A 57671-nucleotide genomic window follows, 5' to 3' on the forward strand; every position below is an offset into this window, starting at 1 on the left:
AAGATTGTAACTGGTGCCGTGGTAGCGCTGATGGCGCTGATTTTGCTCCTCGACCTTCGCGGCGAAGAATTTTTCTGACGGCCAAAAGCCGTCGCTGAAGATGTGCTTTTGCAGCTCCAGGAACAGCGCCACGTCACCGATCAGCAGACGGGTTTCAATCAGGTTGGTGGCGACGGTCAGGTCAGATAAGCCCTCCAGCAGGCACTCTTCCAGGGTTCTCACGCTGTGTCCCACTTCCAGCTTCACGTCCCAGAGCAGGGTCAGCAGCTCGCCAATCTTCTGCGCCTGTTCGTCCGGTAGCTTTTTACGGCTTAAGATCAGGAGATCGATATCGGAAAGTGGATGAAGTTCACCGCGGCCATAGCCCCCGACGGCAACCAGCGCGATGTCGCTCACCTGCCCGAAACCGTAGTCGATCCACAGACGCTGCAGGAGCTGGTCGATAAATTCGGTGCGCGCTTCAATAAGTTGCTCGGCTGAGACCCCTGCGTCGAACGCGCTGCCCAGCCAGCGATGGAAAACATCCATATGGGCTTTGATATGCGGGCAGGTCAGCTCGTGCGACGGCCAGACGCCCGGGTTATCGGGCTGGTCGGGAAGGGTGGGAAGTGCTGTGTTAGCATACTGTTCGGGTAAGAGATTACTCATCGTGCGCCACCCATAAGAAAAAGCTATCGCCATTAAAAAAGCCGGCATTTGCCGGCTTCTTATCACTCAATGTTCGTCAGTATCGCCGGGATGGTGTCATCCTTGCGCAACGTCATAATTTCGCAGCCGTTGTCTGTTACCACAATAGTATGCTCGTACTGAGCAGACAAGCTTCTGTCTTTGGTTTTCACCGTCCAGCCATCTTTCATGGTGCGGATGCGGTAGTCACCGGCGTTGACCATCGGCTCGATGGTGAAGGTCATGCCCTTTTGCAGCACCACGCCGCCGTCATCGGCATCATAGTGCAGAACCTGGGGTTCTTCATGGAAAACGCGGCCAATACCGTGACCGCAGTATTCGCGCACGACGGAGAACCCTTCCGCTTCTACAAACTTCTGGATGGCAGCACCAATGGTACGCAGGCGAATACCCGGCTTAACCATTTTCAGCGCCAGGTACAGGCTCTCTTGTGTCACTTTGCACAGACGCTCGCCCAGAATCGTTGGCTTGCCGACAATGAACATCTTAGAGGTGTCACCGTGGTACTCGTCTTTAATGACGGTCACGTCGATGTTGACGATGTCGCCATCTTTCAGCAGTTTTTCGTCGTCCGGGATACCGTGACAAACCACTTCATTAATAGAAATGCAGACGGATTTCGGGAAACCGTGGTAGCCGAGGCAGGCGGAAACCGCGTGCTGCTCGTTCACGATATAGTCGTTACAGATGCGGTCCAGTTCACCGGTGCTGACGCCCGGCTTCACGAACGGTTCGATCATTTCCAGCACTTCCGCGGCCAGACGACCGGCGACGCGCATCTTTTCAATTTCTTCAGGTGTCTTAATAGAGATAGCCATGTAATCTGTCCATCGGTGTCGATTTTTTCGACAATACTAGTCTAAGTGTCGTCAATGGTATCAGTCAGGCACGCTCCGTGCCAAATTGAGAATCATTAACAGCACACTCCGCCAACAACTGTTGGTTTCTGGTCGTGTTTTGTGGTATAAAGCGCGCCGGACTTCCGATCCATCTCAGATACACAGGCTGGACGGGAGCGACAAATCTCACTTTGTGTAACAACACACACGTATCGGCACATATTCCGGGGTGCCCTTCGGGGTCGGTAATATGGGATACGTGGAGGCATAACCCCAACTTTCAATATAGAGGTTTTAAACATGGCAACTGTTTCCATGCGCGACATGCTCAAGGCTGGTGTTCACTTTGGTCACCAGACCCGTTACTGGAACCCGAAAATGAAGCCTTTCATCTTCGGCGCGCGTAACAAAGTTCACATCATCAACCTTGAGAAAACTGTACCAATGTTCAACGAAGCCCTGGCTGAGCTGAACAAGATCTCTTCCCGTAAAGGTAAGATTCTGTTCGTTGGTACTAAGCGCGCTGCAAGCGAAGCTGTGAAAGATGCTGCTAACAGCTGCGACCAGTTCTTCGTGAACCATCGCTGGTTGGGCGGCATGCTGACCAACTGGAAAACTGTTCGTCAGTCCATCAAGCGCCTGAAAGATCTGGAAACCCAGTCTCAGGACGGTACTTTCGACAAGCTGACTAAGAAAGAAGCGCTGATGCGCACTCGTGAACTGGACAAGCTGGAAAACAGCCTGGGCGGTATCAAAGATATGGGCGGCCTGCCAGACGCGCTGTTCGTAATCGATGCAGACCACGAGCACATCGCTATCAAAGAAGCTAACAACCTGGGTATCCCGGTATTCGCTATCGTTGATACCAACTCCGATCCGGACGGTGTTGACTTCGTTATCCCGGGTAACGACGACGCAATCCGTGCTGTTAGCCTGTACCTGAGCGCTGTAGCTGCTACCGTTCGTGAAGGCCGTTCCCAGGATCTGGCTTCTCAGGCGGAAGAAAGCTTCGTAGAAGCTGAATAATAAGGTTTTACCCCTTATTAGTACCGTGTATGAATAGGGGCCCATTACCGGCCCCTTTTTTCAATTTACACTGTTTGGCCCCCGGCCGGGCAGTTCACATCTCCCGAGGATTTAAGAATGGCTGAAATTACCGCATCCCTGGTAAAAGAGCTGCGCGAGCGTACTGGCGCAGGCATGATGGATTGCAAAAAAGCGCTGACTGAAGCGAACGGCGACATCGAGCTGGCAATCGAAAACATGCGTAAATCCGGTGCGATCAAAGCAGCTAAAAAAGCAGGCAACGTTGCTGCTGACGGCGTGATCATCACCAAAATCGACGGCAACTACGGCATCATTCTGGAAGTTAACTGCCAGACTGACTTCGTTGCTAAAGATGGCGGTTTCCAGGCATTTGCGAACAAAGTTCTGGACGCAGCGGTTGCTGGCAAAATCACTGACGTTGAAGTTCTGAAAGCACAGTTCGAAGAAGAACGTGTTGCGCTGGTTGCTAAAATCGGTGAGAACATCAACATCCGTCGCGTTTCTTCTCTGGAAGGCGACGTTCTGGGCTCTTACCAGCACGGTGCACGTATCGGTGTTCTGGTTGCGGCTAAAGGCGCTGACGAAGAGCTGGTTAAACAGCTGGCTATGCACATCGCTGCAAGCAAACCAGAATTCGTTAAGCCAGAAGACGTGTCTGCTGAAGTGGTAGAAAAAGAGTACCAGGTTCAGCTGGACATCGCGATGCAGTCTGGTAAGCCAAAAGAAATCGCAGAGAAAATGGTTGAAGGCCGTATGAAGAAATTCACCGGCGAAGTTTCTCTGACTGGCCAGCCTTTCGTTATGGATCCAAGCAAGTCTGTTGCTCAGCTGCTGAAAGAGCACAACGCTGACGTAACTGGCTTCATCCGCTTCGAAGTGGGCGAAGGCATCGAGAAAGTTGAGACTGACTTCGCAGCAGAAGTTGCTGCAATGTCCAAGCAGTCTTAATGATTGAAAAGGAGCCGCCTGAGGGCGGCTTCTTTTTGTCACCCGTCATATGAAATCAGACAGGCTCCAGTATCGCTGTGCTGATTTGCGGCATATCATGTCGCCAGAATTAACTCCCATCTTAATCGTTGACAGTCTCAGGAAAGAAACATGGCTACCAATGCAAAACCCGTGTACAAACGCATTCTGCTTAAGCTGAGTGGCGAAGCGCTGCAGGGATCGGAAGGCTTCGGTATTGACGCAAGCATCCTTGATCGCATGGCACAGGAAATCAAAGAACTGGTCGAACTGGGTATCCAGGTTGGCGTGGTCATTGGCGGTGGCAACCTTTTCCGTGGTGCTGGTCTGGCGAAAGCGGGGATGAACCGCGTTGTGGGCGACCACATGGGTATGCTGGCAACCGTCATGAATGGCCTGGCGATGCGTGATGCGCTCCACCGCGCCTATGTGAATGCCCGCCTGATGTCCGCGATTCCACTGAATGGCGTATGCGATAATTACAGCTGGGCAGAGGCGATCAGCCTGCTGCGCAACAACCGCGTGGTGATTCTCTCCGCCGGTACGGGTAACCCGTTCTTTACGACCGATTCCGCTGCCTGCCTGCGCGGTATTGAGATCGAAGCCGATGTGGTACTGAAAGCGACCAAAGTAGACGGCGTGTTTACTGCCGACCCGGCAAAAGATCCTTCCGCCACCATGTACGATCAGCTGAGCTACGGCGAAGTGCTGGAAAAAGAGCTGAAAGTGATGGATCTTGCCGCCTTCACGCTGGCTCGCGACCACAAACTGCCGATCCGTGTCTTCAACATGAATAAGCCAGGCGCACTGCGTCGCGTGGTCATGGGCGAAAAAGAAGGCACTTTGATCACGGAATAATTTCCGTCGGCGATAAATACAGGTAAGATTCCGCTTTATTTTGTAGTGGTATCTTACCCGGGCGCGCCATTGGCGTTGTCATGAATTAAACGCGACTATACTTAGCACACCTGTAGCGCTGTGCTGGCGGATAGTCTGCCTGAGACAAGTTTTCAAGGATTCGTAACGTGATTAACGACATCAGAAAAGATGCTGAAGTACGCATGGAAAAATGCGTAGAAGCGTTCAAAACCCAAATCAGCAAAATCCGTACTGGCCGTGCTTCCCCAAGCCTGCTGGATGGCATCATCGTGGAATACTACGGTACGCCAACCCCTCTGCGTCAGCTGGCGAGCGTGACGGTAGAAGATACCCGTACGCTGAAAATCAACGTGTTCGATCGCTCTATGAGCCCGGCGGTTGAGAAAGCGATCATGGCCTCTGACCTCGGTCTGAACCCAAGCTCTGCCGGTTCTGATATCCGCGTTCCACTGCCTCCACTGACGGAAGAGCGTCGTAAAGATCTGATCAAAGTGGTGCGTGGCGAAGCTGAGCAGGGTCGCGTATCCGTGCGTAACGTTCGCCGCGACGCGAACGATAAAGTGAAAGCGCTGCTGAAAGAAAAAGAGATCAGTGAAGATGACGATCGTCGTTCTCAGGACGACATTCAGAAAATGACCGACGCAGCGATCAAGAAAATTGATGCGGCGCTGGCAGATAAAGAAGCGGAACTGATGCAGTTCTGATTTCTGTCGTACACTGATAAACGCCGTTCAGAGGGACTTCGGGTCTTGCTGGCGGCGTTTTGCTTTTATCTGGTCTAACTTTTTTCGGGCATCCCATGAAGCATTTAACTCTCCTTGGCTCAACCGGCTCTATCGGTTGCAGTACTCTCGACGTCGTCCGCCACAATCCTGAACATTATACCGTGACCGCGCTGGTCGCCGGTAAGAACGTGCAGCGCATGGTCGAGCAGTGCCTGGAGTTTATGCCACGTTATGCGGTTATGGATGACGATGAGAGCGCGCGTCAGCTGAAAACTCTGCTGCTTGAGAAGGGCAGTCGAACCGAGGTGCTGAGTGGGTCGCAGGCGGCCTGCGACATGGCGGCGCTGGATGAGGTTGACCAGGTCATGGCGGCCATTGTCGGTGCGGCCGGGTTGCTGCCGACGCTTGCGGCAATAGATGCAGGTAAAGATGTTCTGCTGGCCAACAAAGAGTCGCTGGTGACCTGCGGATGCCTGTTTATGGACGCGGTGAAGCAGCGCGGGGCGCGTCTTTTGCCGGTCGACAGCGAGCACAACGCCATTTTTCAGAGTTTACCGCAACCTTTTCAACAGAACCTGGGGTACGCTGACCTGGAGCAGAATGGCGTCGTGTCGATTCTGCTTACCGGGTCTGGTGGCCCGTTCCGTGAAACGCCACTGTCTGAACTGAGCGCAATGACGCCGGATCAGGCGTGTCGTCATCCGAACTGGTCAATGGGACGTAAAATCTCCGTTGACTCCGCCACCATGATGAATAAAGGTCTGGAATACATTGAAGCTCGCTGGCTGTTTAATGCGTCAGCGAAACAGATGGAAGTTCTGATTCACCCGCAATCGGTCATTCACTCGATGGTGCGCTATCAGGATGGCAGCGTGCTGGCACAGCTGGGCGAGCCGGATATGCGTACGCCCATCGCCCATACAATGGCGTGGCCAAACCGGGTGAAATCGGGCGTGAAGCCGCTTGATTTTTGTAAGCTAAGTTCCCTGACGTTCAGTGAGCCCGATTACGATCGCTATCCTTGTCTGAAGCTTGCGATGAACGCCTTCGACCAGGGACAGGCGGCGACGACGGCACTGAATGCAGCCAACGAAATTACCGTTGACGCATTTCTGCATCAGCAAATCCGCTTTACCGATATCGCAACGTTGAATTTATCGGTACTGGAAATAATGGATTTGCGTGAGCCTCAAAGTGTGGAAGAGGTGCTGGCGGTCGATGCTGCTGCACGTGATATTGCGCGTAAACAGGTGAGCCGCCTCGCAAGCTGGTGATAAAGCAAGCACTAGTCGTCGTGCTATTTGTTAGCTTTGGGCTTCAGTGATATAGTCTGCGCCACCTGATCGCAGGAATTTGACTTTATGTGGTCAGGTAAGCCGTGGTTTGACACGGCTTTTTTATGTACAGGCTTAAGTATTCCTGAGTACCGTTAAATCCTTTTCAGGGACAAAAAACGCGTTATGTTGTCTGCGAATCAACCAATAAGCGAAAACTTGCCAGCTCATGGCTGCCGTCATGTAGCAATCATTATGGATGGCAATGGCCGCTGGGCGAAAAGACAAGGGAAGATACGAGCCTTTGGGCATAAAGCAGGGGCGAAATCCGTTCGCCGCGCCGTTTCTTTTGCCGCGAATAACGGCATTGATGCGTTAACGCTCTATGCTTTTAGCAGTGAAAACTGGAATCGACCGCCGCAGGAAGTGACTGCGTTGATGGAACTGTTTGTGTGGGCGCTCGACAGCGAAGTAAAAAGCCTGCACCGCCACAACGTCCGCCTGCGTATCATTGGCGATACCAGTCGTTTTAACTCACGTTTGCAGGAACGGATTCGTAAAGCAGAAGCGCTGACTGAAAATAATACCGGTCTGACGCTCAATATCGCGGCGAATTACGGCGGACGCTGGGATATTATCCAGGGCGTTCGGCATCTGGCCGAACAGGTTCAGGAAGGGCTGTTGAGACCCGACCAGATTGATGAAGAGGCGCTGAGCAAGCAAATCTGCATGAATGAGCTGGCACCTGTGGATTTGGTAATTAGGACAGGGGGGGAACATCGCATAAGTAACTTTTTGATATGGCAAATTGCCTATGCCGAACTTTACTTTACAGATGTTCTTTGGCCCGATTTTGATGAACAAGACTTTGAAGGTGCGCTGCATGCCTTTGCCAATCGAGAGCGTCGTTTCGGCGGCACCGAGCCAGGTGGCGACAATGCCTGATGGGGGTAGCTTTTGCTGAAGTATCGCCTGATTTCCGCTTTTGTATTAATACCCATTGTCATTGCGGCGCTGTTTTTACTGCCCCCGGTGGGATTCGCTATTGTCACGCTGGTGGTCTGCATGCTCGCGGCGTGGGAATGGGGACAGTTTAGCGGCTTTACCTCGCGCAATCAGCGAGTATGGCTTGCGGTACTCTGTGGCTTTATTCTGGCCATAATGCTGTTTACGTTGTCTGAATATCACCACGATATTCATCAGCCGCTGGTTGCCGGTTCCTTGTGGATATCGCTGGCCTGGTGGGTGGCTGCATTGCTGCTGGTTCTTTTTTATCCAGGCTCTGCGGCGTTATGGCGTAATTCAAAAGTGTTGCGACTCATTTTTGGTCTGCTCACCATTGTGCCTTTTTTCTGGGGGATGGTCGCGCTACGCGCCTGGCACTATGACGAAAACCACTATAGCGGTGCGATCTGGCTGCTTTATGTGATGATTCTCGTCTGGGGGGCTGACTCCGGGGCCTATATGTTTGGTAAACTGTTCGGCAAACATAAACTGGCGCCGAAGGTGTCTCCAGGGAAAACCTGGCAAGGATTCATCGGCGGCTTGTTTACGGCTGCAGTTATCTCCTGGGGCTATGGCGTCTGGGCGGATCTGGCAGTGGCTCCGTCAATACTGCTGGTATGCTCTATTTTTGCAGCGCTTGCCTCAGTGCTCGGTGATTTAACCGAAAGTATGTTTAAGCGTGAAGCAGGGATTAAGGACAGCGGACATCTGATTCCAGGGCATGGCGGTATACTGGATCGCATTGACAGCCTGACAGCGGCTGTTCCAGTGTTTGCTTGCCTGCTTTTACTGGTATTCGGGACGATTTAACGGAAGGTTTTATGCTGAGCATTCTCTGGAATCTGGCGGCGTTCATTGTTGCACTGGGTGTGCTGATTACCGTGCATGAATTTGGCCATTTCTGGGTTGCTCGCCGTTGTGGTGTGCGGGTAGAGCGATTCTCCATTGGTTTTGGCAAATCACTCTGGACGCGCACCGACCGTCACGGCACGGAATTTGTCATTGCACTTATCCCGCTTGGCGGCTACGTCAAAATGCTCGACGAACGCGTCGAGCCTGTCGCACCCGAGCTGCGACACAGTGCGTTTAACAACAAAACCGTTGGACAACGCGCTGCCATCATCGCTGCCGGACCGGTAGCCAACTTCATCTTTGCAATTTTCGCTTACTGGCTGGTGTTTATTATCGGCGTCCCTGGCGTGCGTCCGGTGGTGGGGGAAATTGCGCCCAACTCTATCGCGGCGAATGCGCAAATTACGTCCGGGATGGAACTTAAAGCGATTGATGGCATCGAAACCCCTGATTGGGATGCCGTGCGACTGCAACTGGTAGCCAAAATTGGCGATGCGCAGACAACCCTCAGCGTATCGCCGTTTGGGTCAGACGCGCGTCAGGACAAAGTACTGGATTTACGCCACTGGCGCTTCGAGCCCGATAAAGAAGATCCCGTCGCAGCGCTGGGTATCCGTCCCCGCGGTGCGCAGATTGAGCCGGTATTAGCTGAAGTCCAGCCAAATTCGGCGGCGAGCAAAGCGGGTTTGCAAGCGGGCGACAGGATCGTTAAAGTCGATGGTCAACCATTAACAGAGTGGATGACCTTTGTTACTCTGGTGCGCGATAATCCGGGGACGTCCCTCGCGCTGGAAGTTGAAAGGCAAGGCAGTCCGCTTTCGCTGACGCTGATCCCGGATACGAAGTCGGTCGGCAAAAAGGCAGAAGGGTTCGCAGGCGTTGTGCCAAAAGTGATCCCGCTGCCAGATGAGTACAAGACAATACGCCAGTATGGGCCGTTCAGCGCCATCCTTGAAGCCACGGATAAAACATGGCAACTGATGAAGCTGACGGTCAACATGTTGGGGAAATTGATAACCGGTGATGTGAAACTGAACAACCTCAGTGGGCCAATCTCGATTGCTCAGGGGGCTGGGATGTCAGCGGAATTCGGGGTGATTTACTATCTCATGTTCCTCGCGCTCATTAGCGTGAACCTTGGGATAATCAACCTGTTCCCGCTTCCCGTGTTAGACGGGGGTCATCTGCTGTTTTTAGCGATTGAAAAGCTAAAAGGCGGACCGGTATCCGAGCGAGTTCAAGACTTTAGTTACCGCATCGGCTCGATTTTGCTGGTGCTGTTAATGGGGCTTGCACTTTTCAATGATTTCTCTCGGTTGTAAGAGAGTTAGTTAGGAAGAACGCATAATAACGATGGCGATGAAAAAGTTGCTCATAGCGTCGCTGCTGTTTAGCAGCGCCACCGTATACGGTGCTGACGGGTTCGTAGTGAAAGACATTCATTTCGAAGGCCTTCAGCGTGTCGCCGTTGGTGCGGCCCTCCTCAGTATGCCTGTGCGCCCCGGCGATACGGTTAATGATGAAGATATCAGTAACACCATCCGTGCTCTGTTTGCCACCGGCAACTTCGAGGATGTCCGCGTCCTGCGCGATGGTGATACGCTGCTGGTACAGGTAAAAGAACGTCCAACGATCGCCAGTATCACTTTCTCCGGTAACAAGTCGGTGAAAGATGACATGCTCAAGCAAAACCTTGAAGCATCCGGTGTTCGTGTGGGGGAATCTCTGGACCGCACAACCCTTTCAGACATTGAAAAAGGTCTGGAAGACTTCTACTACAGCGTCGGTAAATACAGTGCCAGCGTGAAAGCGGTGGTTACGCCGCTCCCACGTAACCGTGTTGACCTGAAGCTGGTCTTCCAGGAAGGTGTTTCCGCGAAGATCCAGCAGATCAACATCGTGGGTAACCACGCGTTTAGCACCGACGAACTGATCTCCACTTTCCAGCTGCGCGATGAAGTGCCGTGGTGGAACGTGGTTGGCGATCGTAAATACCAGAAACAGAAACTGGCGGGGGATCTCGAAACCCTGCGCAGCTATTATCTGGATCGCGGTTACGCCCGTTTCAACATCGACTCGACTCAGGTCAGTCTGACGCCGGACAAGAAAGGTATCTACATCACGATTAACATCACTGAAGGCGATCAGTACAAGCTTTCCGGTGTTGAAGTCAGTGGTAACCTGGCCGGGCATTCAGCTGAAATTGAAGCGCTGACTAAAATTCAGCCGGGCGATCTGTACAGCGGTTCTAAAGTCACCAAAATGGAAGACGGCATTAAGAAGCTGCTCGGCCGCTATGGTTACGCTTACCCGCGTGTACAAACACAGCCGGAAATCAACGACGCGGATAAAACCGTTAAGCTGCATGTTAACGTTGATGCGGGTAACCGTTTCTACGTACGTAAGATCCGCTTCGTCGGTAACGATACCTCCAAAGACTCCGTTCTGCGTCGCGAAATGCGTCAGATGGAAGGGGCATGGTTGGGTAGCGACCTCGTTGACCAGGGTAAAGAGCGTCTGAACCGTCTGGGCTATTTCGAAACCGTGGACACGGAAACGCAGCGTATACCCGGCAGCCCGGATCAGGTTGATGTCGTGTATAAGGTGAAAGAGCGTAACACCGGTAGCTTCAACTTCGGTGTGGGCTACGGTACTGAAAGTGGCGTGAGCTTCCAGGTTGGCGTCCAGCAGGATAACTGGCTGGGTACAGGTTACTCTGTCGGTATTAACGGCACCAAAAACGACTACCAGACCTACTCTGAGTTCTCTGTTACCAACCCATACTTCACCGTTGACGGTGTAAGCCTGGGCGGTCGTATCTTCTATAACGATTTTAAAGCAGACGACGCAGACCTCTCCTCCTACACCAACAAGAGCTATGGTGTAGACGGAACGCTCGGCTTCCCGGTTAACGAATACAACACCCTGCGTGCGGGCTTAGGTTACGTGCATAACGACCTGTCCAACATGCAACCTCAGGTGGCGATGTGGCGTTATCTGGACTCTATTGGCCAGTCTGCGAGTAAAACCAGTGATAACAATGGCTTCGCCGCGGATGACTTCACCTTCAACTACGGCTGGACCTATAACCGTCTCGACCGTGGTTACTTCCCAACAGAAGGTTCTCGCGTCAACCTGAACGGTAAAGTGACGGTTCCGGGCTCTGATAACGAGTTCTATAAGGTAACCCTGGATACCGCGTCCTACTTCCCAATTGATGATGACCACAAGTGGGTCGTTCTGGGTCGTACCCGTTGGGGCTATGGTGATGGTATCGGCAGTAAAGAGTTGCCGTTCTACGAGAACTTCTACGCGGGTGGTTCCAGCACCGTGCGTGGCTTCCAGTCCAACAACATTGGTCCGAAAGCGGCTTATTACGGCGGCAACGACAAGGATAACTGCGATAAACCGGCGAAGGACAGTCAGGGCAATACGAACGTCTGTAGCTCTGATGATGCGGTGGGCGGTAACGCCATGGCCGTGGCCAGCCTGGAATTCATTACCCCAACGCCATTTATCAGCGATAAATACGCGAACTCTGTCCGTACTTCCTTCTTCTGGGATGCCGGTACGGTATGGGATACAAACTGGCAGAATACGGCTGAAACGCGTGCTGCTGGAATTCCAGACTACAGCGATCCGAGCAATATTCGCATGTCTGCTGGTATCGCATTACAATGGATGTCACCGCTGGGACCGTTGGTCTTCTCTTACGCCCAGCCGTTTAAGAAATACGATGGAGACAAGGCGGAGCAATTCCAGTTTAACATTGGTAAAACCTGGTAATAATCCGCTGCAAAGGAATGCGTTGGCAGTGTAGCGCTGACAACCGGCGATCGGTAAAACGGTCGCCTTGCCACGCAAAGAACGGTACCTTCTGGTGCCAATGGGATGGTAAGGAGTTAATTGTGAAAAAGTGGTTATTAGCTGCAGGTCTCGGTTTAGCGATGGCAACTTCTGCTCAGGCAGCAGACAAAATCGCAATCGTCAACATGGGTAATTTGTTCCAGCAGGTTGCACAGAAAACGGGTGTTTCTGCAACGCTGGAAAACGAATTCAAAGGCCGTGCGAGCGAACTGCAGCGTATGGAAGGCGATCTTCAGTCCAAAATGCAGCGTCTGCAGCGTGATGGTTCTACCATGAAAGCAAGCGATCGCAGCAAACTGGAAAAAGACGTTATGGCTCAGCGCCAGACCTTCTCTCAGAAAGCGCAGGCTTTCGAGCAGGATCGTCAGCGTCGTTCTAACGAAGAGCGTGGCAAGCTGGTCACTCGCATTCAGACTGCTGTTAAAGCAGTGGCTGCCGATCAGAGCATCGATCTGGTTGTTGATGCGAATGCCGTTGCTTTCAACAGCAGCGATGTTAAAGACATCACCGCTGATGTTCTGAAACAGGTTAAATAAGTAATGCCTTCAATTCGACTGGCTGATTTAGCTCAGCAGTTGGATGCAGAATTACACGGTGATGGCGATATCGTCATCACCGCTGTTGCGTCCATGCAATCTGCTAAAGCTGGCACGATTACCTTCATGGTAAGCCCTAAGTACCGTGAACAACTGGCTCAATGCCAGGCGTCAGCTGTTGTTCTGACGCAGGACGATCTTCCCTTTGCCACTGGAAGTGCACTGGTAGTGAAAAACCCCTACCTGACGTATGCACGCATGGCTCAAATTCTTGATACCACGCCGCAACCGGCTCAGAACATTGCTGCCAGTGCAGCAATCGATCCGACGGCTAAGCTTGGTAACAACGTTGCCGTTGGTGCGAATGCGGTTATCGAGTCTGGCGTTGTGCTGGGTGATAACGTCGTGATTGGCCCGGGGTGCTTCGTTGGGAAAAATACGAAAATCGGCGCAGGAACCCGTTTATGGGCCAATGTGTCCATTTATCATGAAGTTGAAATCGGCGAAAATTGCCTCGTCCAGTCCAGCACCGTGATTGGTTCTGATGGCTTTGGTTACGCGAACGATCGCGGTAACTGGGTTAAGATCCCGCAGCTTGGTCGCGTTATTATTGGCGATCGCGTGGAGATTGGGGCCTGTACCACGATCGACCGTGGTGCACTCGACGACACGATCATTGGCAATGGTGTTATCATCGATAACCAGTGCCAGATTGCGCATAACGTTGTGATTGGCGACAATACCGCAGTTGCGGGGGGCGTCATCATGGCGGGCAGCCTGAAAATTGGTCGTTATTGCATGATTGGCGGTGCGAGCGTGATTAATGGCCACATGGAAATATGCGACAAGGTGACGGTGACGGGCATGGGCATGGTAATGCGTCCGATCACCGAACCTGGCGTCTATTCCTCGGGCATTCCGCTGCAACCCAACAAGGTATGGCGTAAAACAGCAGCACTGGTGATGAACATTGATGATATGAGCAAGCGACTCAAGTCTCTTGAGCGTAAGATCGATCAACAAGACTAAACGTCACCCGTTTAACGCTATCTTTCCCGGCCTGTCGGCTTTCTAATAAACCGGCAGGCCGTGTTATTATTGTTATCAGTACATTTTGACAGGAAGAGTATTTTGACTACTGACACTCATACTCTGCATATTGAAGAGATTTTAGAACTTCTGCCGCACCGCTACCCGTTTTTGCTGGTAGACCGTGTGCTGGATTTTGAAGAAGGTCGTTTTCTGCGCGCAGTGAAAAATGTTTCCGTGAACGAACCGTTCTTCCAGGGACACTTCCCGGGTAAGCCTATCTTCCCGGGTGTGTTGATTCTGGAAGCGATGGCTCAGGCTACCGGTATTCTGGCGTTTAAAAGCGTCGGTAAACTGGAGCCAGGTGAACTCTATTACTTCGCAGGTATTGATGAAGCGCGCTTTAAGCGTCCTGTCGTGCCTGGTGATCAGATGATCATGGAAGTCACTTTTGAAAAAACGCGTCGTGGCCTGACTCGCTTCAAAGGCGTAGCGCTGGTTGACGGCAAAGTTGTTTGCGAAGCGACGATGATGTGTGCTCGTAGCCGGGAGTCCTGATACGTGATTGATAAATCCGCCTTTATTCATCCTACTGCTATTGTGGAAACCGGCGCCATCATTGGTGCCAACGTTCACATTGGCCCGTTCTGTATTGTTGGACCCAATGTCGAAATTGGTGAGGGTACAGTACTGAAATCTCACGTTGTCGTGAATGGTCATACGACCATTGGCAGCAATAACGAGATCTATCAGTTCGCTTCCATCGGCGAAGTTAACCAGGATCTGAAATATGCTGGTGAGTCGACCCGTCTGGAAATTGGCGATCGTAACCGTATTCGCGAAAGCGTCACCATTCATCGTGGAACAGTACAGGGTGGTGGGTTGACGAAGGTGGGTAGCGATAACCTGTTTATGGTGAATGCGCATATTGCGCATGACTGTACCGTGGGCGATCGCTGTATTCTTGCCAACAACGCAACGCTGGCAGGACACGTATCTGTTGATGACTTCGCAATTATTGGCGGCATGACCGCAGTCCATCAGTTCTGCATCATTGGTGCACACGTGATGGTCGGTGGCTGCTCCGGTGTGGCGCAGGACGTCCCACCGTATGTGATTGCGCAGGGCAACCATGCCACGCCGTTTGGCGTGAACATCGAAGGCCTCAAGCGTCGTGGTTTTAGTCGCGAAGCGATTACTGCCATCCGTAACGCGTACAAACTGCTGTACCGTAGCGGTAAAACGCTGGAAGAGGCGAAGCCGGACATTGCCGAACTGGCGGATAAGTTCCCGGAAGTGAACGCGTTCATGGAGTTCTTTGACCGTTCAACAAGGGGTCTGATTCGTTAATGGTCGACAGTCGTCCGCTTACGATAGCCCTGGTCGCCGGAGAAACCTCCGGCGATATTCTTGGTGCCGGTCTCATCCGCGCGCTCAAAGCTCGCGTACCTAACGCCCGCTTTGTTGGCGTGGCTGGCCCGCTGATGCAGGCCGAAGGCTGTGAAGCCTGGTATGAAATGGAAGAGCTGGCCGTGATGGGCATTGTTGAGGTGCTGGGGCGTTTGCGACGCTTGCTGCATATTCGTGCCGATCTTACCCGCCGCTTTACCGAGCTCAAACCCGATGTGTTTGTCGGTATCGATGCACCCGACTTCAACATTACCCTCGAAGGTAATCTGAAAAAGCAGGGCATCAAAACCATTCATTACGTCAGTCCGTCCGTTTGGGCGTGGCGACAGAAACGCGTTTTCAAAATTGGACGGTCCACCAACCTGGTGCTGGCTTTTCTGCCTTTCGAAAAAGCGTTTTACGACAAATTTAATGTTCCGTGCCGTTTTATCGGTCATACCATGGCGGATGCGATGCCGCTGGATCCGGATAAAAACGCGGCGCGCGACGTGCTCGGTATCCCTCATGATGTGCACTGTCTGGCATTGCTGCCAGGAAGCCGTGGCGCAGAAGTGGAGATGCTGAGCGCTGATTTCCTGAAAACCGCGCAGATTCTTCGCAAGACGTATCCCGATCTTGAAGTGGTCGTGCCGCTGGTGAATGCCAAACGCCGCGAGCAGTTCGAACGCATTAAAGCGGAAGTCGCCCCGGATCTTCACGTCCGCCTGCTGGACGGGAAAGGTCGGGAAGCGATGTTTGCGAGCGATGCCGCACTGCTGGCCTCTGGCACGGCTGCGCTGGAATGTATGCTGGCGAAATGCCCGATGGTGGTCGGTTATCGTATGAAGCCGTTTACCTTCTGGCTGGCAAAACGTCTGGTGAAAACGGATTATGTTTCCCTGCCAAACCTGCTTGCCGGGCGCGAGCTGGTAAAAGAGCTCTTACAGGATGAGTGCCAGCCTCAGGCGCTGGCGGAGGCCCTGCTGCCGCTGCTCGCCAACGGCAAGACCAGCCACCAGATGCATGATACCTTCCGTGAACTGCATCAACTGATCCGCTGCAATGCAGATGAGCAAGCGGCCGATGCAGTTCTGGAGTTAGCAAAATGATGGAATTTGTATACCCTCACACGCATCTTGTGGCAGGGGTGGACGAAGTCGGTCGTGGCCCGTTAGTGGGGGCTGTTGTGACCGCCGCGGTGATCCTCGATCCCGCCCGCCCGATCGTCGGGCTAAACGACTCAAAAAAATTATCCGAAAAACGTCGACTGGCCCTGTTCAGTGAGATTCAGGAGAAGGCTCTGGCCTGGAGCCTGGGGCGCGCTGAGCCGCATGAAATCGACGAGTTGAATATTTTGCATGCTACAATGCTGGCCATGCAGCGCGCGGTAGCGGGCCTGAAAATTGCCCCGGAATATGTCCTGGTTGACGGCAACCGCTGTCCGGCACTGCCGATGCCTTCGATGGCGGTCGTCAAAGGCGATAGCCGTGTCGCCGAGATCAGCGCAGCATCTATTATTGCCAAGGTGACACGCGACGCTGAAATGGCCGCGCTGGATCTCACTTACCCTCAGTATGGCTTCGCCCAGCACAAGGGGTATCCTACGGCTTTCCATCTGGAAAAGCTGGCTGAACATGGCGCAACTGAACATCACCGGCGCAGCTTTGGCCCGGTGAAACGCGCGCTGGGACGGGTGTCCTGAATCAATACGCAAGCAATTAAGTAACGCGGAATCTGAAGATGGCTGAACCACGTTTCGTACACCTGCGGGTGCATAGCGACTACTCCATGATCGATGGGCTGGCGAAGACCGGGCCGCTGGTAAAAAAGGCGGCCGCGCTTGGCATGCCTGCGCTGGCGATCACCGATTTTACCAACCTGTGTGGCCTGGTGAAGTTCTACGGAACGGCACATGGCGCGGGGATGAAGCCTGTCGTCGGTGCGGATTTTCATGTGCAGAGCGATCTCATCGGCGATGAACTGACGCAAATTTCCGTGCTGGCTATGAACAACACGGGCTACCAGAACCTCACTCTGCTTATTTCGAAAGCCTATCAGCGCGGCTATGGTGCGCTGGGCCCGTGGATCGACCGGGACTGGCTGGCGGAACTGAACGAAGGGCTGCTGCTGATCTCCGGTGGCCGCATGGGCGACGTCGGCAAATGCCTGCTGCGTGGCAACAGCGCGCTGGTGGATCAGTGCGTCTCGTTTTATGAAGAATATTTCCCGGATCGTTACTATCTGGAATTGATCCGCACCGGCCGCCAGGACGAAGAGAGCTATCTGCACGCCGCTGTTGCGCTGGCTGAAGAGCGCGGTTTGCCCGTGGTGGCGACGAATGATGTGCGTTTCCTGGAATCCGGCGATTTTGACGCCCACGAAATTCGTGTGGCGATCCATGATGGCTTCACCCTTGACGATCCAAAGCGCCCGCGTAATTACTCATCGCAGCAGTATATGCGCAGCGAAGAGGAGATGTGCGAGCTCTTTTCCGATATCCCTGAAGCGCTGGAAAACAGCGTAGAGATTGCCAAGCGCTGTAACGTCACCGTGCGCCTCGGCGAATACTTCCTGCCGCAATTCCCGACGGGTGACATGACGACGGAAGATTTCCTGGTCATGAAATCGAAGGAGGGTCTGGAAGAGCGTCTCGAATTCCTCTTCCCGGATGAAGAAGAACGTAAAAAACGTCGTCCGGAGTATGACGAGCGTCTGGATATAGAGCTTCAGGTTATCAACCAGATGGGCTTCCCCGGCTACTTCCTGATCGTTATGGAGTTCATTCAGTGGTCGAAGGATAACGGCGTACCGGTAGGTCCGGGCCGTGGCTCCGGTGCGGGCTCGCTGGTGGCGTATGCATTAAAAATTACCGACCTCGATCCGCTGGAATTCGACCTGCTGTTCGAACGTTTCCTCAACCCGGAACGTGTTTCCATGCCCGACTTCGACGTCGACTTCTGCATGGAGAAACGCGATCAGGTGATCGAGCACGTAGCGGACATGTATGGCCGTGACGCGGTATCGCAGATCATTACCTTCGGTACCATGGCGGCGAAAGCGGTTATCCGCGACGTGGGTCGTGTACTCGGCCACCCGTACGGTTTCGTCGATCGTATTTCTAAGCTGGTGCCGCCCGATCCGGGCATGACGCTGGCAAAAGCGTTTGAAGCCGAACCTCAGCTGCCGGAAATCTACGAAGCTGACGAAGAAGTCAAAGCCCTGATCGACATGGCGCGCAAGCTGGAAGGCGTCACGCGTAACGCCGGTAAGCATGCAGGTGGCGTGGTTATTGCTCCGACCAAAATTACCGACTTCGCGCCGCTCTACTGCGATGAAGCGGGTGAGCATCCAGTCACTCAGTTTGATAAGAACGACGTGGAATACGCCGGGCTGGTGAAGTTTGACTTCCTCGGCCTGCGTACGCTGACGATCATCGACTGGGCACTGAAGATGATCAACCCGCGCCGGGAAAAGCAGGGCCTTGAACCGATAGACATTGCTGCCATCCCGCTGGATGACAAGAAAAGTTTCGACATGCTGCAGCGCTCGGAGACCACCGCGGTCTTCCAGCTTGAATCCCGCGGCATGAAGGACCTGATCAAGCGCCTGCAGCCTGACTGCTTCGAAGATATGATCGCACTGGTGGCGCTGTTCCGCCCGGGGCCGCTGCAGTCGGGGATGGTAGATAACTTTATCGACCGTAAGCACGGTCGCGAAGAGATTTCCTACCCGGACGTGCAGTGGCAGCATGAAAGCCTGAAACCGGTACTGGAGCCGACCTACGGCATCATCCTGTACCAGGAACAGGTCATGCAGATTGCTCAGGTGCTTTCTGGTTATACCCTCGGCGGCGCGGACATGCTGCGTCGTGCTATGGGGAAGAAAAAACCGGAAGAGATGGCCAAGCAGCGCTCCATCTTTGAAGACGGTGCGAAGAAAAACGGCGTTGACGGCGAGCTGGCGATGAAAATCTTCGACCTGGTGGAGAAATTCGCCGGGTACGGATTTAACAAATCCCACTCTGCCGCCTATGCGCTAGTCTCATACCAGACGCTGTGGCTGAAAGCGCACTATCCTGCTGAATTTATGGCGGCGGTAATGACTGCCGATATGGATAACACCGAGAAGGTCGTTGGCCTGGTGGATGAGTGCTGGCGCATGGGGCTCAAGATCCTGCCGCCGGATATTAACTCGGGGCTTTACCATTTCCACGTCAACGACGACGGGGAGATCGTTTACGGGATCGGTGCGATCAAGGGCGTGGGTGAAGGGCCGATCGAGGCGATCATCGAAGCGCGTAACAACGGCGGCTATTTCCGCGAGCTGTTCGATCTGTGCGCCCGTACCGATACCAAAAAACTGAACCGCCGCGTACTGGAAAAGCTGATCATGTCCGGCGCGTTCGACAGGCTGGGGCCGCACCGCGCTGCGTTGATGAACTCCCTCGGCGATGCCCTGAAAGCGGCGGACCAGCACGCGAAAGCGGAAGCCATTGGGCAGGCAGATATGTTCGGTGTGCTGGCGGAGGAGCCGGAGCAGATTGAGCAGTCGTATTCTAACTGCCAGCCGTGGCCAGAACAGGTCGTGCTGGATGGCGAGCGTGAAACGTTAGGCTTGTACCTGACGGGTCACCCGATCAACCAGTACATCAAAGAAATTGAGCGCTATGTCGGCGGCCACAGGCTAAAAGACATGCATCCGACAGAACGTGGTAAAATTACCACGGCTGCGGGGCTCGTGATTGCTGCAAGGGTTATGGTCACCAAGCGCGGCAATCGTATCGGCATCTGTACGTTGGATGACCGTTCCGGGCGTCTGGAGGTGATGTTGTTCACCGACGCGCTGGATAAATACCAGCAATTGCTGGAAAAAGACCGCATACTTATCGTCAGCGGACAGGTCAGCTTTGATGACTTCAGCGGGGGGCTTAAAATGACCGCCCGCGAAGTGATGGACATTGACGAAGCCCGGGAAAAATATGCTCGCGGGCTTGCTATCTCGCTGACGGACAGGCAAATTGATGACCAGCTTTTAAACCGACTCCGTCAGTCTCTGGAACCCCACCGCTCGGGGACAATTCCAGTACATCTCTACTATCAGAGGGCGGATGCACGTGCGCGGTTGCGCTTTGGTGCAACGTGGCGTGTCTCTCCGAGCGATCGTTTATTGAACGATCTCCGTGGCCTCATTGGTTCGGAGCAGGTGGAACTGGAGTTTGACTAATACAGGAATACTATGAGTCTGAATTTCCTTGATTTCGAACAGCCGATTGCTGAGCTGGAAGCGAAAATCGATTCTCTGACAGCGGTAAGCCGTCAGGATGAAAAACTGGATATTAACATCGACGAAGAAGTGCATCGTCTGCGTGAAAAAAGCGTAGAGCTGACGCGCAAAATCTTTGCCGATCTCGGCGCATGGCAGATCGCCCAACTGGCGCGTCATCCACAGCGTCCGTACACCCTGGATTATGTCCGCCTGGCGTTTGACGAATTTGACGAACTGGCAGGCGATCGCGCATACGCTGACGACAAAGCTATCGTCGGCGGTATCGCGCGTCTGGACGGACGCCCGGTGATGATCATTGGTCATCAGAAAGGGCGTGAAACCAAAGAGAAAATCCGTCGTAACTTCGGTATGCCTGCACCTGAAGGCTACCGCAAGGCCCTGCGTCTGATGGAGATGGCTGAGCGTTTCAACATGCCAATCATCACCTTCATCGACACCCCGGGTGCATACCCTGGCGTGGGCGCGGAAGAGCGCGGTCAGTCTGAAGCCATCGCCCGTAACCTGCGCGAGATGTCCCGCCTGAAGGTGCCGGTCATCTGTACCGTCATCGGTGAAGGTGGTTCAGGTGGTGCGCTGGCCATTGGCGTGGGCGATAAAGTGAATATGCTGCAGTACAGCACCTATTCCGTTATCTCTCCGGAAGGCTGTGCGTCCATTCTGTGGAAAAGCGCTGATAAAGCGCCGCTGGCCGCAGAAGCGATGGGCATCATTGCCCCACGTCTGAAAGAGCTGAAGCTGATCGATACCGTGATCCCGGAACCGCTGGGTGGCGCGCATCGTAAGCCGGAAGTGATGGCTGCTTCCCTGAAAGCCCAGCTGCTGGCTGACCTGGCCGATCTGGACGTCCTGAGCAAAGAAGACCTGCTCAACCGTCGTTATCAGCGTCTGATGACTTACGGCTACGCGTAAGCTTCACAATTATCTGAAAAGCCGCACAATGTTGCGGCTTTTTTTATACCCGCCGTTTACCTTAACTATGCTTAGCTAATGTTTTTCAAGGAGGTAGACCGTGAACATCATTGCCATTATGGGGCCGCACGGCGTCTTTTATAAAGACGAGCCCATCAAGGAGCTGGAGCAAGCCCTTCAGTCGCGCGGGTATCAGCTCATCTGGCCGCACAACAGCGCCGACCTGCTGAAGTTTATTGAGCATAACCCGCGAATCTGTGGCGTGATCTTCGACTGGGACGAATACGATCTGGAGCTGTGCAGCGAGATCAACAAGCTGAACGAATATCTCCCGCTGTATGCCTTTATCAATACCCACTCGACCATGGACGTCAGCGCGCATGATATGCGGATGGCGCTGTGGTTCTTTGAATATTCTCTCGGCGTGGCGGAAGATATCGCGACCCGCATTCAGCAGTACACGGGTGAATACCTCGATAACATTACGCCGCCCTTTACCCGCGCGCTTTTTACCTATGTGAAAGAGGGGAAATACACCTTCTGCACGCCAGGGCATATGGCCGGAACAGCCTATCAAAAAAGCCCTGTAGGATGTCTGTTCTATGATTTTTTCGGGGGCAACACGCTGAAAGCGGACGTGTCAATTTCGGTCACGGAACTGGGCTCTCTACTGGATCATACCGGCCCGCATCTGGAGGCCGAGGAGTATATTGCCCGCACCTTTGGCGCTGAGCAGAGCTATATGGTGACCAACGGCACCTCGACCTCGAACAAAATCGTCGGGATGTACGCTGCGCCTGCGGGCAGCACGCTGCTGATTGACCGTAACTGCCATAAATCGCTGGCGCACCTGCTGATGATGAGCGACGTGGTGCCGCTCTGGTTATCGCCTACGCGTAACGCGCTGGGGATTCTCGGCGGCATCCCACGCCGGGAGTTCACGCATCAAACCATTGAAAAGAAAGTTGCGGCGATCCCTGGCGCAAGCTGGCCTGTTCATGCGGTGATCACCAATTCCACCTATGACGGCCTGTTATACAACACCAACTGGATCAAGCAGACGCTGGACGTGCCGTCGATCCACTTCGATTCTGCGTGGGTGCCTTATACCAATTTTCACCCGATTTATTCGGGTAAGAGCGGGATGAGCGGCGAGCGCGTGCCGGGCAAAGTGTTCTTCGAAACGCAATCGACCCACAAAATGCTGGCCGCCTTTTCCCAAGCGTCTCTTATTCACATCAAAGGCGAGTACGACGAGGATACCTTCAACGAAGCCTTTATGATGCATACCACCACCTCACCGAGCTATCCGCTGGTGGCATCTATCGAAACCGCGGCGGCGATGCTGCGCGGCAACCCGGGTAAACGCCTGATAAACCGCTCGGTGGAGCGGGCGCTGCATTTCCGTAAAGAGGTCCAGCGGCTGAAAGATGAGGCAGACGGCTGGTTCTTTGATATCTGGCAGCCGGAAGAGATCGACGAGGCCGAGTGCTGGCCCGTTGCGCCTGGGGAGAGCTGGCACGGCTTCCGCGATGCCGATGCGGACCACATGTTCCTCGATCCGGTTAAGGTGACGATCCTGACGCCTGGCATGGACGAGCAGGGTGTAATGGGTGATGAAGGTATTCCCGCCGCGCTGGTGGCGAAGTTCCTTGATGAGCGCGGCGTGGTAGTGGAGAAGACCGGCCCCTATAATTTGTTGTTCCTGTTCAGTATCGGGATCGATAAAACCCGGGCAATGGGTCTGCTGCGCGGGCTGATGGAGTTTAAGCGTGCCTACGATCTCAACCTGCGGGTGAAGAACATGCTGCCGGATCTCTACGCGGAAGATCCTGACTTCTACCGCAATATGCGCATTCAGGATCTGGCCCAGGGGATCCACAGATTGATCCGCCAGCACGATCTGCCGCGCCTCATGCTTCAGGCGTTTGACGTCCTGCCTGACATGAAGCTGACGCCTCACAAGGCCTGGCAGCGGCAGGTAAAAGGTGAGGTAGAAACCGTTGAGCTGGAAAATCTGGTCGGGCGCGTGTCGGCCAATATGATCCTGCCTTACCCACCGGGTGTACCGCTGCTGATGCCGGGGGAAATGATCACCGAGGAGAGCCGGGCAGTGCTCGATTTTCTGCTGATGCTCTGTTCGGTGGGGCGTCACTATCCGGGTTTCGAGACGGATATTCATGGTGCGAAGCGCGATGAGCACGGCGTTTACTGGGTGCGAGTCCTAAAATAAGGGTGACCGCTTGCCAGGTGCGGGTTCTCGGTTGTAACGTTCAGGCATCATAAAAAGGAGAAGCTATGCTGGGTTTAAAAGCGGTTCACCATATTGCGATCATTGCTACCGATTACGCGAAAAGTAAGGCCTTCTATTGTGACATTCTTGGCTTTACGCTGTTGAGCGAGGCCTACCGCGAGGAGCGTGACTCCTGGAAGGGGGATCTCGCTTTAAACGGGCAATATGTGATTGAGCTGTTCTCTTTTCCCTTCCCGCCTGCGCGCCCGTCGCGCCCGGAAGCCTGTGGACTGCGCCATCTTGCCTTCAGCGTTGATGATCTGGATAACGCAGTAAAACATCTGGAAGCGCGCGGCGTGACGTGTGAACCGATCCGTGTCGATCCCTTCACCGACAAGCGTTTTACCTTTTTTAACGACCCGGATGGTTTGCCGCTGGAGCTTTACCAGCAGTAATGTTTGTCCTGTGTGATAATGCCCGCTCAGTTCGGGCATTTTTTATGTGTAATTTCCTATGACCTTACCCGCTATCGCACAAGCTGTTTCACCGTACCGCCAGCTGCTGGTGGGGTTTAGCGGTGGCCTGGATTCCACCGTTCTGCTCCATCGCCTGAAACGCTGGCGCGACCGGGAGCCTGACGTCCAGCTTCGGGCTATGCACATCCATCATGGATTAAGTCCTCACGCTGAGGAGTGGGTGGCGCACTGTGAAGCCTTGTGTGCGGCCTGGGCGATCCCGTTCATCGCTGAGCGCGTCACGCTCATTGATGAGGGGAAGGGCATCGAGGCACAGGCGCGGAAAGCCCGCTATGCCGCTTTTTCCGCGGCATTACTTCCTGGCGAAGCGCTGGTCACGGCTCAGCATCTGGACGATCAGTGCGAAACTTTTTTGCTGGCGCTTAAGCGGGGAAGCGGACCGGCGGGGCTGTCCGCCATGCCTGCACGATCTGAGTTTGCCGGGACGCAATTGCTGCGCCCGCTGCTGGGCGAGACGCGGGCGTCGCTGGAAGCCTGGGCGCGGGAATATCAGCTGAACTGGATAGAAGACGAGAGTAACCAGGACGACAGTTACGATCGTAATTTCCTGCGCCTGCGCATCCTGCCGCTGTTGAGCGAGCGCTGGCCGCATTTCGCCGACGCGACAGCGAGAAGCGCCATACTGTGTGCTGAACAGGAATTGTTGCTGGATGAACTGTTGAGTGCGGATCTGGCTGACCTGATTTCTGAAGACGGAGCACTGGCGATAGCGCCCCTGGAGGCGATGAGCCCGGTGCGCCGCGCCGCACTGTTACGCCGCTGGCTGGCTACTCATCATGCAGCGATGCCGTCGCGGGCGATGCTGAGCCGGATCTGGGACGAAGTCGCGCAGGCGCGGGAAGATGCTTCCCCCTGCGTGTATCTGAATGGTTTTGAGGTCAGGCGCTATAAAGGCAAACTCTGGCGGGTCAAATCCACGCCTTCACTGACTGAGGTGGTACTCGACTGGGCGTCGCCAGAGGTACCGCTGATATTGCCCTGTGATGCAGGGAGCGTCTCTTTGAGCCCGTCCGGTCATGTGCGTCTGCCGAAGCCTGGTGAGCCGGTAACCGTACGCTTCAAGGCTGGTGGTTTGCTGCATATTGTCGGGCGCAACGGGGGACGGAAGCTTAAGAAGATATGGCAGGAGTGCAGCGTGCCGCCGTGGCGACGTGATACCACGCCACTGCTGTTTTACGGTGAAACGTTGATGGCTGCTGCCGGGGTTTTCATCACGGAAGAGGGATGGTCAGAAGAAGGGGTCAGTTTTGATTGGCAGAAAATGTAACGGGCAGCCAGGCTGCCCGTAAGTGTCATCAGGATTCGCTCACCACGACTGTGCCGATTTGCGGGTGGCTGAAGCTGGCTATTTTATCCAGACGTAGCTCACGCGTTGCACTGCCGTCTTCAACAACCAGATATTCCACGTTTTTACGTGAAACCAGATCGCTGGCTTTTGCCTTCAATACTTCGCCATCTTTTAGCTCCAGCGTCAGTATTAAATGATGCTGGCAGGCGAGTTCGAGGTTGTCATAGTCATCACAATTGATGGGTTGATAAGTATCATTCATCGACATAATCGCTCACCAGTAAATTCGCCGCAGCGTACGCTGCTTTTTCCCTGACCGACTCTGAAAGGCTCTCATCAGAGGCCACTTCATTAAGCACTTTCAATACACAGCCCAACGCGTCCGGGACATACCCCAGATCTCCGCTGGCGATTTCCGCATACCGTTTGCGAATTAACTCACAATAATTATTCACATCCCCTCCCGCCAGCGCACTGACTTACTGTGAGATATCATTAAGCCTACGAAGATAAACTCGGTTTAGCAAGGTGACTATACCATACTCATTTAAGCAATATCAGCGCCTTGACAGGTGTGATTTATCACCGCGTGACAGCCTTTTGCCTCTGTTTTCGCTACAATGTGCCCCTGATTCGAATGGAGTTCTCTCATGGCGCTTAAAGCGACAATTTATAAAGCAGTGGTCAATGTGGCCGATCTTGATCGCAACCAGTTTCTGGATGCGTCGCTGACGCTGGCGCGCCACCCCTCCGAAACCCAGGAGCGTATGATGCTGCGCCTGCTGGCGTGGATTAAATATGCCAACGAGCGGCTGCAGTTTACCCGCGGCTTAAGCGCAGAGGACGAGCCAGAAGCCTGGCTGCGAAACGATCACCTGGGCATCGACCTGTGGATCGAGCTCGGTCTGCCGGACGAGCGTCGGATTAAAAAGGCCTGTACCCAGTCCGCTGAAGTGGCGTTATTCGCCTATAACCAGCGCGCGGCGGAGATCTGGTGGCAACAAAACAAGAATAAATGTGCGCAGTATAAAAATCTCACCGTCTGGTATCTGGATGATGAACAGCTGGCGCAGCTCAGTGAGTTTGCCGGCCGGACGATGGTGCTGCAGGCAACCATTCAGGACGGCGCCATCTGGCTCTCTGATTCTCAGAATAATCTGGAAATTCATCTGGCGGCCTGGCAGCCTGCGTCATGATTGTTTTGTCCCGAAACGTCAGCATCCCTGATAATGAGCTGGAGATCACCGCCATCCGTGCTCAGGGGGCGGGTGGACAGCACGTCAATAAGGCGTCAACGGCGATCCATTTGCGTTTTGACATTCGGGCATCAAGCCTGCCAGAGTATTATAAAGAGAGTCTGCTTGCTGCCAGCCATCATCTGATCACCAGCGAAGGTGTGATTGTGATTAAAGCCCAGGAGTACCGCAGCCAGGAGTTAAACCGGGAAGCGGCGATAGCCAGGCTGGTGGCCGTTATTAAAGAATTAACAGCAGTACAAAAAAGCCGCCGGGCAACGCGGCCAACCCGCGCATCGAAAGAGCGTCGGTTGTCCTCGAAAGCCCAAAAATCCACAGTGAAAGCACTACGCGGTAAAGTTCGTCGCCCGATGGAGTGACGAAAGGGAACACACTTTTCATAAGGAATTCATTGTGAAAAAAGCATTATTTTCAGCGCTGGCAGTGAGTACGCTGTTTGCGCTTTTCGGGTGTAACAACCGTTCTGAAACGCAGGTTTTGCAGTCCTCGCAGAATGAAGCGTTAAAGCCTATGCAGCAGAGCTGGCGCGGCGTATTGCCTTGTGCAGACTGTGAAGGCATCGAAACGTCCCTGTTCCTGCAAAAAGACGGCACCTGGGTTATGAACCAGCGTTATCAGGGCGCTAAAGAACCCTCTTCGTTTGCGACCTACGGAACTTGGGCGCGTACAGCGGAAAAGCTGGTCCTGACGGATTCCACGGGTGAGAAAACGTATTTCCGCGCCAAAGGTGAGGGGATGGAGATGCTCGACCGCGAGGGCAACCCGATTGAATCCCAGTTCAATTATACGCTTGCGCCGGTGAAAGCGGCCCTGCCTGCTACGCCGATGCCAATGCGGGGTATGTATTTCTATATGGCGGATGCGGCGATCTTTACCGACTGTGCAACGGGTAAGAAAGTCAGCGTGGCGAACAACGCGCAGCTTGAACGTGATTACGCCGTGGCGCGTGGCAATGACAGCAAGCCGGTATTGCTGACCGTAGATGGTCACTTTACGCTGGAGCCAAACCCGGATAGCGGAGAGAGCGTGAAAACGCTGGTGGTGGATAAAGAGGCGAAATTTATCGCAGGCAAAGACTGTAACAGTCAATAAGCTGACGATTATCCATTAAAAAACCCCGCCTGAGCGGGGTTTTTTGTTTAGGCTTTGATGGCTTTCACCAGGTAATCAAGAATATCGCCTGTCTTGATCATCTGTTTCTCGCCGCTACGACGGTATTTGTATTCGATCTCATCGCTGTCGAGGTTACGGTCACCGATGACCACCGTGTGTGGAATACCAATCAGTTCCATATCGGCGAACATCACGCCCGGACGCTCTTTACGGTCATCCATCAGCACTTCGATACCCTGAGCACGCAGCTCGGCGTACAGCTTCTCAGCCAGTTCCTGCACACGGTAGGATTTGTGCATGTTCATTGGCAGAATCGCAACCTGGAACGGAGCGATATTGTCCGGCCAGACGATGCCGCGCTCGTCGTAGTTCTGTTCAATGGCCGCCGCGACCACACGAGTGACCCCGATACCGTAGCAGCCCATGGTCAGGATCTGGTTACGGCCATCTTCACCCTGAACGGCGGCGTTCAGTGCGCGAGAGTATTTGTCACCCAGCTGGAAGATGTGACCGACTTCGATACCGCGCTTAATCATCAGGGTGCCCTGACCGTCCGGACTTGGATCGCCTGCGACCACGTTACGGATGTCTGCCACTTCAGGCGTCGCCACGTCGCGATCCCAGTTAATACCGAAGTAATGTTTACCGTCGATGTTAGCGCCGGCGGAGAAGTCGCTCATCACAGCAACAGTGCGGTCAATAACAACCGGAACCGGCAAATTAACCGGGCCGAGAGAGCCAGGACCTGCATTGACCACGGCACGGATTTCCGCTTCTGTTGCAAACGTCAGCGGGCTCGCGACCTGCGGCAGCTTCTCTGCTTTCACTTCGTTCAGCTCGTGATCGCCACGCACCAGCAGGGCAACCAGCGGGTAAGCGCTGCCTTCGGTAGATTTCACCAGCAGCGTTTTGACGGTTTTTTCAATCGGCAGACCAAACTGCTCAACCAGCTCAGCAATGGTTTTCGCGTTTGGCGTATCAACCAGCGTCATCTCCTGCGTTGCAGCGCCACGTGGTTCTTTTGGTGCCAGCGCTTCCGCAAATTCGATGTTCGCGGCGTAATCTGAAGAGTCCGAGAAGATCACATCGTCTTCACCGCTCTGCGCCAGTACCTGGAATTCATGGGATGCGCTGCCACCGATGGAGCCGGTATCAGCCTGCACAGCGCGGAAATCCAGACCCATGCGGGAGAAGATTTTGCTGTATGCCTCGTACATTTTGTCGTAGGTCTCTTGCAGCGATTCCTGAGAGGTATGGAAAGAGTAAGCATCTTTCATCAGGAATTCGCGAGAGCGCATCACCCCGAAACGAGGACGAACTTCATCACGGAACTTGGTCTGAATCTGGAAGAAGTTCAGCGGCAGCTGTTTGTAAGAGCTCAGCTCGTTACGGATCAGGTCGGTAATGACCTCTTCATGCGTTGGGCCGAGAACGAATGGACGCTCGCCGCGATCGACGAAGCGCAGCAGCTCTGGGCCATATTGTTCCCAACGGCCGCTCTCCTGCCACAGGTCAGCGGGCTGAACCACCGGCATGGACACCTCGATAGCACCGGCGTTGTTCATCTCTTCACGCACGATGTTTTCGACTTTTTTCAGGACGCGCACGCCGGTCGGCAGCCAGGTATATAACCCGGAGGCCAGCTTGCGGATCATCCCGGCGCGCAGCATCAGCTGATGGCTGATCACTTCGGCGTCGGCAGGCGTCTCCTTCAGAGTGGAGAGCAGATATTGGCTAGTACGCATGTTGTTACGGTTCCATTTCGACGATTGGAACAGGCTGAAACACCAGCCTGACACAAAAAAAGTGGTTTAGTTTACCAGTGTGGCAAAGATGCCAAAAGAGAGGAGAACAAAATTACCTGGGTTCAAGGGCAAACACTTCAAAACCTGCCCCGGCGACGCGCCAGCGCACGTTAAAATCCAGCAGCCAGACGGCGTATGTTTTTCCTGCTTCCTCTTCTTTACGGTAGGCTGGACGGGGGTCCTGTGCCAGCACTTCGGTGATGAAATTCCGCAAACGAGGATAGCGCTTCTCCATCTGGCTAAGCTGCGAGGCGATCTCAGGGGTAAAAGAGACAGGCATATCCGCCTGCGGTGCATCCTGAGCATAACTTGCGCGCGCGTCCGGGAGCGCTTCCGCGAAGGGCAAATAGGGTTTGATGTCGATAACCGGCGTGCCGTCCACCAGGTCCAGACTGCCTAATTCCAGTATCACCCGATCTTTCTGACAACGTATGCCTTTCAGTTCAACCAACGACATCCCGATCGGGTTTGGACGGAAGGTCGAGCGAGTCGCAAATACGCCCATTCGCGCATTTCCACCCAGACGAGGAGGGCGCACGGTTGGTCGCCAGCCGCCTTCCATCGTCTGATGAAAGACAAATACCACCCATAAATGGCTAAATGCCTCAAGCCCGCGTACCGCATCGGCCTGGTTGTAAGGCGCCAGAAGATGAAGCTCGCCCCCGCCGCTGGTCACCAGACCCGGCTGGCGAGGCACGGCGAACTTCTCTTTATAGGGAGAGTGGATAACGCCTATCTGCTCAAACTGAAATGCACTCATTTCGCCGTAATGTTCAGCGCAGAACCGATGCAAACCGCCTGACGATAGCAGCCCGGCGTGCCGCTGGTGACTTCACAGCTGTGCAGCAAAACCGCGTTGGCTTTCATTTTGGCAGCGTTAATCTGCATGCGTTTACGCGCTGTCGGGATATTCGGCGGAGAGTCCTGATTGGTTGCCTGACAGGATTCACCGCTTACTTCACCCAGTTCACGGAACGGTTTACCGACGAGTTCGTCAGCTTTCGTGATAATGCGAACCGGCGCAGGGCGAACCACTTTCGGTTTCGCAGGCTCTGTTTTTGGCGGGGTTGCCGTGCTTTGAACAGGTTCAACAGGAGATCTGCTTAGCATAGAACAGCCGCTCAGCATGAGTGCTAAAAGACAGATCGGTAAAGCACGCATAATAATTCCTCAATGGATAATCAAAACGTCAGATATTGAATCAGTTGACTGCACAAATGACAAGACGGGCATAAGCCCGTCCTGATGATATTACACTGAGGTGAGATTACCAGCCTTTAACCGCGCCACCGTTAAACACTTTGTTGGCTTCCTGGTAAACTTCGTCAGACTGATAAGCCTGTACGAACTTCTTCACGTTTTCCGCGTCTTTGTTGTCTTCGCGAGTCACGATCAGGTTAACGTACGGGGAGTCTTTATCTTCAACGAAGATACCGTCTTTCGCTGGCGTCAGGCCAATCTGGCTGGCGTAAGTGGTGTTGATAACGGCCAGAGAAATCTGCGCATCGTCCAGAGAACGTGGCAGCTGTGGGGCTTCCAGCTCAACAATTTTCAGATTTTTCGGGTTCTCGGTGACATCCAGAACGGTTGGCAGCAGGCCAACACCATCTTTCAGTTTGATCAGGCCCACTTTCTGCAGCAGCAGCAGGGAACGACCAAGGTTGGTTGGGTCGTTAGGCACCGCAACCTGAGAGCCCGGCTGCAGTTCATCCAGTGATTTAATCTTCTTGGAGTAACCGGCAATCGGATAAACGAAGGTGTTACCGACACCCACCAGTTTATAGCCACGATCTTTGATCTGCTGATCCAGGTAAGGCTTATGCTGGAAGGCGTTAGCGTCGATATCGCCTTTGCTCAGCGCTTCGTTTGGCAGAACGTAATCGTTGAAGGTCACCAGCTCAACGTCCAGGCCGTATTTCTCTTTCGCCACTTTCTGGGCAACTTCAGCAACCTGCTGTTCTGCACCTACGATAACGCCCACTTTGATGTGGTTTGGATCTTTTTCGTCCTGACCGCAACCCACCAGTGCCAGAGAGCCAATAAGCGCGCCTACTGCTGCAAAGGTCTTTAATTTAAACGCCATGTTTTATCCTTAACTCGTCGAGTTTGTGTTGTGTGTAACGTTATTTGTGAGTAACAGCCCGGACGATGCGATCGCCAGAGAATTGGATTAAGTAAACCAGCACAACCAGCAATACCAGAACGGTATTCATTACGGTAGCGTTATAACCAATATAGCCGTACTGGTAGCCAATCTGGCCTAAACCGCCGGCACCTACGGCACCACCCATCGCGGAATACCCCACCAGAGTAATAAGCGTAATCGTGGCCGCATTCACCAGGCCTGGCAGTGCTTCAGGCAGCAGTACCTTGCGGACGATCTGCATTGGTGTTGCGCCCATCGCACGAGAGGCCTCGATCAAACCCGTCGGGATCTCCAGCAGGGCGTTTTCCACCATACGGGCGATAAACGGCGCAGCGCCTACCGTCAACGGAACAATGGCCGCCTGCAGACCGATTGACGTACCAACGATCACGCGGGTAAATGGAATCATCCACACCAGCAAAATAATGAACGGGATGGAACGGAAGATGTTAACCAGCGCAGAGAGCGTACGGTAGAGCTTCGCGTTCTCAATGATTTGACCCGGACGCGTGACATACAGCAGTACGCCGACCGGCAGGCCAATCACAAAACCAAAGAAACCCGATACGAAGGTCATTGCCAGCGTTTCCCAAACGCCGCGAACCAGCAGCCACATCATCGGCTCAGACATAACCCAGTACCTCTACTTTTACGTGGTGTTCTTGCAGCCAGGCGATTGCCGCCTGGGTTTCTTCTTGTGTGCCGTGCATTTCCGTCAGCATGATGCCGAACTTCACGCCACCGGCGTAATCCATCTGGGCGCTGATAATGTTGTTGTTCACGTTAAAGCGACGCGCGGTTTCGGAAAGCAGAGGGGCATCAACGGACTGACCGGTGAACTCCATGCGCAGCATTGGGACACTGTCTGCCGCGGGTTCAGTTTTCAAACGCTCCAGATAATCTTCCGGAATATCCAGGTGCAGCGTCGACTGAATGAACTGCTGCGCCAGCGGGGTCTTCGGATGGGAGAACACTTCGCTGACGGTATCCTGCTCAATCAGTTCACCGTTGCTGATGACCGCCACGCAGTCGCAGATGCGTTTCACCACATCCATCTCGTGCGTAATAAGGAGGATCGTCAGGCCGAGGCGACGGTTAATGTCTTTCAGCAGTTCCAGAATAGAACGCGTGGTAGCCGGATCCAGTGCGCTGGTCGCTTCATCACACAGCAATACCTTAGGATTGCTAGCCAGTGCGCGGGCAATCGCCACACGCTGCTTTTGACCACCAGACAGATTTGCCGGGTAGCTGTCATGTTTGTCACCCAGACCCACGAGGTCGAGCAGTTCGATAACGCGACGCTTCACTTCTTCTTTCGGTGTGTTGTCCAGCTCCAGCGGCAAGGCGACGTTGCCGAAAACGGTGCGGGAAGCCAGCAGGTTGAAGTGCTGGAAGATCATGCCAATCTGACGACGCGCTTTGGTGAGTTCTTTCTCTGAAAGAGCGGTAAGTTCCTGGCCGCCAACTTCTACGTTACCCTGGGTTGGGCGCTCAAGCAGGTTAACACAACGGATCAGCGTGCTTTTACCTGCACCCGATGCGCCAATGACGCCATAAATTTGACCAGCAGGAACATGCAGGCTGACATTGTTCAGCGCCTGAATGGTTCGGTTCCCCTGCTGGAACACTTTGGTGATATTGGAAAGTTTAATCATTAGATTATTTTTATCGTATGTAAGTTAGCCGTGGCATTTTGTTCTGCCAGATACGGGTGATGACCGTAAACAAAACGGATGTTAAGGCATCCAGACGTCTAAATCAATCCAACTCTGTACGATGAGCACTTTATTGCGCTGCGTTTCATGAGATACTAGCTCAACAGGCCTTTTTCAGGAGCAAACCGGTGGCAAAATCAGTACCCGCAATTTTTCTCGATCGTGATGGCACTATTAATGTGGATCACGGTTATGTCCATGAGATTGATGAGTTCGAATTTATCGAAGGCGTTATAGAGGCAATGCGCCAGCTGAAAGAGATGGGCTACGCGCTGGTGGTCGTAACGAACCAGTCTGGTATTGCGCGCGGTAAATTCACCGAAGCGCAATTCGAGACGCTGACAGAATGGATGGACTGGTCGCTGGCGGATCGCGGGGTCGATCTTGATGGCATTTATTATTGCCCACACCACCCTCAGGGAACCGTAGAAGCGTATCGCCAGACCTGTGATTGCCGTAAACCGCATCCGGGAATGTTTATCTCCGCGCAAGAGTTTCTGCATATCGATATGGCCGCTTCTTATATGGTGGGCGATAAACTTGAAGATATGCAGGCAGCTGCAGCTGCAGGTGTGGGGACCAAAATATTAGTGCGCACGGGTAAGCCTGTTACGCCAGAAGCTGAAAATGCCGCGGATTGGGTGATTAATAGCCTGGCCGAACTGCCAAAAGAGATAAAAAAGCACCAAAAATAGCCGTTCTGGTGAAAAGGTGAGCGGTCGAAATAAAAATGCATATTTCCACTTGTCATTCCTCGGCAGCTCCCTATAATGCGCCTCCATCGACACGGCAGATGTGAATCACTTCACAGACAACCCGGTCGGTTGAAGAGAAAAAATCCTGAAATAACGGGTTGACTCTGAAAGAGGAAAGCGTAATATACGCCACCTCGCAACGATGAGCGAAAGCCGCGTTGCAACTGCTCTTTAACAATTTATCAGACAATCTGTGTGGGCACTCAAAGTGACATGGATTCTTAACGTCCTCGGACGAAAAATGAATACCAAGTCTCTGAGTGAACATACGTAATTCATTACGAAGTTTAATTCACGAGCATCAAACTTAAATTGAAGAGTTTGATCATGGCTCAGATTGAACGCTGGCGGCAGGCCTAACACATGCAAGTCGAACGGTAGCACAGAGAGCTTGCTCTCGGGTGACGAGTGGCGGACGGGTGAGTAATGTCTGGGAAACTGCCTGATGGAGGGGGATAACTACTGGAAACGGTAGCTAATACCGCATAACGTCGCAAGACCAAAGAGGGGGACCTTCGGGCCTCTTGCCATCAGATGTGCCCAGATGGGATTAGCTAGTAGGTGGGGTAACGGCTCACCTAGGCGACGATCCCTAGCTGGTCTGAGAGGATGACCAGCCACACTGGAACTGAGACACGGTCCAGACTCCTACGGGAGGCAGCAGTGGGGAATATTGCACAATGGGCGCAAGCCTGATGCAGCCATGCCGCGTGTATGAAGAAGGCCTTCGGGTTGTAAAGTACTTTCAGCGGGGAGGAAGGTGTTGTGGTTAATAACCGCAGCAATTGACGTTACCCGCAGAAGAAGCACCGGCTAACTCCGTGCCAGCAGCCGCGGTAATACGGAGGGTGCAAGCGTTAATCGGAATTACTGGGCGTAAAGCGCACGCAGGCGGTCTGTCAAGTCGGATGTGAAATCCCCGGGCTCAACCTGGGAACTGCATTCGAAACTGGCAGGCTAGAGTCTTGTAGAGGGGGGTAGAATTCCAGGTGTAGCGGTGAAATGCGTAGAGATCTGGAGGAATACCGGTGGCGAAGGCGGCCCCCTGGACAAAGACTGACGCTCAGGTGCGAAAGCGTGGGGAGCAAACAGGATTAGATACCCTGGTAGTCCACGCCGTAAACGATGTCGACTTGGAGGTTGTGCCCTTGAGGCGTGGCTTCCGGAGCTAACGCGTTAAGTCGACCGCCTGGGGAGTACGGCCGCAAGGTTAAAACTCAAATGAATTGACGGGGGCCCGCACAAGCGGTGGAGCATGTGGTTTAATTCGATGCAACGCGAAGAACCTTACCTACTCTTGACATCCAGAGAACTTAGCAGAGATGCTTTGGTGCCTTCGGGAACTCTGAGACAGGTGCTGCATGGCTGTCGTCAGCTCGTGTTGTGAAATGTTGGGTTAAGTCCCGCAACGAGCGCAACCCTTATCCTTTGTTGCCAGCGGTTAGGCCGGGAACTCAAAGGAGACTGCCAGTGATAAACTGGAGGAAGGTGGGGATGACGTCAAGTCATCATGGCCCTTACGAGTAGGGCTACACACGTGCTACAATGGCGCATACAAAGAGAAGCGACCTCGCGAGAGCAAGCGGACCTCATAAAGTGCGTCGTAGTCCGGATTGGAGTCTGCAACTCGACTCCATGAAGTCGGAATCGCTAGTAATCGTAGATCAGAATGCTACGGTGAATACGTTCCCGGGCCTTGTACACACCGCCCGTCACACCATGGGAGTGGGTTGCAAAAGAAGTAGGTAGCTTAACCTTCGGGAGGGCGCTTACCACTTTGTGATTCATGACTGGGGTGAAGTCGTAACAAGGTAACCGTAGGGGAACCTGCGGTTGGATCACCTCCTTACCTTAAAGAACCTGCCTTTGCAGTGCTCACACAGATTGTCTGATGAAAAGTAAATAGCAAGGCGTCTTGCGATTGAGACTTCAGTGTCCCCTTCGTCTAGAGGCCCAGGACACCGCCCTTTCACGGCGGTAACAGGGGTTCGAATCCCCTAGGGGACGCCACTTGCTGGTTCGTGAGTGAAAGTCGCCGACCCCCGTATCTCAAAACTCATCTTCGGGTGACGTTTGAGATATTTGCTCTTTAAAAATCTGGATCAAGCTGAAAATTGAAACGACACACATGTTATGTGTGTTCGAGTCTCTCAAATTTTCGCAAACCGATGATGAATCGAAAGAAACATCTTCGGGTTGTGAGGTTAAGCGACTAAGCGTACACGGTGGATGCCCTGGCAGTCAGAGGCGATGAAGGACGTGCTAATCTGCGAAAAGCGCCGGCGAGGTGATATGAACCTTTGACCCGGCGATGTCCGAATGGGGAAACCCAGTGTGTTCCGACACACTATCGTTAACTGAATACATAGGTTAACGAGGCGAACCGGGGGAACTGAAACATCTAAGTACCCCGAGGAAAAGAAATCAACCGAGATTCCCCCAGTAGCGGCGAGCGAACGGGGAGCAGCCCGGAGTCTGAATCAGCTTGTGTGTTAGTGGAACGGTCTGGAAAGTCCGACGGTACAGGGTGATAGTCCCGTACACGAAAATGCACAGGTTGTGAACTCGAAGAGTAGGGCGGGACACGTGGTATCCTGTCTGAATATGGGGGGACCATCCTCCAAGGCTAAATACTCCTGACTGACCGATAGTGAACCAGTACCGTGAGGGAAAGGCGAAAAGAACCCCGGCGAGGGGAGTGAAAAAGAACCTGAAACCGTGTACGTACAAGCAGTGGGAGCCTCTTTATGGGGTGACTGCGTACCTTTTGTATAATGGGTCAGCGACTTATATTCTGTAGCAAGGTTAACCGAATAGGGGAGCCGAAGGGAAACCGAGTCTTAACTGGGCGTTAAGTTGCAGGGTATAGACCCGAAACCCGGTGATCTAGCCATGGGCAGGTTGAAGGTTGGGTAACACTAACTGGAGGACCGAACCGACTAATGTTGAAAAATTAGCGGATGACCTGTGGCTGGGGGTGAAAGGCCAATCAAACCGGGAGATAGCTGGTTCTCCCCGAAAGCTATTTAGGTAGCGCCTCGTGAACTCATCTTCGGGGGTAGAGCACTGTTTCGGCTAGGGGGCCATCCCGGCTTACCAACCCGATGCAAACTACGAATACCGAAGAATGTTATCACGGGAGACACACGGCGGGTGCTAACGTCCGTCGTGAAGAGGGAAACAACCCAGACCGCCAGCTAAGGTCCCAAAGTCATGGTTAAGTGGGAAACGATGTGGGAAGGCACAGACAGCCAGGATGTTGGCTTAGAAGCAGCCATCATTTAAAGAAAGCGTAATAGCTCACTGGTCGAGTCGGCCTGCGCGGAAGATGTAACGGGGCTAAACCATGCACCGAAGCTGCGGCAGCGACACTATGTGTTGTTGGGTAGGGGAGCGTTCTGTAAGCCGTTGAAGGTGGCCTGTGAGGGTTGCTGGAGGTATCAGAAGTGCGAATGCTGACATAAGTAACGATAAAGCGGGTGAAAAGCCCGCTCGCCGGAAGACCAAGGGTTCCTGTCCAACGTTAATCGGGGCAGGGTGAGTCGACCCCTAAGGCGAGGCCGAAAGGCGTAGTCGATGGGAAACAGGTTAATATTCCTGTACTTGGTGTTACTGCGAAGGGGGGACGGAGAAGGCTATGTTAGCCGGGCGACGGTTGTCCCGGTTTAAGCATGTAGGCGGAGGTTCCAGGTAAATCCGGTACCTTTTAACGCTGAGGTGTGATGACGAGGCACTACGGTGCTGAAGTAACAAATGCCCTGCTTCCAGGAAAAGCCTCTAAGCATCAGGTAACACGAAATCGTACCCCAAACCGACACAGGTGGTCAGGTAGAGAATACCAAGGCGCTTGAGAGAACTCGGGTGAAGGAACTAGGCAAAATGGTGCCGTAACTTCGGGAGAAGGCACGCTGATATGTAGGTGAAGCCCCTGCGGGTGGAGCTGAAATCAGTCGAAGATACCAGCTGGCTGCAACTGTTTATTAAAAACACAGCACTGTGCAAACACGAAAGTGGACGTATACGGTGTGACGCCTGCCCGGTGCCGGAAGGTTAATTGATGGGGTTAGCGGTAACGCGAAGCTCTTGATCGAAGCCCCGGTAAACGGCGGCCGTAACTATAACGGTCCTAAGGTAGCGAAATTCCTTGTCGGGTAAGTTCCGACCTGCACGAATGGCGTAATGATGGCCAGGCTGTCTCCACCCGAGACTCAGTGAAATTGAACTCGCTGTGAAGATGCAGTGTACCCGCGGCAAGACGGAAAGACCCCGTGAACCTTTACTATAGCTTGACACTGAACACTGGTCCTTGATGTGTAGGATAGGTGGGAGGCTTTGAAGCGTGGACGCCAGTCTGCGTGGAGCCGACCTTGAAATACCACCCTTTAATGGCTGGTGTTCTAACGTAGACCCGTAATCCGGGTTGCGGACAGTGTCTGGTGGGTAGTTTGACTGGGGCGGTCTCCTCCCAAAGAGTAACGGAGGAGCACGAAGGTTAGCTAATCCTGGTCGGACATCAGGAGGTTAGTGCAATGGCATAAGCTAGCTTGACTGCGAGAGTGACGGCTCGAGCAGGTGCGAAAGCAGGTCATAGTGATCCGGTGGTTCTGAATGGAAGGGCCATCGCTCAACGGATAAAAGGTACTCCGGGGATAACAGGCTGATACCGCCCAAGAGTTCATATCGACGGCGGTGTTTGGCACCTCGATGTCGGCTCATCACATCCTGGGGCTGAAGTAGGTCCCAAGGGTATGGCTGTTCGCCATTTAAAGTGGTACGCGAGCTGGGTTTAGAACGTCGTGAGACAGTTCGGTCCCTATCTGCCGTGGGCGCTGGAGAATTGAGGGGGGCTGCTCCTAGTACGAGAGGACCGGAGTGGACGCATCACTGGTGTTCGGGTTGTCATGCCAATGGCACTGCCCGGTAGCTAAATGCGGAAGAGATAAGTGCTGAAAGCATCTAAGCACGAAACTTGCCCCGAGATGAGTTCTCCCTGAGACTTTAAGTCTCCTGAAGGAACGTTGAAGACGACGACGTTGATAGGTCGGGTGTGTAAGCGCAGCGATGCGTTGAGCTAACCGATACTAATGAACCGTGAGGCTTAACCTTACAACGCCGAAGCTGTTTTGGCGAAGAGAGACGATTTTCAGCCTGATACAGATAACAGAATTTGCCTGGCGGCTTTAGCGCGGTGGTCCCACCTGACCCCATGCCGAACTCAGAAGTGAAACGCCGTAGCGCCGATGGTAGTGTGGGGTCTCCCCATGTGAGAGTAGGGAACTGCCAGGCATCAAATTAAGTAGTAAGCTGGTGCATAAATCCGGTGGTTACAAGCAGTCTTCGGTGGAGCGGTAGTTCAGTCGGTTAGAATACCTGCCTGTCACGCAGGGGGTCGCGGGTTCGAGTCCCGTCCGTTCCGCCACTTATTGAAAGCCCTGAGTTAACGCTCAGGGCTTTTTTCTTATCTGTTGTTTGATTATTGCGAAATGAGCAAAAATCCTCTGCGTTTTACGATCTTTTTCAATATAACAACGCCAGCGATAATCCTCCTCAGTTTACGAACATAATGATTGAGGAATACTATGACTCTCCCTGCATTTGGTCTGGGCACTTTCCGCCTGAAAGACGACGTTGTTATCGCATCTGTTAAAACGGCACTCGAGTTAGGCTATCGCGCAATTGATACGGCACAGATCTATGAAAATGAAGCTGCCGTTGGACAGGCCATTGAAGAGAGTGGCGTACCGCGTAACGAGATATTTATCACCACCAAAATCTGGATTGAAAACCTCAGCAAAGACAAACTGCTCCCGAGCCTGAAAGAGAGTCTGAAAAAGCTGCGTACTGACTACGTGGATCTGACGCTGATCCACTGGCCATCACCAAACGATGCCGTTTCTGTAGAAGAGTTCATGCAGGCGCTGATGGAAGCGAAAAAGCAGGGATTAACGCGTGAAATCGGTATTTCAAACTTCACCATTCCGCTGATGGAAAAAGCCATTGCCGCAGTAGGTGCAGAAAATATCGCGACCAACCAGATTGAACTTTCACCTTACCTGCAAAACCATAAAGTCGTGGACTGGGCAAAGCAGCACGGTATCCACATCACGTCATACATGACGCTGGCTTATGGTAAGGCACTGAAAGATGAGGCGATTATACGTATTGCTGAAAAACATAACGCGACCCCGGCACAGGTCATTCTGGCATGGGCAATGGGCGAAGGTTATGCCGTGATCCCATCGTCAACCAAACGTGTAAACCTGGCCAGCAACCTGTCAGCGGTCGACCTTCATCTGGATGATGACGATAAAAAAGCGATCGCAGCACTGGAGTGCAACGATCGCCTGGTCAGCCCGGAAGGTTTAGCGCCTGACTGGGATTAAGTTTCACTAACCCTCTGTCGCCTTAACCCTCATACAGCTCCTCTGGGAGCTGTCTTTATATGTTCACTCAGGAAGTCAATAAAAGCACGAATCCGCGTACTCACCGCTCTGTCACTGTAATACACTGCGCTAAAAGGCATCTCGACCGGCAAACGTTTATCCGCCATCAGTTCCACCAGTTCACCTCGTGCAATCTCCTTATCTATCATATAGTCAGACAGGCACGCGATGCCGTTCCCTTCAAGACACAGTTGCTTTAGCGTTTCTCCACTGTTTGACGATAACCCACTGGTAATTTCATGAAGCTGACCATCACGACAGGCGACAGGCCAGGTGTTCAGTGATACCGGTTCCGTAAAGCCCAGACAAAGATGCTGCTTCAACTCTTCAACGGTCTCCGGTTTACCGTGCTCAGCAATGTACTGCGGCGACGCGATAATTTTTCGGTAGCTGGCAAAAAGCGGGCGGGCGCGCAAGCTTGAATCGGTCAGTGTACCGGCCCGGATAGCCACATCCACTTTACGCTCGATGAGGTTGATAAACGTCTCTGATGAGACCAAAGAAAGCGTCATCTCCGGATAGCGTTCACGAAAAGGTTTGATCAGCGGCATCAGAAAGTGCAGTACTACCGGCGTGGCCGCATCAATGCGCAGCAATCCCCGCGGCGTGCTGCGGCTTTCCATAATTTCTGTCTCTGCTGCAGCCATCTCCTGCAGCACCGACTGCACGCGGCGGAAATAACGCTCTCCTTCTTCCGTCAGGCTCAGTTGCCGCGTCGTCCGGTTGAGCAGGCTCACCCCAAGCTTCATCTCCAGCTTTTTCACTGAGCGGCTGATGGCCGAGTTAGCCTGTCCCAGCTGTTCGGCTGCACGGCTGAAGCTACCGCTTTCAACAACGGCGACAAAGATTGTCAGCTCTTCTGACGTTGCTTTCATTGTTGCACTACCTGCAAAATTCTATTGATATTTTGACCATTTTTGTTATTTAAGCACTGGCGCATACTGCCTGTCATCTTAATCCTGATGATATGGAGTATTTTATGCCACTGGCGCTACTTGCCCTGACGATCAGTGCCTTTGCAATTGGCACGACCGAATTTGTTATCGTGGGACTGGTTCCCACCATTGCTAACCAGCTTGCGATCTCGCTGCCTTCCGCCGGATTGCTGGTGTCAATCTACGCCCTGGGCGTCGCCGTCGGTGCGCCTGTGCTGACGGCTCTGACCGGACGTTTTCCGCGTAAGCAGCTGTTAGTTGCGTTGATGGTGTTGTTCACCGCCGGTAACATTCTGGCCTGGCAGGCACCGGACTACACCACCCTGGTGGTTGCCCGTCTGTTGACCGGCCTTGCACACGGCGTGTTCTTCTCAATTGGTTCCACCATTGCAACCAGCCTGGTCCCCAAAGAGAAAGCAGCCTCAGCTATTGCGATCATGTTTGGTGGACTGACCGTCGCACTCGTTACGGGTGTGCCGCTAGGCACGTTTATCGGACAGCACTTCGGCTGGCGTGAGACGTTTCTGGCCGTCTCCTTATTGGGGGTTATTGCCCTTGTTGCTAGCCTGCTGCTGGTACCGTCGACTATTCCAGGCCGGGCCAGCGCCAGCCTGAGCGATCAGCTAAAGGTGCTTACCCATCCGCGTTTGCTGATCATCTACGCGGTCACGGCTCTGGGCTATGGAGGCGTATTTACCGCCTTCACCTTCCTGGCACCGATGATGCAGGACCTGGCAGGCTTCTCCCCGAGTGCCGTGAGCTGGATTTTGCTGGGATACGGTATTTCCGTGGCGATTGGCAATATCTGGGGCGGCAAGCTTGCAGATAAACATGGTGCGGTTCCGGCGCTGAAATTTATCTTCGCCGCCCTGGTGGTTCTGCTGTTGATATTCCAGTTCACGGCGTCCATGCAATACGCCGCACTGATCACGGTACTGGTAATGGGTGTCTTCGCTTTTGGCAACGTGCCCGGGCTTCAGGTTTATGTTGTTCAGAAAGCGGAGCTCTATACGCCAAACGCCGTGGATGTGGCATCCGGACTGAACATTGCCGCGTTCAATATTGGGATCGCGCTGGGCTCCATTATTGGCGGACAAACCGTCGAACACTTTGGATTAACCCAGACACCCTGGATTGGTGCGGTGATCGTCCTTGTCGCTTTCCTGCTGATAGGGCTGAGTGGCCGCCTCGATAAACCTACTCGCGTAGCACTGGGATAACATCAGTAAGTGCTTGCTTACAAAACTGGAAAGCGGTTTCTCAGAAATTGCGTTGAAAGTGTGACCTAAAGTCCCTATAACATTAGAACCAGTCCGTTTTCGGGCTGGTTCATGTTACAGAGGCCGTTTCCAAAAGTGCGAAAAAATACCTATGCCATGCGTTATGTTGCCGGAATGCCCGCGGAGAGGATCTTGCCTCCGGGGTCGTTTGCGAGCATAAGCCAGGCATTACCCGCAGGGACACCGTTAAGCAGCGATGACAAAATTCGGGTACTGGTCTGGAATATCTTTAAGCAGCAGCGTGCGGAGTGGTTATCGGTACTCAAGAATTTTGGTAAAGATGCTCATCTGGTTCTGCTTCAGGAGGCGCAAACCACACCTGAACTGGTTCGGTTTGCCACAACGAACTATCTTGCTGCCGACCAGGTGCCGGCGTTTGTCCTGCCGCAACATCCTTCAGGCGTGATGACCCTCTCTTCAGCACACCCGGTTTACTGCTGCCCGCTGCGTGAGCGCGAGCCTATACTGCGTCTGGCGAAATCGGCGCTGGTGACCGTCTATCCGCTGCCGGATACCCGGATGCTGATGGTGGTGAACATCCACGCGGTAAATTTCAGCCTGGGCGTGGATGTGTACAGTAAGCAGTTACTTCCCATTGGCGATCAAATTGCCCACCACAGCGGGCCTATCATTATGGCCGGTGATTTCAATGCCTGGAGTCGTCCGCGCATGAATGCGCTGTATCGCTTTGCGCGTGAAATGTCTCTGCGTGAAGTCCGTTTTAGTGACGATCAGCGTAAAAAAGCCTTTGGTCGACCTCTCGATTTTGTCTTCTATCGTGGTCTGAGCGTGCATGATGCCTCTGTTCTGGTCACGCGCGCCTCCGATCACAACCCTCTACTAGTCGAATTCAGTCCCGGCAAACCTGATAAATAATGGTGTGTCAGGTCTGCCGTGGGGCAGGCCTGCGCGGGTGCTGCCCTTTTATTTTTAACCAACAAAGGACAGTACGATGACAACAACACACTCCCATCATGACAACGTAGAAAAACAGTTTGGCTCCCAGGCAAATGCCTATCTGACCAGCGCCGTGCATGCTTCAGGCCGTGACCTGCTGCGTCTCGGCGAACGTCTGGCAGCATTCCCGCAGGCGCACGTGCTGGATTTAGGCTGTGGGGCAGGGCATGCCAGCTTTACGGCTGCGCAGCAGGTGGCGAAGGTCACCGCGTATGACTTATCCAGTCAGATGCTGGATGTTGTTGCTGAGGCGGCGAGAGAGAAAGGGCTGAGCAACGTGGATACGCGCCAGGGGTACGCCGAGTCCTTACCGTTTGATGATGCCTCGTTTGAGGTGGTGATTAGCCGTTATTCCGCGCACCACTGGCATGATGTCGGCCAGGCGTTACGTGAAGTCAAACGTGTCCTGAAGCCGGGCGGGATCTTCATTATTATGGATGTGATGTCTCCCGGGCATCCGGTGCGCGATATCTGGCTGCAGACAGTAGAAGCGCTGCGTGATACTTCCCACGTACAAAACTACTCCAGCGGAGAGTGGTTATCGCTTATCACTGAAGCGGGGTTGATTACCCGAACGTTAACAACAGACCGTTTGCCGCTGGAATACCCTTCGTGGATTGCCCGTATGCGTACCCCGGAAGCATTAAGTCAGGCGATTCGCCTCTATCAGGAGAGTGCCTCTGCTGAGGTAAAAGCGTACTTTGAATTGCAGGAGGATGGATCGTTTACCAGCGATACCATCATGGCTGAAGCGCAAAAAGCGGGATAAACAAAAAAGGCACCGAGGGGAATCGGTGCCTTTTTATCTTTCGATCGTGTAATCAGGAGTCTGGCGTAGCGCTGTTCTTCACAAACAACGTCAACTGGTCGCCTGGTTTCAGATTGTCAGTATCATTGTTCCAGCGCATTACATCTTTGATGTTCACGCCATGTCGTTTTGCGATACTGGACAGTGAATCGCCTTTACGTACGCGATAAGTGATGCTATCGCTGTTGCTGGCGAGACGCTGTGCGCTGCTACCTGCGCCTACCGTCAGAGTTTGACCCACTTTCAGACCTGAGCTGCGCAGATTATTCCACTGCTGCAGATCTTTCGCCGTCACGCCAAGACGTGATGCAATGCCAGAAAGCGTATCACCTGAACGCACCTTATAGCTGCGGCTGTTAACGGATGAAGCATCGGCGATCAGTGTTGACTGAACGGCGGCAATCTCACCCGATGCTAAAGACTCACGCAATTGCTCAGCATGTTTCTGCGGAACCATCACATACTGCGGGCCACTAGCCCCCAGCGTTGAGCCTTTAACGCCTGCATTAAAGGTTTTAAGTTTACTTACCGACATACCCGTCATATCAGCAACCTGTTGAATATCCACAGGGTTGCTGAGGCGAACGCGCGCCAGTGCACGACTTTCGTCTGGTGTTGGCAGTTGTACACCGTAACGCTTGCTGTTCTTGAGAATATCGCTCAAGGCCAGCATCTTCGGTACGTAAATCTTCGTTTCCTGTGGCAGTGAGAGCGACCAAAAATCGGTGGATTTACCCCGTGCTTTATTCGCTTTCATTGCCTTCAGTACACGACCCTCGCCACTATTATACGCTGCGACCGTTAACAGCCAGTCGCCGTCAAACATCTTATTCAGACGTTGCATCATGTCGAGAGCGGCTGTCGTTGAAGCGACAACATCCCGACGCGCATCATAGTTGCGGGTCTGTTTCAGACCATAGTTTCGCCCGGTGCTCGGAATGATCTGCCAAATGCCTGCGGCATTGGCGCCAGACGTCGCGTGTGGGTCAAAAGCGCTCTCCACTATGGGTAGGAGTACCAGCTCCATAGGCATGTTACGTTTCTTAACTTGCCCGGCTATCCAGTACATATACGGCTCTGCCCGTAACGTTACATCGTGGAGATAGCTCTTATTTCTTAAATACTTCTGCTTCTGTTCGCGAATCCGGCTGTTTTCCGGAATTCCCATCTTTAGCTCGTCGCCAATAGAGGTCCACAAGTCTTGCTCCTGCGCGAAAGATGTCCCATCGTCCATCCAGCGCGCCGAACTTGTAAACTTCCCTGCTTCCCCTTGACCAGCTGCAGAAAGGCTCTGTGCGTGCTGTTGTACGTTGCTGCCGTTCTGCGACTGGCAACCTACAAGCAGGACAGAGGCGAGTAATATCGCTTTTGCCTTCATGTGTGTGTCAATAGTTGCTTAAAAGACGAGCGATGATAACGGCGAAATTTTGAAAAGGCAACCCGCATTTATCTGAAGTTATCTTTCTTTGACCTTAACCATGCAAATCGTTGTTCTGGTTGTTGCAAATTTGTTTCTTGGTTAATTTTATTAATTAAATCAATATCATCTGTTCGCAGAAATAAATTAATTCGGCGCTCATTTTTCAGAATTGCGGGTAGTGTATTTTGGTTTTTTGCACGTAACTCCTTCACTTTGTGATAATAATCCTGAATCGCCCGATCCTCGGGTAAGAGGCTCACCGCAAACTTCATATTCCCTAATGTATACTCATGGGCACAACAAATAAGTGTGTCATCGGGTAAAGCACTAATCTTTTGTAAAGACTGATACATCTGTTCTGGTGTGCCTTCAAAAAGTCTTCCGCAACCGCCTGAGAAGAGGGTGTCGCCACAAAAAAGATAAGGTTTACTGTAGAAACACAGATGTCCCAAAGTGTGACCTGGCGTAGCAAATACGGAAAACTCCCACTCACGGATGTGGATATTTTCGCCCTCATTGACTACTTGCGTCGTTCCCTTATCTTGTGTCTCAGCCGGTCCGTAAACCACAAGATGCGGAAAATGAGCGCGCAGTTCCGGCACGCCGCCAGTGTGATCGTTATGATGGTGCGTCAACAGAATGGCTTCTGGCTGCCAGCCGTTCTCCTTTATTGCATCAAGCACAGGGGCGGATTCGCCGGGATCGACAATGACGCATCGACGATCGTTATCGACCAAAACCCAGATGTAATTGTCCTGAAAAGCAGGAATACTGATAAGATTCATACATTACCTCTTATAGCGTGGCGGGTGTTTTGATGAAACCGGCAAGGATACCTCAGACTGTCGCAGCACCGGAACGTTGGGCGGAATTGCCCTGGGGTGAATACTATCGCGAGGCGCTTGAGCAACAGCTGAAGCCCTGGCTCGCGAAAATGTATGGCTTTCACCTGCTTAAGATTGGCAATCTCAGCGCAGAAATCAATACCGAAAGCTGCGCCATCTCACATCAGGTCAATGTCTCTCTCGGCGGATCGCCGGTTCAGGTGAAGGCTGACCCATTGCATCTGCCGTTTGCGGAAAAATCCGTAGATGCGTGTCTTCTTGCCCACGCGCTGCCCTGGTGCAGCGATCCTCATCGTATGCTGCGTGAAGCCGATCGCGTGCTGATTGATGACGGCTGGCTGATACTCAGCGGTTTTAATCCGCTGAGTCTGATGGGGTTACGTAAGCTGGTGCCTGTATTGCGCCGAACGCCACCCTATAACAGCCGGATGTTCACCATGATGCGCCAGCTCGACTGGCTGTCACTGCTCAACTTTGAAGTGCTCTGCTATGGCGGTTTTCAGGTACTGCCGTGGGCGCGGCAGGGGGGAGTCTTGCTGAGTACGCATTTGCCCGCATTAGGCTGCATGCAGTTTATCGTCGCGCGTAAGCGAACCATCCCTCTGACGCTTAACCCCATGAAGCAGAGCAAATCGAAAACGCCCATCCGCCAGACCGTTGGCGCAACGCGGCAGTACAGAAAACCCTGATCAGGATTCAGGCTGGTAGCCAGTATCCTCATGGGCCGGATTTGAGGCCGCCGCGCGCGCCAGTTCATCGCAGCGCTCGTTTTCCGGGTGGCCGGCGTGGCCTTTAACCCACTCCCACTTAATCTCGTGCTGGCCCAGTGCCGCATCAAGGCGCTTCCAGAGATCGACGTTCTTCACGGGCTTCTTATCTGCAGTTTTCCAGCCGCGTTTTTTCCAGTTGTGGATCCACTGAGTGATGCCCTGTCGCACGTACTGGCTATCCGTACTCAACACCACGTCGCAGTGTTCTTTTAAGGCTTCCAGCGCCACAATGGCTGCCATCAACTCCATACGGTTGTTGGTGGTCAGGAAATACCCTTCGCTAAAAGTTTTCTCATGCTGACGATAGCGCATAATCGCGCCGTAGCCGCCGGGTCCTGGGTTCCCGAGACAAGATCCATCGGTGAAAATTTCTACCTGTTTACGCATCTCTGGTAGACTTCCTGTATTGAAACGTTCAGTTAAACGATAAGTCTGACATAAATGACCGCTATGAGCACTGCAATTACTCGCCAGATTGTCCTCGATACCGAAACCACCGGTATGAACCAGATCGGCGCGCACTACGAAGGACACAAGATCATTGAGATCGGTGCCGTTGAAGTGGTGAACCGTCGTCTCACGGGGAACAACTTCCACGTCTACCTCAAACCCGATCGGCTGGTGGATCCAGAAGCGTTTGGCGTTCACGGTATTGCCGATGAGTTCTTGCTGGATAAACCGACCTTCGCCGAGGTGGCAGACGAGTTTCTCGACTACATCAAAGGCGCTGAGTTAATCATCCATAACGCGTCGTTCGATATCGGCTTTATGGACTATGAGTTTAGTAAGCTCCATCGCGATATTCCGAAAACCAATACCTTCTGCAAAGTGACCGATAGCCTGGCGCTGGCGAGGAAGATGTTTCCCGGCAAGCGTAACAGCCTCGATGCACTCTGTTCACGTTATGAAATAGACAACACCAAGCGAACGCTGCACGGGGCACTTCTCGATGCCCAGATTCTGGCTGATGTCTATCTGGCGATGACCGGCGGTCAGACGTCGATGAAATTCAGCATGGAAAATGAGTCGCAGCAGACGCAGGGCGAAGCGGGCATCCAGCGCGTGGTTCGTCAGGCAAGTCGTTTACGGGTTGTTTTAGCCAGTGATGAAGAGTTACTTAACCATGAATCCCGTCTCGATCTGGTACAGAAGAAGGGCGGCAGCTGTATGTGGCGCGCCTGAAAAAACGCCATAATGTCTGTAAAATCATCGGTTGGGCGATTTTTGCAGCAAACGATTCAAAACGTGAGAAAAAGCGTTGACGAGATCGGAGGCACACCGTAATATGCGCCTCGTTCCCCAAACGGGAACAGTGGAGCGGTAGTTCAGTCGGTTAGAATACCTGCCTGTCACGCAGGGGGTCGCGGGTTCGAGTCCCGTCCGTTCCGCCACTATTCAGAAGGCCTGAATCAGAAATGATTCAGGCCTTCGTCGTTTCAACAGCCTGTGTCTTTTATCCCTCTTTCTTTTCATTAACAAAATGTTAATTTATGTGGTGCAATTAATTAACATTTGCACAGCATTAGTGCGTTATTTGCACTGTGTTTGTGCATTCTTTCGCCCAGCCACTTTTTGGCCTTAATCAGACTGTGTCGCTTTGTAAAAATAATTTTCATGAAATCATTCGCTTACAGTGGATATCGTGAAAGTTTTTGAACCAATAAATAATTGGTTCGGTTATTGCTTAATCATTAGCACGATAAGGTTCATGCCATATCAATAACTTATCGTTAATAAAAAGAAAATAATGATGATAGCGAGCGAACCAATATGGAAAAACCGTCACGGTTTCTGGCCAATTCCAGTACCGCGCTTGAGCAGTTGCGCGGGCTTATCAACCAGCATGAGTCAACACCAGGCACTCCGCTGCCCACGGAACGTGAGCTGTCGGAAACTCTCGGCGTAGGACGACGCGAGGTGCGTCGCGCGCTGGATGTGCTGGAAGAGGAAGGACGGATCTGGCGTAAACAGGGTAAAGGCACCTTTATTGGTCCCGCTGCCCCTGTTGAACCGCTGGCGCTTCAGGGATTGGTTCAGCAAACCAACCTGCTGGAAGTTATGGAAGCTCGTCTACAGCTCGAACCCGGCTTAGCCCGGCTTGCGGCACTGCGTGCCACCAGGGAAAACCTCGCGCTCATGCAGCGCATGCTGGAACGCATCGACAAGGTCAGCCCGGATGACCGCGATCTCAACGAACTGTGGGATAGCGCCTTTCACCGCGCTATTGCCGAGGCTGCGGGCAACCGCCTGATGCTCGGCCTGTTTGACGCGATTGATGCCGTGCGGCGCGAACCGGGCTGGCAGCATCTGCGCGAATTAGCCCGCACGCCCGAACGTGTCGACAGCTATAACGACCACCATCACAAGATCATGTCTGCGATTATCCATCGCCAGCCTAATGAAGCAGCTGCCGCCATGCGCGAACACCTGCTTAGCCTGCAAACCGCCCTGATTCAGGCGATCCACCTTGAGGACGACTTCACGCTATGACGACGATCCCGTTTAAGGACACCACGCCTGTACTTCGGCTGAATAATCTCAACGTTAAATTTTCCGGCTCGCCGGTTAGCGTACTGGACGGTATTTCCCTGACGGTCAAAGCAGGCGAGACGCTGGCGCTGGTGGGAGAGTCCGGCTGCGGGAAAAGTATCACCTCACTGGCGCTGATGGGATTACTGCCCGCCAGCGCGCAGATTGTCAGCGGAGAAATGCAGTTTCGCCGTCACGATCTGCGAAAGCTCTCGCCGCGGGACTATGCCGATTTGCGCGGCAGCGAGCTGGCGATGATTTTCCAGGAGCCGATGACCTCGCTCAATCCCGCTTTCACATTAGGCGATCAGCTCAGTGAAGCGGTCATGCGTCACCAGAGCGTTTCCCGCACAGAGGCGATGAAGGTCGCGCTGCAGATCCTGGAGAAGGTGCAGATCCCCGCGGCGGAGATGCGCCTCAAGGCTTACCCGCATCAGCTTTCCGGCGGTATGCGCCAGCGTGTGATGATTGCCATGGCGCTGATCAACCATCCTAAATTACTGATTGCCGATGAACCGACTACCGCGCTCGACGTCACCATCCAGGCGCAAATCCTCACCTTGCTCAACACCCTCAAAGAAGAAACCGGCACGGCGGTCCTGATGATCACCCACGATTTAGGCGTGGTGGCCGAAGTCGCCCAGCAGGTGGCGGTAATGTATGCCGGGCAGGTGGTGGAGCAGGGGAGCGTCGAGGCCATCTTTGCCGACCCGCAGCACCCGTACACCATCGGCCTGATGGGCTCAATCCCTTCGCTGGGTGCACGTAAAGGCCAGCTCTCCACTATTCCCGGGTCGGTCCCGCTCCCGGAATCCATGCCGAAAGGCTGTCGTTTTGCGACGCGCTGCCCGTTTGCGCAGTCTCGCTGCCATGATGAAAAACCGCCGCTCAACACGCTCGGCGCGGGTCATCAGGTCGCCTGCTTCCGCGTGCCGCTCGAACACCACATTGCCCTGGGAGAGACCGCATGACTACGCCAATTCTTGAAGCCCGCGACCTCAGCAAGCGCTTCCCTGGTCCGAAAAAACTCTTTTCACCGGCCCGGTTTGTTACGGCGGTCGATCGCGTTTCGCTTGCCGTGATGCCGGGTGAAACGCTGGCAATTGTCGGCGAGTCTGGCTCCGGCAAATCCACCCTTGGGCGTCTGCTGCTGCGCCTGCTCGCCGCCAGTGAAGGGCGCGTGTTTTACCAGGGTGAGGAGATTACCGACGCCTCGGGCGCCCGTCTGAACCAGCTCCGGCGTGAGCTGCAAATTATTTTCCAGGATCCGTTTGCCTCGCTGAACCCGCGCATGACGGTGGAGCAGATCGTCGGTGAGCCGCTGTGGCTGCACCAGAACATGAAGAAAGCCGATCGTCAGTACCGCGTCGCCGAACTCCTCAAAACCGTTGGCCTGCCTGCCGCCTGGTCCGGGCGCTATCCGCATGAGTTTTCCGGCGGCCAGCGCCAGCGTATCGGCATTGCGCGCGCGCTGGCCTCGGGACCAAAACTGTTGCTTGGCGATGAACCCGTCTCTGCGCTGGATGTTTCCGTCCAGGCCCAGGTCGTCAATTTGCTGGAAAGCCTGAAGCACCAGCTGGGGCTGACGATGGTGATCGTTGCCCACGGCCTGGCGGTGATTCGCCATATGAGCGACCGCGTGGCGGTCATGTATCTCGGGCAAATCGTTGAACTTGCGACCGTCGACGAGATCTTTGACGCCCCGCTGCACCCTTATACCCAGGCACTGATCGCCTCGGCACCACAGATGCAGCCGGGCATTGAACGCGACGCACCGCTGCTGCAGGGGGATCTGCCGAACCCGGCGAGCCCTCCATCCGGCTGCCGTTTCCATACCCGCTGCCCGTATGTTACCGATGAATGCCGTCAGGTTGAGCCAATTAATCAGGTGCTGGACGGTGGACGTCAGGTTGCCTGTCACCGCTGGCAGGATATCAATCGCGATCGCAGTGTTGTTCAGATAGCACCGCCATCCGCAGCTTTTCTGCGCCGCCGCGCGCTGTTTGAACACGCGGCCACTCACTCCTCCCTTCCTTCAAGGAACTCATGATAATGACAATGCGTAATTCTCTTTTGACCGTACTGGGAAGTGTTATGTTGCTTGGCGCGGCGCTGCCCGCCCATTCTGAAAGCGTGCTGCGAATTGGTCTGGGAGCTGACCCGGACATGCTCGACCCGCATCTGGCGCGCACCTACTATGGCCGCTTTGTCTTTGCTTCCCTGTGCGACAGGCTGGTGGATGTCGACGAACATCTGAAAGTGGTGCCAGGTCTGGCGAAGTCGTGGGCCTGGAGCGATGACGGCAAAACGCTGACCATGGATCTCCGTGAGGGGGTGACCTTCCATGACGGCGAGAAATTCGACGCCGCTGCTGCGAAATACAACCTCGACCGTGCGTTGACCCTAAAAGGCTCCCTGCGCAAAAGCGAGATCTCCTCGGTGGAATCGGTAGAGGTCACCGGTCCGATGCAGATTGCGCTGCACCTGAAAACCCCTGACGCCGCGCTGCTGATGCAGCTGACTGACCGCGCGGGCGCGATGATGGCACCCGACGCGGCGAAAAAGCCTGACTTTGCCGCCCATCCGGTCTGTTCCGGTCCTTATAAGTTTGACAGCCGCGTGTCCCAGGACCGCATTGTTCTGACTCGCTTCGACAATTACTGGAATAAAGACGCCTACCACTTCGACAAAATTATCTATCTGCCGATCCCGGACGCCTCCGTGCGCCTCGCGAACCTGCGGGCAGGCGATCTCGACCTGACCGAAGGCATTGCGGCCAGCGACGTTAAAACCGTTGAAGCCGACAGCAAGCTGGCGCTGGCGAAGGTAACGGGTCTGGGTTACCAGGGTATTACCTTCAACATCAATAACGGCAAGGTCCCGGCGAACGATCCGTTCAGAGATGCCCGCGTACGCGAGGCATTTTCGCAGGCCATCGACCGTGATGCGCTAAATCAGGTGGTCTTTGAAGGGCTATACACGCCGGCAAACCAGGCGTTTTCCACGGTGAGCCCGTATCACGTCAATTTGCCGGTTCCGCCCCGTGACGTCGATAAAGCCAAAGCGCTGCTCAAAGCGGCAGGCGTCACCACGCCGCTGACCGTCAACCTGCTGGTGCCGAACAACCCGACCTCGCAGCAGGTGGGTCAGGTTCTGCAGGCAATGGTTGCCGAGGCCGGCTTCACGCTCAACCTGCAGATGACCGAATTCGCGACGCTGCTGGATCGTCAGCAGAGTGGTGATTATCAGCTCAGTTTCTCCGGCTGGTCGGGCCGCCCGGACCCGGACGGCAGCATCTACGGCTTTGTCCATAGCAAAGGCACTCTGAATGACGGACGCTACAGCAACGCGCAGGTCGACGAATGGCTGACTCAGGCGCGCCAGAGCACCGACCAGGCCGCACGCCAGCCGCTGTATGACAAGGTGGTGAAACAGCTGCAAACCGACATGCCGATTGCCTACCTCTACTTCGAGCCGCGCATTTTTGGTCTGAACAAGCGCGTGCAGGGCTTTAAGCCTTACCCGGACGGCATCGTGCGTCTGGCGGGTTTGACGCTGGCGAAATAAACGTCCTGAGGAGAACCCATGCTGGAACTGATTTGCAAACGTCTGCTGCTGGCCATCCCGACCCTGCTGCTGGTGAGCATGATGGTGTTTGGCCTGCAAAAACTGCTGCCCGGCGACCCGCTGATCGCCATGGCCGGGGAGGAGCGCGATCCGGCGGTTATCGCCCAGCTGCGTGCTGAGCTCAATCTGGATGCGCCCATTCCTGTGCAGTATTTCAACTGGTTAACGCGCGCATTGCAGGGCGACCTGGGGGTCTCCTTACGCACGCACGAACCGGTGACGCAGCTGATTGCCAGTAAATTGCCTGTGACGCTGGAGCTGTCGCTTCTGGCGATGATTATCGCGCTGGTATTTGGCATTAGCATGGGGATCCTCGCGGCAGTGAACAAAAACAGTTGGGTCGATCACGGGGCGAACTTTGTGGCGATCTCGGGGATCTCGATCCCCCATTTCTGGCTGGGGATCCTGCTGATTCTGGTCTTCTCGGTGAACCTGCAGTGGCTTCCCGCGTCCGGCTATGTACCGTTCAGTGAGGATCCGGTGCAAAACCTGCGCACGCTGCTGCTGCCCGCAGCCGTTCTCGGTACAGGGCTGGCGGCGACGCTGATGCGCCATACCCGTGCATCGATGATTGCGGTCCTGAAAGCGGATTACATCCGCACCGCGCGCGCGAAAGGATTACTGCCGAAAGCGGTGATCTTAAAGCACGCGTTTCGCAATGCGCTTGTGCCGGTGATCACCCTTACGACGCTGCTGTTTGGTGAGCTTCTGGGCGGTGCGGTGCTGACCGAGCAGGTCTTCACCATTCCCGGCTTCGGCAAGATGATCGTCGATTCGGTATTTAACCGAGACTACGCGGTGGTGCAGGGCGTGGTGCTGATCGTGGCGATCGGCTTCCTGCTGCTCAACCTGCTGGCTGACGTGCTCTACGTTCTTATCAACCCGAAAATGCGAGGTTAACCATGGCGGAACTGACGACGCAAACCGCTGTGCCCGCGCTGCCGCGCGCGCAAAACCGGGTGCTAAAGAAATTCCTCGCCAATAAAAGTGCGGTGATTGGCGCGGTGGTGGTGGGCTTCTTTGTGCTGGTGGCGCTGCTGGCGCCGTGGATCGCCCCGTTCGACCCGGTCAAAGCCAACTTCCTGGCGGTGCGTAAAGCGCCGTCGGCAATGTACTGGTTCGGAACCGACGAGCTGGGGCGCGACATTTTATCCCGCATTATCTGGGGGGCGCGAACCTCGCTGATGGCGGGCTGTATGTCGGTCGTTATCGCGGTAGCGATCGGCGTGCCGCTGGGGCTGGTAGCGGGGTATTTCCAGAAGATGTGGGATGGGGTGATCTCGCGCTTCATTGAAGCGCTGCTGGCCTGCCCGTTTCTGATCATGGCGATCGCGCTGGGGGCATTTTTAGGCCCAAGCCTGACCAACGCGATGATCGCCATTGGCCTTTCCGCGATGCCGATCTTCGCCCGTCTTACGCGTGGGCAGGTGATCGCCATCCGCAACGAAGAGTACATCGACGGCGCGCGGGCGATTGGCCTGCCGGATCGCTGGATCATCATCAAATACGTGCTGCCCAACGTGATGTCACCGATCCTGGTGCAGGCCACGCTGGCGATTGCCTCGGCGATTATCGCCGAAGCCAGCCTGTCGTTTTTAGGGTTGGGGCAGCAGCCGCCCAATCCGTCCTGGGGGTCAATGCTCAACACCGCGAAAGGTTTTCTTGAGCAGGCGCCGTGGATGTCCGTTTTCCCCGGCGTGGCAATTTTCCTTGCCGTGCAGGGCTTTAATTTACTTGGCGACGGGCTGCGCGATGCGCTCGATCCGCGCCACGACTAAGGAGTCATGATGACTAAAGCGCTTGATTTTACGTCCGGTTACGAATCACGACGCCCTCCGATGATGGGCCATAACGCCGTTGCCACTTCGCAACCGCTGGCGGCGCAGGCAGGAATGAAAATGCTGCAGCTGGGCGGTAATGCTGTTGATGCGGCGATTGCCACCGCGATGGCGCTGACGGTAGTCGAGCCGACCGGTAACGGGATCGGCAGTGATGCCTTTGCCATCGTCTGGGACGGTGAAAAACTTCACGGTCTGAACGCGTCGGGGCGCTCACCGGCCAGCTGGCATGCGGATCTCTTTGCCGGAAAAACGGCGGTACCCGAAATCGGCTGGGACGCCGTGACCGTGCCCGGTGCGGTATCCGGCTGGGTTGCACTGGCAGAGCGTTTCGGCACGCTGCCGCTGACCACGCTGGCGCAGCCAGCCATTGACTATGCGCGAAACGGTTTCCCGGTTTCGCCGCTGATTGGCCATCTCTGGCAGCGCGGCTACAACAAGCTGAAAGACCAGCCTGGCTTCAGCGCCTGCTTCGCGCCGGAAAGCCGCGCGCCGCGAGTGGGGGAGATCTTCCGTAACCCGGCGCAGGCGAATTCGCTGGAACTGATAGCGAAAACCAACGGCGATGCGTTTTACCGCGGCGAGCTGGCGCAGAAAATTGCCGCCTTCGCCAAAGAACACGGCGCGCATTTGACGGCTGAAGATCTCGCCAGCCACCGCGTGGACTGGGTAGACCTGCTGTCACGCGACTTCGCGGGTGGTTCGGTGCAGGAGCTGCCGCCAAACGGCCAGGGGATCGCCACGCTGATTGCGCTGGGTATTCTGGAGCAGTGCGGCATCGAGCAGCATCATCCGGACTCCGTGCAGTCTCTGCATTTGTCCATTGAAGCGATGAAGCTGGCGCTGGCGGATCTCGACCGCTACGTGGCGGATGAAGATCATATGGCGTTCGCGGCCAAAGAGCTGCTGAGCGATCATTACCTGAAATCGCGTGCGGCGCTTATCAACCACGAAAGCGCCTCTGATTTTGTCTACGGTTCACCCACCCAGAGCGGTACGGTCTACATCAGCACTGCGGATGCCAGCGGGATGATGGTCTCCTTTATTCAGTCCAACTATATGGGGTTTGGTTCAGGGATCGTGGTGCCAGACACCGGGATTAGCCTGCAAAACCGGGGCTGTGGTTTTTCGCTGGATCCTAATCATCCGAACGCGCTGGCGGGCAGCAAGCGTCCGTTCCACACCATCATTCCGGGCTTTGCAATGGACGGCAGCGGCAAGCCGTTGATGTCCTTCGGCGTGATGGGCGGCCCGATGCAGGCGCAAGGACACATGCAGATGGCGCTGCGCATTATGCTGCACGGGCAAAACCCGCAGGCGGCGATTGACGCTCCGCGCTGGCGCGTGGTGCAGGGCAGGGAAGTGATCGTCGAATCAACGTTCGATCGCAATACTATCGCCGCGCTGCGCGAACGCGGACACCAGATCGTGGTGGAAGATCCGCTGCAGGATTATAACTTCGGCGGTGCGCAGGTGATTTATCGCCTTCCGGAAGGGCATTACGTGGCGGCAACGGAGAGCCGTAAAGACGGACAGGCGTTGGTGAGTTAAACGCTCGAGCAACATTTGTAGGCCGGGTAAGGCGTAGCCGCCACCCGGCTTTTTTTACCCGATGCTAAACGGATCCGCATCCTGCCAGGCCGGAAACTTCTCCCGATACTCCTTCAGCGCGGTCAACGATAGCTCCGCATCAATTCGCGTTGCCTGATGCGGCTCGGCAGTCGCAATAATCTCGCCCTGCGGATTTACCACCCGGCTGTCGCCGCGGTAGTGATGCCCGTTGCCATCCGTCCCCACACGGTTACAGCCCACCACATACGCCTGGTTCTCAATGGCGCGCGCCACCAGCAGCGACTGCCAGTGCAGCGAGCGCGGTGCTGGCCAGTTGGCGACATACAGCGCCAGGTCATAATCGTTGCGGTTGCGCGACCACACCGGGAAGCGCAGGTCGTAGCAGACCAGCGGCAGAATGCGCCAGCCGCGCCACTCGAATACCACGCGCTCATTACCCGCTTCATAGTGATGATGCTCATCCGCCATGCGGAACAGGTGACGTTTATCGTAAAAATGCACTTTCCCTTC

The 57671-nt window shown here is 54.2% G+C and carries 51 protein-coding genes, 3 tRNA genes, 3 rRNA genes and 1 pseudogene (2 of these 58 cut by a window edge); 43 read left to right on the forward strand and 15 right to left on the reverse strand.

Annotated elements, in window-relative coordinates:
• A protein-coding gene (gene glnD, locus AAER43_RS04025; RefSeq protein ID WP_050861705.1) for a bifunctional uridylyltransferase/uridylyl-removing protein GlnD crosses the window boundary here: on the reverse strand, nucleotides 1–648 show its 5' end (the start). Its footprint begins 2028 nt before the window's first position; only the first 648 of its 2676 coding nucleotides appear in the window; the start codon lies at nucleotides 646–648; the stop codon falls past the left edge of the window.
• A gap of 62 nt (nucleotides 649–710) precedes the next feature.
• Complete coding sequence (map, locus tag AAER43_RS04030) at nucleotides 711–1505, reverse strand: type I methionyl aminopeptidase (protein WP_014882626.1); 795 nt, start codon at nucleotides 1503–1505, stop codon at nucleotides 711–713.
• 321 nt (nucleotides 1506–1826) lie between these two features.
• On the opposite strand from map, the gene rpsB reads away from it, so the two are divergent.
• From rpsB to tilS, 20 genes are all read left to right on the forward strand, one after another.
• Nucleotides 1827–2552, forward strand: coding sequence for a 30S ribosomal protein S2 (rpsB, locus tag AAER43_RS04035; RefSeq protein ID WP_003856207.1), 726 nt, complete (start codon nucleotides 1827–1829; stop codon nucleotides 2550–2552).
• Between the two features lie 117 nt (nucleotides 2553–2669).
• Nucleotides 2670–3521, forward strand: a complete 852-nt coding sequence (gene tsf, locus AAER43_RS04040; protein WP_014882627.1) for a translation elongation factor Ts — start codon at nucleotides 2670–2672, stop codon at nucleotides 3519–3521.
• Between the two features lie 150 nt (nucleotides 3522–3671).
• Nucleotides 3672–4397 (forward strand): UMP kinase, encoded by a 726-nt coding sequence (gene pyrH, locus AAER43_RS04045; RefSeq protein WP_023332129.1) that lies wholly within the window; start codon nucleotides 3672–3674, stop codon nucleotides 4395–4397.
• Nucleotides 4398–4564: 167 nt separating this feature from the next.
• Nucleotides 4565–5122 carry a ribosome recycling factor gene (gene frr / locus AAER43_RS04050; protein ID WP_014882629.1) on the forward strand — a complete coding sequence of 186 codons (558 nt, stop codon included), beginning with the start codon at nucleotides 4565–4567 and terminating at the stop codon, nucleotides 5120–5122.
• A gap of 95 nt (nucleotides 5123–5217) precedes the next feature.
• Entirely contained in the window at nucleotides 5218–6417 is a 1200-nt protein-coding gene (gene ispC / locus AAER43_RS04055; protein WP_050861692.1) for a 1-deoxy-D-xylulose-5-phosphate reductoisomerase, read from the forward strand.
• Nucleotides 6418–6603: 186 nt separating this feature from the next.
• Complete coding sequence (ispU, locus tag AAER43_RS04060; protein ID WP_014882631.1) at nucleotides 6604–7362, forward strand: (2E,6E)-farnesyl-diphosphate-specific ditrans,polycis-undecaprenyl-diphosphate synthase; 759 nt, start codon at nucleotides 6604–6606, stop codon at nucleotides 7360–7362.
• 12 nt (nucleotides 7363–7374) lie between these two features.
• A complete protein-coding gene (gene cdsA / locus AAER43_RS04065; protein ID WP_057057753.1) occupies nucleotides 7375–8232 on the forward strand; it encodes a phosphatidate cytidylyltransferase in 858 nt (285 codons plus the stop codon).
• An 11-nt stretch (nucleotides 8233–8243) separates the two neighbouring features.
• Nucleotides 8244–9596 carry a sigma E protease regulator RseP gene (gene rseP, locus AAER43_RS04070; protein ID WP_014882633.1) on the forward strand — a complete coding sequence of 451 codons (1353 nt, stop codon included), beginning with the start codon at nucleotides 8244–8246 and terminating at the stop codon, nucleotides 9594–9596.
• A gap of 31 nt (nucleotides 9597–9627) precedes the next feature.
• Complete coding sequence (gene bamA, locus AAER43_RS04075; protein ID WP_047026694.1) at nucleotides 9628–12060, forward strand: outer membrane protein assembly factor BamA; 2433 nt, start codon at nucleotides 9628–9630, stop codon at nucleotides 12058–12060.
• 122 nt (nucleotides 12061–12182) lie between these two features.
• Nucleotides 12183–12677, forward strand: a complete 495-nt coding sequence (gene skp, locus AAER43_RS04080; RefSeq protein WP_014882635.1) for a molecular chaperone Skp — start codon at nucleotides 12183–12185, stop codon at nucleotides 12675–12677.
• Nucleotides 12678–12680: 3 nt separating this feature from the next.
• Nucleotides 12681–13706, forward strand: a complete 1026-nt coding sequence (gene lpxD, locus AAER43_RS04085; protein ID WP_045134605.1) for a UDP-3-O-(3-hydroxymyristoyl)glucosamine N-acyltransferase — start codon at nucleotides 12681–12683, stop codon at nucleotides 13704–13706.
• Nucleotides 13707–13808: 102 nt separating this feature from the next.
• Nucleotides 13809–14264, forward strand: coding sequence for a 3-hydroxyacyl-ACP dehydratase FabZ (fabZ, locus tag AAER43_RS04090; RefSeq protein ID WP_010426706.1), 456 nt, complete (start codon nucleotides 13809–13811; stop codon nucleotides 14262–14264).
• A gap of 3 nt (nucleotides 14265–14267) precedes the next feature.
• Nucleotides 14268–15056 carry an acyl-ACP--UDP-N-acetylglucosamine O-acyltransferase gene (gene lpxA / locus AAER43_RS04095; protein WP_014882637.1) on the forward strand — a complete coding sequence of 263 codons (789 nt, stop codon included), beginning with the start codon at nucleotides 14268–14270 and terminating at the stop codon, nucleotides 15054–15056.
• Entirely contained in the window at nucleotides 15056–16204 is a 1149-nt protein-coding gene (lpxB, locus tag AAER43_RS04100; RefSeq protein WP_023332133.1) for a lipid-A-disaccharide synthase, read from the forward strand. Before lpxA ends, lpxB begins: the two co-directional genes overlap by 1 nt.
• Complete coding sequence (rnhB, locus tag AAER43_RS04105) at nucleotides 16201–16797, forward strand: ribonuclease HII (RefSeq protein ID WP_023336774.1); 597 nt, start codon at nucleotides 16201–16203, stop codon at nucleotides 16795–16797. Before lpxB ends, rnhB begins: the two co-directional genes overlap by 4 nt.
• Before the next feature lie 38 nt (nucleotides 16798–16835).
• Entirely contained in the window at nucleotides 16836–20318 is a 3483-nt protein-coding gene (gene dnaE, locus AAER43_RS04110; protein ID WP_023336775.1) for a DNA polymerase III subunit alpha, read from the forward strand.
• A gap of 12 nt (nucleotides 20319–20330) precedes the next feature.
• Nucleotides 20331–21290: an acetyl-CoA carboxylase carboxyl transferase subunit alpha gene (gene accA, locus AAER43_RS04115; protein WP_013095666.1), complete on the forward strand. Its 960-nt coding sequence runs from the start codon at nucleotides 20331–20333 to the stop codon at nucleotides 21288–21290.
• 100 nt (nucleotides 21291–21390) lie between these two features.
• Entirely contained in the window at nucleotides 21391–23523 is a 2133-nt protein-coding gene (locus tag AAER43_RS04120; protein ID WP_050861689.1) for a lysine decarboxylase LdcC, read from the forward strand.
• Between the two features lie 65 nt (nucleotides 23524–23588).
• Complete coding sequence (locus tag AAER43_RS04125; protein ID WP_047026691.1) at nucleotides 23589–23978, forward strand: VOC family protein; 390 nt, start codon at nucleotides 23589–23591, stop codon at nucleotides 23976–23978.
• Between the two features lie 58 nt (nucleotides 23979–24036).
• Nucleotides 24037–25326 carry a tRNA lysidine(34) synthetase TilS gene (gene tilS / locus AAER43_RS04130; protein ID WP_057057752.1) on the forward strand — a complete coding sequence of 430 codons (1290 nt, stop codon included), beginning with the start codon at nucleotides 24037–24039 and terminating at the stop codon, nucleotides 25324–25326.
• 28 nt (nucleotides 25327–25354) lie between these two features.
• Here tilS and rof read toward each other — a convergent pair whose 3' ends face one another.
• Both rof and AAER43_RS04140 read right to left on the reverse strand, forming a co-directional pair.
• Nucleotides 25355–25615, reverse strand: coding sequence for a Rho-binding antiterminator (gene rof / locus AAER43_RS04135; protein ID WP_014882644.1), 261 nt, complete (start codon nucleotides 25613–25615; stop codon nucleotides 25355–25357).
• Nucleotides 25602–25802, reverse strand: coding sequence for a YaeP family protein (locus AAER43_RS04140; RefSeq protein ID WP_008501889.1), 201 nt, complete (start codon nucleotides 25800–25802; stop codon nucleotides 25602–25604). Before AAER43_RS04140 ends, rof begins: the two co-directional genes overlap by 14 nt.
• Nucleotides 25803–25997: 195 nt before the next feature.
• Here AAER43_RS04140 and AAER43_RS04145 point away from each other — a divergent pair, with 195 nt between their 5' ends.
• Genes AAER43_RS04145 through nlpE form a run of 3 tightly spaced genes read left to right on the forward strand, consistent with a single transcriptional unit; the run spans nucleotide 25998 to nucleotide 27695 of the window.
• The gene (locus AAER43_RS04145) at nucleotides 25998–26543 is read left to right on the forward strand and encodes a YaeQ family protein (protein ID WP_023339027.1); all 546 of its coding nucleotides are present in this window, start codon (nucleotides 25998–26000) and stop codon (nucleotides 26541–26543) included.
• A complete protein-coding gene (arfB, locus tag AAER43_RS04150; RefSeq protein WP_014882646.1) occupies nucleotides 26540–26962 on the forward strand; it encodes an alternative ribosome rescue aminoacyl-tRNA hydrolase ArfB in 423 nt (140 codons plus the stop codon). Before AAER43_RS04145 ends, arfB begins: the two co-directional genes overlap by 4 nt.
• 34 nt (nucleotides 26963–26996) lie before the next feature.
• Nucleotides 26997–27695 carry an envelope stress response activation lipoprotein NlpE gene (gene nlpE / locus AAER43_RS04155; protein ID WP_050861687.1) on the forward strand — a complete coding sequence of 233 codons (699 nt, stop codon included), beginning with the start codon at nucleotides 26997–26999 and terminating at the stop codon, nucleotides 27693–27695.
• Nucleotides 27696–27742: 47 nt separating this feature from the next.
• On the opposite strand, the gene proS is transcribed toward nlpE, so the two are convergent.
• The 6 genes from proS to metN all read right to left on the reverse strand — a co-directional run bounded on the left by proS (nucleotide 27743) and on the right by metN (nucleotide 33322).
• Nucleotides 27743–29461, reverse strand: coding sequence for a proline--tRNA ligase (gene proS, locus AAER43_RS04160; protein WP_050861686.1), 1719 nt, complete (start codon nucleotides 29459–29461; stop codon nucleotides 27743–27745).
• Nucleotides 29462–29573: 112 nt separating this feature from the next.
• A complete protein-coding gene (tsaA, locus tag AAER43_RS04165) occupies nucleotides 29574–30281 on the reverse strand; it encodes a tRNA (N6-threonylcarbamoyladenosine(37)-N6)-methyltransferase TrmO (protein WP_050861685.1) in 708 nt (235 codons plus the stop codon).
• Nucleotides 30278–30682: an Rcs stress response system protein RcsF gene (rcsF, locus tag AAER43_RS04170; protein WP_008501883.1), complete on the reverse strand. Its 405-nt coding sequence runs from the start codon at nucleotides 30680–30682 to the stop codon at nucleotides 30278–30280. Before rcsF ends, tsaA begins: the two co-directional genes overlap by 4 nt.
• Before the next feature lie 106 nt (nucleotides 30683–30788).
• Nucleotides 30789–31604: a methionine ABC transporter substrate-binding lipoprotein MetQ gene (gene metQ, locus AAER43_RS04175; RefSeq protein WP_050861684.1), complete on the reverse strand. Its 816-nt coding sequence runs from the start codon at nucleotides 31602–31604 to the stop codon at nucleotides 30789–30791.
• Between the two features lie 40 nt (nucleotides 31605–31644).
• Nucleotides 31645–32298 (reverse strand): methionine ABC transporter permease MetI, encoded by a 654-nt coding sequence (locus tag AAER43_RS04180; RefSeq protein ID WP_003856130.1) that lies wholly within the window; start codon nucleotides 32296–32298, stop codon nucleotides 31645–31647.
• Complete coding sequence (metN, locus tag AAER43_RS04185) at nucleotides 32291–33322, reverse strand: methionine ABC transporter ATP-binding protein MetN (protein ID WP_050861683.1); 1032 nt, start codon at nucleotides 33320–33322, stop codon at nucleotides 32291–32293. The genes AAER43_RS04180 and metN overlap by 8 nt, the downstream gene beginning before the upstream one ends.
• Nucleotides 33323–33510: 188 nt before the next feature.
• Between metN and gmhB the strand changes: the two genes are divergently transcribed.
• The 7 genes from gmhB to dkgB all read left to right on the forward strand — a co-directional run bounded on the left by gmhB (nucleotide 33511) and on the right by dkgB (nucleotide 40520).
• The gene (gmhB, locus tag AAER43_RS04190) at nucleotides 33511–34077 is read left to right on the forward strand and encodes a D-glycero-beta-D-manno-heptose 1,7-bisphosphate 7-phosphatase (protein WP_023336781.1); all 567 of its coding nucleotides are present in this window, start codon (nucleotides 33511–33513) and stop codon (nucleotides 34075–34077) included.
• 369 nt (nucleotides 34078–34446) lie between these two features.
• A 16S ribosomal RNA gene (locus tag AAER43_RS04195) occupies nucleotides 34447–35986 on the forward strand.
• Between the two features lie 85 nt (nucleotides 35987–36071).
• Nucleotides 36072–36147, forward strand: a tRNA-Glu gene (locus AAER43_RS04200).
• Between the two features lie 192 nt (nucleotides 36148–36339).
• Nucleotides 36340–39243 (forward strand): 23S ribosomal RNA (locus AAER43_RS04205).
• A gap of 64 nt (nucleotides 39244–39307) precedes the next feature.
• Nucleotides 39308–39423: ribosomal RNA gene (gene rrf, locus AAER43_RS04210) — 5S ribosomal RNA — on the forward strand.
• Together the 16S, 23S and 5S rRNA genes with 2 tRNA genes alongside form the textbook arrangement of a ribosomal RNA operon.
• Before the next feature lie 56 nt (nucleotides 39424–39479).
• A tRNA-Asp gene (locus tag AAER43_RS04215) sits at nucleotides 39480–39556 on the forward strand.
• Nucleotides 39557–39716: 160 nt separating this feature from the next.
• Nucleotides 39717–40520, forward strand: a complete 804-nt coding sequence (dkgB, locus tag AAER43_RS04220; RefSeq protein WP_014882652.1) for a 2,5-didehydrogluconate reductase DkgB — start codon at nucleotides 39717–39719, stop codon at nucleotides 40518–40520.
• Between the two features lie 29 nt (nucleotides 40521–40549).
• Here dkgB and yafC read toward each other — a convergent pair whose 3' ends face one another.
• Entirely contained in the window at nucleotides 40550–41455 is a 906-nt protein-coding gene (gene yafC / locus AAER43_RS04225; protein ID WP_050863206.1) for a DNA-binding transcriptional regulator YafC, read from the reverse strand.
• A gap of 104 nt (nucleotides 41456–41559) precedes the next feature.
• Here yafC and AAER43_RS04230 point away from each other — a divergent pair, with 104 nt between their 5' ends.
• The 3 genes from AAER43_RS04230 to AAER43_RS04240 all read left to right on the forward strand — a co-directional run bounded on the left by AAER43_RS04230 (nucleotide 41560) and on the right by AAER43_RS04240 (nucleotide 44521).
• A complete protein-coding gene (locus AAER43_RS04230; RefSeq protein WP_050863207.1) occupies nucleotides 41560–42735 on the forward strand; it encodes an MFS transporter in 1176 nt (391 codons plus the stop codon).
• A gap of 135 nt (nucleotides 42736–42870) precedes the next feature.
• Nucleotides 42871–43671, forward strand: coding sequence for an endonuclease/exonuclease/phosphatase family protein (locus AAER43_RS04235; protein ID WP_014882655.1), 801 nt, complete (start codon nucleotides 42871–42873; stop codon nucleotides 43669–43671).
• A gap of 76 nt (nucleotides 43672–43747) precedes the next feature.
• Entirely contained in the window at nucleotides 43748–44521 is a 774-nt protein-coding gene (locus tag AAER43_RS04240; RefSeq protein WP_047027763.1) for a class I SAM-dependent methyltransferase, read from the forward strand.
• A 52-nt stretch (nucleotides 44522–44573) separates the two neighbouring features.
• Here the strand turns inward: AAER43_RS04240 and mltD are convergent, their stop codons facing one another.
• Both mltD and gloB read right to left on the reverse strand, forming a co-directional pair.
• Complete coding sequence (gene mltD / locus AAER43_RS04245) at nucleotides 44574–45938, reverse strand: murein transglycosylase D (RefSeq protein ID WP_023336785.1); 1365 nt, start codon at nucleotides 45936–45938, stop codon at nucleotides 44574–44576.
• Between the two features lie 68 nt (nucleotides 45939–46006).
• Nucleotides 46007–46765, reverse strand: coding sequence for a hydroxyacylglutathione hydrolase (gloB, locus tag AAER43_RS04250; protein WP_045281945.1), 759 nt, complete (start codon nucleotides 46763–46765; stop codon nucleotides 46007–46009).
• 32 nt (nucleotides 46766–46797) lie between these two features.
• On the opposite strand from gloB, the gene AAER43_RS04255 reads away from it, so the two are divergent.
• Nucleotides 46798–47514, forward strand: coding sequence for a class I SAM-dependent methyltransferase (locus AAER43_RS04255; protein WP_050863228.1), 717 nt, complete (start codon nucleotides 46798–46800; stop codon nucleotides 47512–47514).
• Here AAER43_RS04255 and rnhA read toward each other — a convergent pair.
• A pseudogene (rnhA, locus tag AAER43_RS04260) lies at nucleotides 47515–48014 on the reverse strand (ribonuclease HI).
• Nucleotides 48015–48045: 31 nt separating this feature from the next.
• Here rnhA and dnaQ point away from each other — a divergent pair.
• From dnaQ to AAER43_RS04305, 9 genes are all read left to right on the forward strand, one after another.
• Nucleotides 48046–48777: a DNA polymerase III subunit epsilon gene (gene dnaQ, locus AAER43_RS04265; protein ID WP_032637426.1), complete on the forward strand. Its 732-nt coding sequence runs from the start codon at nucleotides 48046–48048 to the stop codon at nucleotides 48775–48777.
• A 132-nt stretch (nucleotides 48778–48909) separates the two neighbouring features.
• Nucleotides 48910–48986: transfer RNA gene (locus AAER43_RS04270), tRNA-Asp, on the forward strand.
• 379 nt (nucleotides 48987–49365) lie between these two features.
• Complete coding sequence (locus tag AAER43_RS04275) at nucleotides 49366–50085, forward strand: FadR/GntR family transcriptional regulator (protein ID WP_014882662.1); 720 nt, start codon at nucleotides 49366–49368, stop codon at nucleotides 50083–50085.
• Nucleotides 50082–51095, forward strand: a complete 1014-nt coding sequence (locus tag AAER43_RS04280; protein WP_014882663.1) for an ABC transporter ATP-binding protein — start codon at nucleotides 50082–50084, stop codon at nucleotides 51093–51095. The genes AAER43_RS04275 and AAER43_RS04280 overlap by 4 nt, the downstream gene beginning before the upstream one ends.
• The gene (locus AAER43_RS04285) at nucleotides 51092–52174 is read left to right on the forward strand and encodes an oligopeptide/dipeptide ABC transporter ATP-binding protein (protein WP_050863209.1); all 1083 of its coding nucleotides are present in this window, start codon (nucleotides 51092–51094) and stop codon (nucleotides 52172–52174) included. Before AAER43_RS04280 ends, AAER43_RS04285 begins: the two co-directional genes overlap by 4 nt.
• Before the next feature lie 2 nt (nucleotides 52175–52176).
• Nucleotides 52177–53691 carry an ABC transporter substrate-binding protein gene (locus AAER43_RS04290; protein WP_014882665.1) on the forward strand — a complete coding sequence of 505 codons (1515 nt, stop codon included), beginning with the start codon at nucleotides 52177–52179 and terminating at the stop codon, nucleotides 53689–53691.
• Between the two features lie 18 nt (nucleotides 53692–53709).
• On the forward strand, nucleotides 53710–54651 hold the full coding sequence (locus AAER43_RS04295; RefSeq protein WP_014882666.1) for an ABC transporter permease: 942 nt from the start codon (nucleotides 53710–53712) through the stop codon (nucleotides 54649–54651).
• 2 nt (nucleotides 54652–54653) lie between these two features.
• Nucleotides 54654–55529, forward strand: coding sequence for an ABC transporter permease (locus AAER43_RS04300; RefSeq protein WP_032637422.1), 876 nt, complete (start codon nucleotides 54654–54656; stop codon nucleotides 55527–55529).
• Between the two features lie 9 nt (nucleotides 55530–55538).
• On the forward strand, nucleotides 55539–57140 hold the full coding sequence (locus tag AAER43_RS04305; protein WP_050863210.1) for a gamma-glutamyltransferase family protein: 1602 nt from the start codon (nucleotides 55539–55541) through the stop codon (nucleotides 57138–57140).
• Between the two features lie 54 nt (nucleotides 57141–57194).
• Here AAER43_RS04305 and AAER43_RS04310 read toward each other — a convergent pair whose 3' ends face one another.
• Nucleotides 57195–57671: the 3' portion of an amidohydrolase gene (locus tag AAER43_RS04310; protein WP_014882669.1), read on the reverse strand. 294 nt of this gene lie beyond the right edge of the window; the window shows 477 of its 771 coding nt (coding positions 295–771); the start codon falls outside the window, past its right edge — the gene reads right to left on this strand; its stop codon occupies nucleotides 57195–57197.

Source organism: Enterobacter sp. FUJ80071, from assembly GCF_038739915.1.
GTDB lineage: Bacteria > Pseudomonadota > Gammaproteobacteria > Enterobacterales > Enterobacteriaceae > Enterobacter > Enterobacter kobei.

Excerpts from the sequence above, each read along its gene's own strand:
- metN (WP_050861683.1), bottom strand. The coding sequence starts at position 33,322 with ATGATTAAACTTTCCAATATCACCAAAGTGTTCCAGCAGGGGAACCGA.
- AAER43_RS04305 (WP_050863210.1), top strand. The coding sequence starts at position 55,539 with ATGACTAAAGCGCTTGATTTTACGTCCGGTTACGAATCACGACGCCCT.
- rseP (WP_014882633.1), top strand. The coding sequence starts at position 8,244 with ATGCTGAGCATTCTCTGGAATCTGGCGGCGTTCATTGTTGCACTGGGT.
- AAER43_RS04255 (WP_050863228.1), top strand. The coding sequence starts at position 46,798 with ATGAAACCGGCAAGGATACCTCAGACTGTCGCAGCACCGGAACGTTGG.
- accA (WP_013095666.1), top strand. The coding sequence starts at position 20,331 with ATGAGTCTGAATTTCCTTGATTTCGAACAGCCGATTGCTGAGCTGGAA.
- rcsF (WP_008501883.1), bottom strand. The coding sequence starts at position 30,682 with ATGCGTGCTTTACCGATCTGTCTTTTAGCACTCATGCTGAGCGGCTGT.
- AAER43_RS04300 (WP_032637422.1), top strand. The coding sequence starts at position 54,654 with ATGGCGGAACTGACGACGCAAACCGCTGTGCCCGCGCTGCCGCGCGCG.
- dnaE (WP_023336775.1), top strand. The coding sequence starts at position 16,836 with ATGGCTGAACCACGTTTCGTACACCTGCGGGTGCATAGCGACTACTCC.
- AAER43_RS04145 (WP_023339027.1), top strand. The coding sequence starts at position 25,998 with ATGGCGCTTAAAGCGACAATTTATAAAGCAGTGGTCAATGTGGCCGAT.
- rpsB (WP_003856207.1), top strand. The coding sequence starts at position 1,827 with ATGGCAACTGTTTCCATGCGCGACATGCTCAAGGCTGGTGTTCACTTT.
- mltD (WP_023336785.1), bottom strand. The coding sequence starts at position 45,938 with ATGAAGGCAAAAGCGATATTACTCGCCTCTGTCCTGCTTGTAGGTTGC.
- lpxD (WP_045134605.1), top strand. The coding sequence starts at position 12,681 with ATGCCTTCAATTCGACTGGCTGATTTAGCTCAGCAGTTGGATGCAGAA.
- AAER43_RS04295 (WP_014882666.1), top strand. The coding sequence starts at position 53,710 with ATGCTGGAACTGATTTGCAAACGTCTGCTGCTGGCCATCCCGACCCTG.
- AAER43_RS04240 (WP_047027763.1), top strand. The coding sequence starts at position 43,748 with ATGACAACAACACACTCCCATCATGACAACGTAGAAAAACAGTTTGGC.
- dkgB (WP_014882652.1), top strand. The coding sequence starts at position 39,717 with ATGACTCTCCCTGCATTTGGTCTGGGCACTTTCCGCCTGAAAGACGAC.
- AAER43_RS04230 (WP_050863207.1), top strand. The coding sequence starts at position 41,560 with ATGCCACTGGCGCTACTTGCCCTGACGATCAGTGCCTTTGCAATTGGC.
- rof (WP_014882644.1), bottom strand. The coding sequence starts at position 25,615 with ATGTCGATGAATGATACTTATCAACCCATCAATTGTGATGACTATGAC.
- lpxB (WP_023332133.1), top strand. The coding sequence starts at position 15,056 with ATGGTCGACAGTCGTCCGCTTACGATAGCCCTGGTCGCCGGAGAAACC.
- pyrH (WP_023332129.1), top strand. The coding sequence starts at position 3,672 with ATGGCTACCAATGCAAAACCCGTGTACAAACGCATTCTGCTTAAGCTG.
- AAER43_RS04125 (WP_047026691.1), top strand. The coding sequence starts at position 23,589 with ATGCTGGGTTTAAAAGCGGTTCACCATATTGCGATCATTGCTACCGAT.
- AAER43_RS04180 (WP_003856130.1), bottom strand. The coding sequence starts at position 32,298 with ATGTCTGAGCCGATGATGTGGCTGCTGGTTCGCGGCGTTTGGGAAACG.
- map (WP_014882626.1), bottom strand. The coding sequence starts at position 1,505 with ATGGCTATCTCTATTAAGACACCTGAAGAAATTGAAAAGATGCGCGTC.
- proS (WP_050861686.1), bottom strand. The coding sequence starts at position 29,461 with ATGCGTACTAGCCAATATCTGCTCTCCACTCTGAAGGAGACGCCTGCC.
- AAER43_RS04280 (WP_014882663.1), top strand. The coding sequence starts at position 50,082 with ATGACGACGATCCCGTTTAAGGACACCACGCCTGTACTTCGGCTGAAT.
- yafC (WP_050863206.1), bottom strand. The coding sequence starts at position 41,455 with ATGAAAGCAACGTCAGAAGAGCTGACAATCTTTGTCGCCGTTGTTGAA.
- tilS (WP_057057752.1), top strand. The coding sequence starts at position 24,037 with ATGACCTTACCCGCTATCGCACAAGCTGTTTCACCGTACCGCCAGCTG.
- bamA (WP_047026694.1), top strand. The coding sequence starts at position 9,628 with ATGGCGATGAAAAAGTTGCTCATAGCGTCGCTGCTGTTTAGCAGCGCC.
- gloB (WP_045281945.1), bottom strand. The coding sequence starts at position 46,765 with ATGAATCTTATCAGTATTCCTGCTTTTCAGGACAATTACATCTGGGTT.
- ispU (WP_014882631.1), top strand. The coding sequence starts at position 6,604 with ATGTTGTCTGCGAATCAACCAATAAGCGAAAACTTGCCAGCTCATGGC.
- tsaA (WP_050861685.1), bottom strand. The coding sequence starts at position 30,281 with ATGAGTGCATTTCAGTTTGAGCAGATAGGCGTTATCCACTCTCCCTAT.
- arfB (WP_014882646.1), top strand. The coding sequence starts at position 26,540 with ATGATTGTTTTGTCCCGAAACGTCAGCATCCCTGATAATGAGCTGGAG.
- AAER43_RS04285 (WP_050863209.1), top strand. The coding sequence starts at position 51,092 with ATGACTACGCCAATTCTTGAAGCCCGCGACCTCAGCAAGCGCTTCCCT.
- metQ (WP_050861684.1), bottom strand. The coding sequence starts at position 31,604 with ATGGCGTTTAAATTAAAGACCTTTGCAGCAGTAGGCGCGCTTATTGGC.
- dnaQ (WP_032637426.1), top strand. The coding sequence starts at position 48,046 with ATGAGCACTGCAATTACTCGCCAGATTGTCCTCGATACCGAAACCACC.
- ispC (WP_050861692.1), top strand. The coding sequence starts at position 5,218 with ATGAAGCATTTAACTCTCCTTGGCTCAACCGGCTCTATCGGTTGCAGT.
- AAER43_RS04275 (WP_014882662.1), top strand. The coding sequence starts at position 49,366 with ATGGAAAAACCGTCACGGTTTCTGGCCAATTCCAGTACCGCGCTTGAG.
- AAER43_RS04290 (WP_014882665.1), top strand. The coding sequence starts at position 52,177 with ATGACAATGCGTAATTCTCTTTTGACCGTACTGGGAAGTGTTATGTTG.
- rnhB (WP_023336774.1), top strand. The coding sequence starts at position 16,201 with ATGATGGAATTTGTATACCCTCACACGCATCTTGTGGCAGGGGTGGAC.
- tsf (WP_014882627.1), top strand. The coding sequence starts at position 2,670 with ATGGCTGAAATTACCGCATCCCTGGTAAAAGAGCTGCGCGAGCGTACT.